The organism is Niallia sp. 03133 (assembly GCF_052663225.1).
In genome coordinates this window covers 57,672-115,342 of the sequence record NZ_JBQTCY010000006.1, presented here as the reverse complement: position 1 = coordinate 115,342, position 57,671 = coordinate 57,672, and the positions used below count along the sequence as shown (strand labels likewise).

Below are 57,671 nucleotides of genomic sequence, written 5' to 3'. Positions count from 1 at the left end.
TAAGTATTCGATTTAAGCTGCCAATTATGAGCAAGTCAGCTAAATAAGCCCAAAACCTCATCCAAAATCCTGCATAATGAAACTTAACCTCTTGTGAAACTGGCGCTTCATCTTCCTTATTTAAGGAAGATGCTTCCTTTTCTTCGTCTGTCGTTGCTGCTTCTATATTTTCCATTTGTTTTGGCTGATAAGTTATTTCTTTAGGATCTGAACCATTATTCATCTTTTCCCCTCCTATTCGGCATATAAGTACATTAAACGAGGGGAATTTGTATTGGATGCAAGTTTTAATATATTAACCATCTCTTTATCCTCGCCCATTAATTTTAATTTATTTGCACTCACTCCCAGCATGGAAGCGATCCCTGTGCTATCTGAGTAGCTCACTACTTGAGGATTTTTCAGTTTATAATCTTTTTTCATGTGATCCACTACATCATCAAAGTAGCCAAAATCATCAATTAACTTTAGATCTTTCGCTTGTCTGCCATCATAAATTCTTCCATCAGCGATTTTTTTCACATCCGCTTCTGACATTTCTCGACCATCAGCAATTACTTTAACAAACCCTTCATATGAGTTATTAATCATTTTTTGAAGGATATCTCTTTCCTCTTTCGTCATATCTCTTGTTGGGCTCATAATATCTTTATATGGACCGCTTTTGATGGTTACAAAATCGACTCCATACTTTTCTGCAAGCCCTTTATAATTGTATCCATGCATAATAACACCTAACGAACCAGTTAATGTTTCAGGACTAGCAAATATTTTGTCAGCTGCAGCAGATATATAATAGCCGCCAGATGCTGCCATGGATCCCATTGATATATAAACAGGTTTTTTTGCTTCTTTTTCTATTTCTACAATTTTATCATGTATTTCGGCACTTTCTAAAACTCCACCACCAGGTGAATTTACTTTAATAATAAGCCCTTTTACAGCATTATCATCTTTTATGTAATTTAATTTTTCCATAAAGGATTTATGATTATAGCCGCCTGCTGATAAAAGAGATGTTGCTTCCCCTGTATCTTGGATGGTTCCATCTACTTCCAATACAGCAATCTTCTGGTTTTCATTTCCATCTTTAATTATATTCTCAGTGAAGGCTTCGCTATTTTCATTAAGAAAACCCTCAAATACACTTTCTATATCAGTCGTCATAGCTGTTGATACGATACTTGTAATAATTGAAAACACAAATATCGCTGCAGCAATCCCTAAAGCTGCCCATCGTTTTCCATTCATGTATAAATTCCCTCCTAAATTATCTTCATCAGATTATACGATTATATGGCTAAAATGTTTCAAAAAAGGTGAATTTCGAGTATTTTGTTCATTTTTTCTCTTTTTATTGTGGCTTACCGTATATCTTCTCTATTTTTTTTGCTTCCTAACCTTTTTTATACAAAAAAGAAGCATCCTGTAGAATGCTTCTTTCAAACTGTTGACAAACGCTTGATTTCTTCGTTGCTAGCCTTTCTCGGATGCTCATTACAAGAGAACAGAGGATGAACGACTAAGTACGTCACGTCTTATGACAACGTTGTTCTGACTAACATCCTGTTGCCCGCCTCTTCTCGTCATGAGCTTCATGCCTTGAAATACAAACTATTTCGATCAGTCTGCAGTTTGTGCAAAGGATACTTTGTCTATACTCTGAAAGTTATTTACTGAGAATTTCTGTATGTTTTTTCTGTTTATCAAAAACGTAGGCTAATTTTGTTTTTGATAATGAATAGATGGCAAGAGCTGTCCAGATAAATAAAAAGGCAACTAAATGAGTGGTAGTAAATGCTTCATGAAACAAAAATACACCTAAAATTAATGTTAATGTCGGCGTTAAGTATTGAATGAATCCTAACATAGAAAGTGGAATTCTTTGCGCTCCCTTGGCAAAAAAAAGCAAAGGGACTGCTGTCAATACGCCTGTTAGCATAAGAAGAACATCTACATTTGCTGAAATAGCCAAAAATGCATGGTTTCCCTTCATAAACAGGTAAATAATGTAACAAAGGGCAAATGGCGTTATAAACAATGTTTCTATCGTTAATCCAATTTCTGAATTTAATAGAATCAATTTTTTTGCTAGTCCATATAATCCAAAAGTAAAAGCCAAAGATAAAGCAATCCATGGAAAAGTACCGTGCGAAATCGTTAATATAAGAACCCCGATTGCTGCCAGAGCAAAAGAAATATATTGTGCTTTTGTAAGCTTTTCTTTTAGTACAATCATGCCTAACAACACGCTTACAAGCGGATTGATATAATAGCCCAGACTTGTTTCAATTACTCTATTAGCATTCACTGCCCAAATATAAATAAACCAATTAGCGCTGACAAGAACAGAAGCAAGGAATAAGAAAAATGCTTGTTTTTTATTGGATTTAAACGATTTAAGCGTAGTCAAAACACTTTTCCATTTCCTTGTTGCAAGCACAAGAATCAGCATGAATACAAAGGACCAAAGAACTCTATTTGCCAGTATTTCATCTGCTCCTACACCTTGAAGATACTTCCAATAAATAGGGAATAATCCCCATATTAAATACGCTATTGCTGCAAATACAGCGCCCATTTTCACATCATGTTTTGACATCTAAATCGCTTCTTTCTATTATCGAAATATTCCCAATTATAATCCTAATATTGGATGAAAACAAGCTATAAACAAGAAAAAGATTAGTTCCCACTTAATCCCTAATCTTTTTTCTTGTTTATTTTCTTTAGTTTGAATACATGACAGAACCATCATAAACAATATGTCCACCAATGATAGTTTTTGTTGCTTTTATTGTTTCAATTTCTTTTGTATTGATTTCAAAAATATTTTGATCTATTACGGTAAAATCTGCAGCATATCCTTTTTTAATCATTCCTCGCTCATCTTCTCGGCAAATGGCATAAGCACTTCCTTTTGTATATAAGCATACTGCTTCATATACCGATAACGCTTCCTCCATCATATAGCCCTTTTTGCTAAGATCAAACGTATTTGTTCTTGTTACAGCAGCTTGTATCCCCAACAAAGGGTTTGCTGACTCAATTGGTGCGTCTGAACCACCTGCACAATGCAATCCCTCTTTTAATAATGTATTCCACGCATAACAATATTTCATGCTTTCTTTTCCCAGTCGATCTATTACCCATGGAAAATCAGAAGTTACAAAACATGGCTGAATATCTAATATAACCGGCAATTCTTTTACTCGTTGAAGCAAATCTTCGCGAAGCATGGTTGCATGGATTAATCGATCTCTGCCAAATCCCTGCAATGGATGCTTCTCTAGTGCATTTAATACCATATCAAATGCAGCATCCCCAATTGCATGTACTGCTACAGGCATTTCTTTTTTCCGTGCAGCTTGCACTAGCTCATTTAATTGCTCTTGTGTAAAAATACACACACCATTTGTCGTAGGATCATCATGATATGGTTTGCTTAAAAATGCTGTTCTCCCTCCAAACGCACCGTCAGCAAAAATTTTCATTGCACCAAACTCTACCCAGTCTCCACCGTTTAAATATTTCCCTCCTGCATGTACCATTTCAGAAAAAACTTCATGATGCACTAATAAATGCGCACGAAAAAGAAACCCTTCTTCCTCGATTACTTTTTTAAATGCACAAAAAGTGCCTTTATATCCATGGTAATAATGTAAATCTTCTGTATGAGCCCCAGTTAGTCCTAGACGGTATGCATCCTTTATCCCTTCTTTTAAAGCACTTTCTACATATTCATCTGTTGCTGTCGGCAAATGGTCTTTCACAAGTTCCTGTGCTTGATCTTTGAATATGCCTGTTATTTCCCCTTTTTCGTCTCTTTCAATTAATCCCCCAAATGGTACTGGAGTTTTTTCATCTACCTCTGATATCTGTAACGCTTTGGAATTTACTGCAATAGCATGCTTGCAAATTCTATTTAACAAAACAGGATGATTTGGAATCTTCTCATCTATTTCCTTTTTGTTTAATGGCTGCTTTTCTTTCCATAAATTTTCATTCCATCCATCACCAATTATCCAATTTCCTTCTTGAATATCTTTGGAAAAATCAGCTACTTTTTGTAGAGCTTCCTCCTTTGATGAGCATGTTGAAAGATCTAGTCGGAGGAGCTTTTCACCATGACCGATAAGATGCATGTGACTGTCCACAAAACCAGGAAGCAATGTATCACCATGCAAATTAATGCGATTTCTTATTGAATCTTGATACTTTTTCTCGAGCAATGATTTTTCACCATAATCCAATATGGTAGAATTCTCAAAGTAGATTGCTTCTACTTTATGTCCTTCTTCCTGTAGCGTATATATATTTCCACCAAAAATAATTGTTCCCATATTATCCTCCTGAGTGTAGAAAAGCGTTAGAGTCTTCTTCAACGCCGTTCAGACTGGCGATTAAATGCGCAGTTAATGAAAAATCGACTAACTTTGCCAATGCCTTGTGTCTTCGTTGATTGACTTGCATCCTTCAAGTTTGATGCAACATCGATTGATTGACTCTCATCCTTCGAGCCTGTGGCGAATGCGGCACTTGTACAGGTGTACATCGAAGCTAGACTGTTATTAAAACTTTTAAATTTTGTATTAAAAAAATAAGCAGGTATTGTATATATTAATGATACATCCTGCTTATTCCTTTATTTTCGGCTGATTTTTTTAATTAAGCTTTGGTGGCTTTATTTTTTCTTTCGTTATCTCTTAATTCTACTCGACGTGTTTTGCCTGAAGTCGTTTTTGGAAGCTCTTTTATAAATTCTATTTTTCTTGGGTATTTGTATGGAGCAGTTAATTTTTTCACATGTGTTTTAAGTTCTTTTTTTAAGTCCTCAGTTCCTTCTATTCCGTCTCTTAAAACAACAAAAGCTTTGACAATATTTCCTCGAACGGGATCTGGACTAGCAACAACTGCACACTCTTTAACAGCTGCATGCTTTACTAAAGCATCTTCTACTTCAAATGGTCCAATAGTATAGCCTGAGCTGATAATAATATCATCACTGCGGCCTTCAAACCAAAAATATCCGTCCTCATCTTTTTTTGCACGGTCTCCAGTAACGTAGTACTCTCCCCTAAATTGGTTTTTTGTTCTTTCTGGCTCTTTAAAATATTCTTTAAATAGTGCTGGTGTCGATTTATGTACAGCGATATCACCAATTTCTCCTACCGAACAAATTTCTCCATCCTCATTAATAATTTCGACTATATTTCCTGGCGTAGGTTTGCCCATTGAACCAGGTCGAAGATCGACTCCTTTTGTAATGCCCAATAAAAGCGTATTTTCTGTTTGTCCATACCCATCTCGAACATCTAAGTTAAAGTATTTTTTGAAAATATCAATGACTTCTCGGTTTAATGGTTCTCCTGCAGATACAGCACTTCTTAAATTTGTTAATTGGTATGAACCGATATTATCCACTTTTGCCATTAAACGATATTCTGTAGGTGTACAACAAAGAACATTCACTTCATATTTTTCCAAAAGATGCAAATATTTAGAAGGATTAAATCTGCCATGATAAACAAGTCCGGTAGCACCAGATCCTAAAACAGATAATAGAGGGCTCCACACCCATTTCTGCCATCCAGGACCGGCTGTTGCCCATACTAAGTCACCTTCTTCGATGCATAACCAGTTTGGTGCAGCAGTACGCAAATGAGCATATGCCCATCCATGTGTATGCACCACCCCTTTTGGGTTTCCTGTTGTACCCGAAGTATAGGAAATAAATGCAGTATCCGTTTTTTCGGTTTCACAAATAGCTAATTCCTCAGAAGCAGACTCAGCCTTTTCATCTAAGTATTCCCATCCTTCTGCTGCATTTCCCAAAACAAATCGTTTAATAGAGTGCACTTCTTCGATTTTTGCAATTTCATCTATGTATGGATAATAACTAATAATCGCTTTTACCTCGCCATGACTGATTCGATATTGCAGATCTTTTGCCCGCAGCATTTCAGAACTTGGAAGAAGAGTTAACCCTAATTTAAGGGCTGCTATATAAACTTGATATGCTTCTACCAATCGTGGAACGATAACTAAAACGACATCCCCTTTTTGCAAACCTGAATCTTTTAAAACATTGCCCATTTGATTCGACAGTTTTAATAATTTGGAATAGGTAATTTCCTTTGTCTGCCCTTCCTCGTTCTCCCATTTTAATGCCACTTTATCCGGTTCCTCAGCGAACTTTTCAATCTCAGATACAAAGTTATAATGGTTTGGTGCTAATAATTCTTCTCGACTCATTTTTTCTCCCCCTAATAGGCTATAAAAATCACTTTAGTCATTATACTATTTACAGGTTATTTTTAAAAATATTTACTCAAACTTCGCAAAGTGAATGATGAAGAGACAGCTTGTTAAAACAAAGTTTTACTACTGTTTTTTAAAGGTTTGTTGTTTGAAAATAAATCTAAATAAGAAGCACGGAGCAGCCTGAATACACGAAGACTCCTATGGGATTAGCAAGACAGCCGAGACCCCGCAGGAGCAAGGCGACGAGGAGGCTCACCGCTCGCCCCACGGAAAGCGAAGTGTATTCAGGCTGTGGATTACATAACAACAAACTATGCGAAAAAAGCCTTTCTAAAAGATGGATGTTTTTACTAGATTCAACGACGCAGCCAATTGATAAAGTGAACCTTTCCATCAGTGGGGGTTTTACTGCCCATTTAAAAAGGAGCAAGGCATCCGCCTTGCTCCTTGTAGCCATTATATATAATTATTTTGAAAAACCACCAAGTTGTTGTTCAGCCATTTGAACTAAACGTTTAGTGATCTCTCCACCAACTGAACCGTTAGCACGAGAAGTTGTTTCAGCACCAAGGCTTACTCCAAATTCAGTAGCGATTTCATATTTCATTTGATCTAAAGCTTGAGAAACACCAGGAACTACTAATTGATTTGAGCTGTTGTTTGCCATGTGTATCACCTCCTTGTGATAATAGAATGTGTAATACACATGGTCTTCATTCGCAATTTTTAATGGTAATTCTTCACAATATAACAGGCGTATTTATCCAAAAATATTTTAGAAACAAATGAATTCAAATCTTTGCATCAAGTTTTCCATTTAAAACAAAGAATCCATAGTATCAGCTGAGTTCAATATTATATCTCTTTTTAAAATGATTGTTTCCGTCTTTTCTACCGCTTCTTTTATCATTGGTTCAAAATCAACAAAGCTTTCATAATATTGAACCTTTTCTTTTTTCGGTTTTGTTTTTGGAGATGAAGGCACAAACACAGTACAACAGTCTTCATATGGCCGAATTGAAATATCATGTGTTTCTATGTTTTTGGCGATATCTATAATATCCGTTTTATCTACTGCAATAAGTGGCCGTAATATAGGCGTATTCGTTACATCATTTATCGCATGCATGCTTTCCAATGTTTGACTGGCAACTTGCCCTAGGCTTTCACCTGTTACTATAGCAAGCGCTTCTTGCCTTTTGCTTAACTCATCTGTTATCCTTAGCATCAGCCTTCTTGTTGCTGTCATTGTATAGTTCTCAGGAATCTGCTTATGAATTAATTGCTGAATTTCAGTAAATGGGACAATATGCAAAACGAAATGTCCACCATTCATATTAGCTAGTTTGCTGGAAAGATCTATTACTTTTTGTTTTGCCCTTTCACTTGTGAAGGGAGGGCTGAAAAAATGTACACCTTCAAGCTCCAACCCTCGCTTCATTGTCAAATAGCCGGCCACTGGGCTATCTAGGCCACCGGAAAGCATCAGCATTGCTTTGCCGCTTGTTCCTGCCGGCAGTCCACCAGCACCTGCTATATTCTCACAAGATAAATATACTGCTTCACTTCGTACTTCTATTTGAACATTAATAACTGGATTTTTTACATCTACTTTTAATCCAGGAATATTTTTCAATAAATGTGAGCCAAATAAATAATTAATTTCTCCAGTATCTAAAGAAAAAGATTTATCTGCTCTTCTAGCACTTATCTTAAATGTGTCTCCTTCGTTGTAAATAGAAGAAACCATATTCAGAGCAGCTTCTTTTATCGTATCAATCTCCCGCTCCAGTTTCATTGCTGGACTAAATGATTGAATTCCAAAAATATTTTTTAATAAAGGGATTATTTCTTCAGGACTTTCCCCATTTAAAAGGACATACATTCTTTCTCTTTTTGCTTCGATTTTCGTATTTGGAAAATGAACTAATGCCTTTTGAATTGTTTTTCTTAATTTGTCTACAAATATTTTTCTGTTGCGTCCTTTTGTAGAAAGTTCCCCATAACGAATCAGTATGCGATCATAATTCATTTATTTTAATACACCTCTTAACCATTTTATTGTTTCAGCTATTGTATGAATAGTTGTTTTCATCTCTTCCATTGTATTGTCATAACATAAGCTTATTCGAAAGGAGCTTTCTGCCGCGTTTGAAGAAATTCCCATACCAAGTAATGTTTTGCTTGCCTTATTTGTCTTAGAAGAACATGCACTAGTGGTTGATATAAAAATATTCTTTTCTTCTAATGCATGGACAAACACTTCTGCCTTTATGCCGAATATAGAAAAATTAATAATATGCGGAACACTATTATCAGGCGAATGAATTACTACATCATCCATCCTTTGCAGCTGCTTCCGTAAATATTGGTTTAACTGTATCATCCTATCTGCTTTTTCTCGCTGATTTTGCAATTGCAATCTTAGTGCTTTCGCAGTGGATACAGCTCCAGGTACATTTTCTGTTCCACTTCGAAGATTTCCCTCTTGTCCTCCACCAGCCAATAAAGGAGCAAGAATTAACCCTTGCCTAATATATAAAACACCGTTTCCTTTTAATCCATGAAATTTATGAGCGGAAATGGTATATAAGTCAATATTCGCTTCCTTAATGGACAACTCAGTTTTACCAATTCCTTGAACTCCATCTACATGGAACAAAATAGTTGAATCGTGTTTTTTTATCATTTCTCCTATTTTCAGAATAGGCTGAATAGAGCCAACTTCATTATTAACATGCATGATCGACACCATAATAGTATCTTTTTGAATATTTTTTCTTATTTCTTCAAGAGATACAAAACCATGCTCATCCACTGGAATATAAGTAATGGAAAATCCATCTTCTTCTAACTGCTCAAGCACTTTATGCACCGAGTCATGTTCAATTGCTGATGCAATGATATGTTTTCCTCTTTTTTTATATAAATGAGCAGTACCCTTTAAAGCAAAATTATTACCTTCCGTACCACCTGAAGTAAAATATATTTCATTGCTCTTTACATGAAGCAGGTCGGCTATTTGCTTTCGAGCCTGAAAAAGAAGGGTTTCCGCTTGTCCACCAATTGAATGCAAGGAAGATGGATTGCCAAAATAATCAGCTGCAACGGTCGTATAGGACTTTAATACTTCTGGAAATGGCTTTGTCGTCGCACTATTATCTAAATATATCATAAGCCTGCCTCCCCTTTCCTTTATACTCGCCAACTTTAAATCCTACCACAGGATGTAGTTTTTGAAAATAATATGAAAAATTCTTTCTACGTTAGGAGAAGGAATACCCCACTCCAATCTTCGCTCGTAATCCATTTTCATAAAAAAAGAGAGTATCTACTTTCGTAGTATCTCCCCTCATGCTATTTTAGCACTCAATTTTCAACCTTATTTCCATCCTGCCTGATTCTATACATAGCTTCTTCAACTGTCAGCTTTGTCTTTAACAGCATGCAGCTGGTTAACTATATTGATTTTCTTTTTCCGTTTGTTCAGTAATCCATGCTTCCAAACGTTTTATACTTCCTGGCTCCACTTCTTCAATTGCTGCAGCCGCCTGTTCGAGTGCTTCTTTATATTGGTAATTCCTAAAAGCAGCTTCCGCTTCATTTAAACTTCTTGCAACTTTCAAATATTTGCTGCGGTATCTGTTGCCATATTGAATTATTTTCTCCGCTAATAAAACGGTTTCTACTAATTCATACGTTGCATGAATTAAAGAAGACACACTACTTTCTGCCGTCTCCAAAAAAGTATGTACCGTTGGAATGTCAAGCGGGGCTTCTTCCAATACTGCTTTAACTTTTGCTATACTATCTTTTGCTTCATTTACTAAATGATTATAGTCGTTTGTCACTCCAGGCAAATTGCTGTTTGTAACCATTCGTATAGACTTGCTGATATCCTTGCTTAACGCTTGTATTTTTTCATGTGCCGCAACTTCATCTTTTCTTAATGCATGCAGCTTATCAAATAAAACTATCTGTTCTTCTGATATACTTTCAAGCTGCTCTTTCAGCATCTTTAATTCTCCGCTTAAAACGGTGTGTGCTGCCGCTTCATTTAACAGGTTATGTTCTAAGACATCGTATTGTTTGTATAAATGTTTTATTCTTTTTTCAAGCTTATACTGCAGCTCCACATCTTCACTGTTTAAATGATAACTTCTTTGAAGCAATCCAAGCTCCGTCTGTAAACGGTCATTCGCTTCATTGATACTACCTAATATTTCCTTTGCAGGAGCTAAATTTTTATTCCAATAATTTTTTGCTATTACTTCTTTTTCCAGTAAATCATATAATACATCTAATCTTTCCTGGATCTCTGCTATAGTGGATTGGATTTTTTCAACATGTCCCTCACGCAGGTAGTTATTGCATGATTCAAGCTCTTTCTCCAATTCCTCCACTTCTGTTTCTAATTGAATATGCTCCAGGATAAACCCTTGTTGAAGCATTTCATTATAGCCATCTTTTAACTCATTAATCTGCTCAGGCAATTTTGACTGGCATTCAATTAATAAAGGGGGAATATGCTCAATTAATGAACGAATATGTAAAACCAGCTCTTCGGTTTTTAATACAGTCTCTCTTGCTTTTAAATAATCTCCATTATTTGTTCTTTCATCATATTCATTTAATAGGTTGGCAACATCTTTTAACATTGCATCTAATTTCTTTTCCGTCTCTCCAAAAGTATGTCTATGCGCTAATAGTGTTTTTTTGCTTTCTCTATAGGCTTCCTGAAGTGCTTCTACCTCTGTTCGGTTTTTTTCTTCACTGCCGACAAGATTATTTAATTCCTCCAGCATTGTTTCAATTATTTTTTCCATTTTATCCATTTTCTGCCTAATTATACTTTGCTTCTGTTTTGCTTTTTTGAATTTATATTTATCAATAAATTCTTCTGTATCAAAAAGCATCTCTTCCACATCCGGCAATTGTACGGTAACAATGTCATCCCATTTTGCTCTCCAGCTCTCAAACAATTCTTCAGTTTGTCCGATCATATTTAATTGTTTTACTTTGGATAACTCTTCCAGCACTGGCCGATTCAATATATCAATCTTCCAAGATTCCAATTCATCCACCATTCCATAGTATTTCCGTTTAATAAAATATCCAGACACGAATAGGCATATAATAATGACTACTCCTCCGATTATGTAATTCATTTGAAGCCCCCTGTTCTAACACCGACCATTTTATTATTCATCTATATTAAAATGTTTGTTCAAAAAGTTAACAAATTAGAAGCAAGAAGGTCGAGGCGGCGTAGCTTTGAGCAACGGAACGGACTACCACAGGAAGTGGTGACTTCAACGTTGCTCACAGGACGTGAGCGTTTTTAGTTGAAGAACCTATGACAATACGTGAGTAAAGCAAGCCAACGAAGAGATTCGACGCTTATTATTTGGTGACTTTTTAAACATTCCCCTTAAAGTATGTAAAGTTGTTTTCATTTGTATTTATGATACCATGTAACCGACATTTTTTGACTATTAATTTGCTATTTTTTAAAGAATTTAAGTGATTTTTTTTGCTTATGATGCAAATTCATTTTTTCAAAAGAAAAAATGAAGACATCTCCCTTTTTTCTTGTAAAATAGAAAGTAATTAATGAGGGAGATTTTTATGTTCCCGCCAATTAGAAAGGAAGATTTGTTTTATGTTAAAAAAAGATGGTCATATCCATACTTCTTTTTGCCCCCATGGGACAAAAGATGTATTAGCTGATTATATTGAAAAAGCCATTTCATTAGGGTTTAAGGAGATAACTTTTACAGAACATGCTCCTCTTCCTGCAGGATTTGTGGATACCACTCCTACTAAAGACAGCAGTATGTCCCTTGAAAAATTGCCTTATTATATCGCTGAGGTAGAGGCTGCAAAAGATTCATATAAGGAAAAGATTAAAGTAAATGTTGGACTAGAGCTTGATTATATTGAGGGCTATGAAAAAGAAATAAGAAGCTTTTTATCCATCTGGGGAGAAAAACTAGACGATGGTATACTCAGCGTCCACTTTCTAAAACATGAAAACGGTTATGATTGTGTAGATTATAGTCCTGATTTATTTGCTGAAATGATACAACGCTACGGAAGTGTAGAAGCTATTTATGACTGCTATTTTAAAACCGTTGAAAAATCGCTGACAGCAGATCTAGGTCCTTTTAAACCAAAACGAATTGGCCATATAACACTTGTACATAAATTCCAGAAGAAATTCCCTGTCATGAAAGAATATCATCACACCATCAGTGCTTTATTAGCTAATATAAAACAGCAGAATTATGAACTGGACTATAATGGCGCTGGTATAAATAAGCCTTTATGCAAGGAGCCTTATCCGCCTAATTGGATTATTCAAGAAGCAAAACATCTGGATATACCATTAATTTATGGATCGGATGCTCACCAAGTAAAGGACTTAGGACAAGGATGGGATCAGATGTTAGGAAATGGATAAGGATTCTTTATCCAAACAGATTACTTCATCAATCCATTTGTTAATTTCCCCTAAATATTTTGTGATAAAATAAGATTCATGCAAAAAGACATGCAATACTTCTGTTAAGTAGTTCGCATGAAGAAATGGCATGGATAAAAAACTTTTAAGCTGAATAATGCTATATGAAATGGTTTGTTTTTTAAATTCTTTTTTTCGCATGCCTTCTTCTAAAATTTTTGTAAAATAAAAACGCTCTTTCACATAATAGGTTGACATGATTTCACGGACTACTTGCGAGTCAATGGAAACTTCTCTTAATACAAACCTTGTTAAATGAGGATGCGAGCACTGAAAATCAATAATGGCTTCCACTACATTTTTTAATCGTTCTGTAGCACTGAATAAAACCAAGGAATAACTATGTTCCATTATTTCCATATATTTTTCAAAATAGCTTGTAAAACAATATTCTAACAAGCCGTGTTTTCCTTTAAAATAATAAGAAATATTGGCAATATTTACATTTGCATGACCAGCAATTTCTCTTATAGATGTTCCATCATAGCCATTTCGATTAAATAAAGTTATTGCGGATTCCATTATGGCTTCCTTTGGACTTTTTTTCATGTTTGCTCCCTCTTTTCTCTTGCTATAAAGTTAGATATATGCTTGAATTATTAAATCTTCATACCTCAAGAAGTTATAAGCTTTTTCGAAAAGAATTAATCTGTATCAGTGTATAAGTTCTACAAAAACTTTTTTCTGTTCTATATTAATTTCTTGCTAGATTCAGACAATCCTTCAAAAGAATCTCGACAAAGTATCTTCTGTTTCAGCGTTTTTTGCTAAAAATGTGTTTAGTTAATGAAGAAAGTTAGGTGTTTATCATGTTTAAAGTCGAATCATATAAAGGTGATCGAGAAGATCAATATCAATTAACAATAAAACAATTGCGAGCCCTTCTTGAAGGAGAAAGCAATGCTATTGCCAATCTTTCTAATGCAGCTGCGCTATTAAATCAATTTTTAGACCGAATTAACTGGGTTGGCTTTTATTTAGTGGAAGATGAAGAGCTGGTACTTGGACCTTTCCAAGGTTTGCCGGCATGTGTTCGGATTCCATTTGGAAGAGGTGTTTGTGGAACCGCTGCAGAAAAGAAAAAAACAATTCGTGTAGAAGATGTACATCAATTTCCTGGTCATATTGCCTGTGATGCTGCCTCCGAATCAGAAATTGTGATACCTATTTTAAAAGATGGATCATTAATCGGTGTTCTTGATATAGATTCTCCTGAAAAAAACCGTTTTGACGAAATAGATGAAAAATATTTACAGCTTTTTGTAGATGCTTTAGTTGATTTTCTAAAATAAAGAATAATATATTTTCATCCCACTCTTAACGGGCAGTAAGCCCCCCACCTCGGGGATGCCGAGAAATCAAGGAAGCTAGGTGGGGGATAACTGCCCGTAAAGGTCCGATAAGTGCAACTAACCATCAGTGGGGGATGCGGCAACCCCCCACTGATGGAAGTTTACTTTATTTGATATGCTTTAGTTTTCCATCTACCTAAAACAAGTCTAATTCCAACTGGAATTAGACTTGTTTATATTATGTGGTTTGGTTATTCGCTGACAAGATACCTATCCTGAACTACAATTCTATCCTTCCCTGTTTCCTTCGCCACATACAGTGCTTTATCCGCCCGTTTAAAAATAGCATTATAATTATCCTCCTGCTCTTTATTCCAATAGGATACACCACATGAAATAGTGACAGATGGAGAGGAAGTTTCTCTCACTTTCGATACAAGTCTTTCAGCAATAATAATTCCTGCAGAAAGGGGAACCTTTGGCAAATAGATGGCTAATTCCTCACCGCCCCATCTAGCTCCAATATCAGTGCCTCTTATATTATCCATTATGATATTGGCTACATGAATAATTATTTCGTCTCCTACCTGATGACCGTATGTATCATTTACCGCTTTAAAATCATCAATATCAATAAGAATGAATGTTCCTTCTTTGTCTTTTTTTAAAGAATAATGAATTTTTTCATCAAGAAAATTTCTCGAGAATAATTTTGTGAGATGATCGGTTACAACTAATTTTTCTAATTCTTCTCTTAACATGGAATTAGTTAATGCCAATGTAGAATGATGTATTAATGATTGCAATAACTTAAATGTATCAAATGAAAAGTGATAGGCTTCCGGATGCATAACGATAGAAAACCCTTTTAACGTACCTGTTTGCATCATCGGCACAGCCATAATGGATTTATACTTTACGTCTTCCTTTGCTTCAATAAAAAAATCACCTAAAAACAAAGAATCTTTTTCCTCTTTAATTTTTTGTTTGAAATATCGAATATATTTTGCCGCTTCCCTTGTATGAAAAAAGGCAGTACTTCCAGCTAGTACAGTTGTAGCACTTGACTCTGAAGAAAAAAGGATAAAGCCTACTTCATCTGCATCAAAACTTGATGATATTCTTTCAGACATATATGTCATCATCTCTGTTAAACGTAAGTTAGAATTTAAACGATGTGAAGTCTCATTAATCAACTGTAAATCTGAAACTAACTTTTTAGATTGTTGATATAACTGTGCATTTTCTAATGCACCGCCTGCTGTATTTGCTAATAATGTAATAAATTCCACTTCATTTTTCGGAAAATTTAATGTGTTGGGTGCAATAACTTGCAGCACACCATAAACTCCTTGTTTCCCTTTTAAAGGGGCGTAGAGAATCGATCTTCTTTCTTCTTTAGAGTTTTCAAATTGAATAAATCCTGTAACATATGCTTGCATGGCAGAAATATTTTCACTGTCATATTCTAAATCCTTTATTGGCAAGTCACTATGACTATTATTGTCATGAGAGAGGAGCAGATAGTACGTAAACGTTGGATAGACTTCCTGCAGTGTATAAATGATTTCACCAAGTATCCCTTCCATATTCATAGAAGAATGGAACTTTTCCGTAACTCGGAATAATTGTCTGTACCTTTTTTCTTCTAAAACAATCTTTATTAAACTTTGCACTTTATAAAGAAAAAAACTACTTTCCCTGATTAGCACTTCCAACAATTTATCACTATATTTATCTTCTAATGATTCCTTATTTGTCTTTATAATGAAAAAATTTTGCACATCATTTTGCTTTTTTAAAGGCAATAATAAATCATAGCCTCTAAGTACTTCTATAGAATTTGGTTTCCGATGAACCTTTTGACTTGCCAGCAAATTTTTCATTTCCATTGTATTAGGAAGAATAGGATAATCATTAGAAACTGCAGTCGATGCTTCTACCATCCAATGATCGTTCCATTCTTTGCAGCTAAATAAAGCTACCTCATTTACATTTAATACATTTTTTATGATAGATAACATTTCAGAAAGCAATTGTTCATAGTTTAAATTGTGACTTTCCGAATCAACAATATCAAAAAAGCGACTTTTTATTTTTAAAATTATTTGGTGGCCTAGCATGTCCATCTATTCATCACCTAATTCACCTTACTATTTGAATCAAATTTTTTTACCTATTATATTTCCTATTCAGAAATGTCATGGAACGCTATTAGCGAAGGCATGCTGTTTCTGCGAACAATTAGATCGTTCACTGGAAAAAAATTTTTACGTTCTTATTTGATTTATCCAGATACATTTTAGCATCTGTTGAAGCTTCTTGTTATGGAACTTTGAAAACGCGTTTCTATAATATATGTATTTCTTTTCCCTGTGGCAGGAAACATTCCTTAACAGGATCTGGTTATAACCATAACCTTGTCTTCCATGAATTTTTCCAAGTAGAAAATGCAACTAGTTATTCTGAAAACACCTAAGTTTTTATGTTAAATCCTCAAAAATTGAAATTTAAAAATTGCTGAATTCGAAGTTGTATTCATTTAATCGAAAGGGGATTTTTTTCTATCCAATGAAATGAATGTTGTTTTTCTATCATATGCACACTGAAGGAGTAATTAGGAAGAACTTCCTGTTATATGGTTCCATAAGAAATAAGTGCTTCTGTAAAAACATCTAGGTGAAAGAGTAAAATGGAAAGAAAATAATCTAAATCTTATAAAAAAATAATAGTTTTATTATAGCATATGGTAAGAAAATCGGGTTAAAAAATAATTTTTTTTTCATCCATCTCTAAGTTTTTGTACAAAGAAACGAACATTTGGAAAAAACTATACTTGACTTTTCATTATATAAAAACATATAATATTCTTTGTGTAAAATATTGCAGCATATGTTAAAAGCTTTTTGTTTCATTTTGTTCCTCAATTTATTGATTGATGGTGTATTGTGTAACCCTTGGCTGCTAGGGCGAAGGTACATGAAGATAAAATGGACATGAATGCTGTTGCATCTGTTTTTATTTTACCAAATAAAAACATGAAGGAGGAGTCAATTATGGCTCGATATACAGGTCCAAGCTGGAAACTGTCCCGCCGTTTAGGCATTTCATTAAGTGGTACTGGTAAGGAGTTAGATAAACGCCCTTACGCACCAGGACAACATGGTCCAAACCAACGTAAAAAATTATCAGAATACGGTTTACAATTACAAGAAAAACAAAAATTACGTCATATGTATGGTGTAAATGAGCGCCAATTCCGTAATTTATTTGATATCGCTGGCAAAATGCCAGGTAAACATGGTGAAAACTTCATGGCACTTTTAGAAACTCGCCTTGATAACGTTGTTTACCGTTTAGGATTTGCTCGCACTCGTCGTCAAGCACGTCAGCTTGTAAACCATGGCCACATTTTAGTTGATGGATCTCGTGTTGATATCCCATCATACCGTTTAAAAGCTGGTCAAACAATCACTTTACGTGAAAAATCTCTTAACCTAGATGTTGTAAAAGAAGCAGTAGAAGTAAATAACTTCGTACCTGATTTCTTAACATTTGATGCTGATAAATTAGAAGGTTCATTTACTCGTTTACCTGAACGTTCTGAATTGCCAGCAGAAATTAACGAAGCTCTTATCGTTGAGTTCTACTCTCGTTAATAGAAACTTTGTTAATAATATGAATAAAAGCCTGGAAACTTTTGGTTTCCAGGCTTTTATTCTTCAACTTACTTTTTTTCCAATCTATCTTTTTGCAGCGGTATATCTTTTCCTGCCACATTTTCCATCACTCCGTCAATTGTACCTACTGTCATTGTATCACTGGCTTGTTCATGAGTTTGTGCAAACCCCTTTGATACTTCATCACTTTTATGATAATCTTTTGCACTGTAGATTCTTCCGGCTACATTCGTATTGTTAGTTTCATTTTTTTCCATATTTTACACCTCCCGTTTATTACCTCAAATAAACACAACTTATTTTGTTTTTTATATAGTGGAATAATTCTAAAAAAATGACATTACATCTATTTACCATCTAAAACAAAATAATGCCCTTCTGAATAGCGTATTTTGACGCTATTCAGAAGGGCATTTCCAATTTCTATAAAGTTAACAGTTCGTCTTTTAACATTTTAAATTTGCATTATTTAATATTTGATTAAAAAGTATTTTTTCTTACCTCGGCGAACAACTGTAAACTGGTCTTCAATACGATCCTCTGCTGTTAAAATATAATCCAACGCTTGTTTGCGTTCTCCATTAATATAAACAGCTCCATTTGTTACATCTTCTCTGGATTGACGTTTAGAAGAGACGATACCTGCTGCTACAAGCAAATCGACTAAAACAACGTCTCCTTCTTTATGCTCATATGTTGGTACATCTTTAAAACCTTGTTTAATTTCTTCAGCAGTCAAATTTTTGATATCCCCGCTGAATAAGGCTTCCGTTATTTTTTGAGCCTGTTCTAGTGCAGACTCTCCATGAATTAATTTTGTCATCTCTTCAGCTAATCTTTTTTGAGCTTTGCGTAAATGCGGTGCTTCTATAACAGTAGCTTCTAATTCTTCAATCTCTTCTTTTGATAAGAAAGTAAAGAATTTTAAGTATTTCACAACGTCAGCATCTGCTGTGTTGATCCAAAATTGATAAAATTCATACGGTGTTGTTTTTTCAGGGTCTAGCCATATAGCTCCACTTTCCGTTTTGCCGAATTTAGTGCCATCTGCTTTTGTTACAAGCGGAATCGTAAATCCGTATGCTTTTGCCCCCTCTGGCATCGTTTTTCTAATTAGCTCTAATCCACTTGTAATATTGCCCCATTGGTCACTTCCGCCAATTTGCAGCTTACAATCATGATTTTTATATAAATGCATGAAATCTATCGCCTGAAGAATGGTATATGTGAACTCTGTAAAGGAAATGCCAGTTTCTAAACGGGACGCAATTGTATCTTTGGCCAACATATAGTTAATGCCGATATGCTTTCCATAATCACGTAAAAACGTTACGATATCCATTGACCCTGCCCAGTCATAGTTATTTACCATTACAGCGCCATTTTTCCCTTCAAAATCAAAAATTCTTTCTAATTGCCCCTGTAAACACTTTACATTATGTCCAATGACATCAAGCGTCTGCAATTTCCTTTCTTCACTTTTTCCGCTTGGGTCTCCAATCAGTCCAGTAGCTCCTCCTACTAGCACAATCGGACGATGTCCAGCATTTTGAAAGCGTCTTAATGTAAGAAATGGCAAAAGATGTCCGATATGCATACTGTCCGCTGTTGGATCTACTCCACAGTACAGCGAAGTCATACCTGAATTCAGTTGTTCCTTTAAGCCTTCCTCATCTGTTTGTTGATATACAATGCCTCTCCAGTGCAAATCTTCTAATAAATTCATTTTATTTTCCTCCAGTATGTGAAGTAGCGTATTTTTCTCATTGCTATATTATCGTTATTTTATCCACTGGAAAATAATTTCTCCAAACAACAAAAAGCCCCTGCATCTACATGCAGGGACGCCAATAAGCGCGGTACCACCCTAATTGAGAAATAAATTTTCTCCACTTAAAAAGATAACGGCATATCCCGTTCACTGCTACTATTAAAAAAAGTTCCCAGTGAATGCTCAAGGAGGTAATTCATTCTTTTATTTATGCCATTTTCCACCAACCAACGGCTCTCTAAAATAGTGATAAAAGAACTACTTATTCCTGTCAACACAATAACGAATCCATATATAGTTGACTTATTTTTATCATAAAAACCAGATATATGTCAAATGCTTTTGCGAAAAGAATCGAATTCCCCTTCTCCTTTATGCTATAATGTATGTGATTTTAGGGGGATTGATACGAATGAATACTAAACAGAAGTGGAATAATTTTGTAGAGTTATTCTTAAACTTCTTTCGGGATAAAAAAACAGTCAAAGGTGCACGTCTTACATATGAAGTAACGTGGAATATTGTTTTACTATTTATTATTATCCTATTAATTGGCGGAGGATTTGCTGCCGGTATAGGAGCGGGCTATTTTGCCTCTTTAGTAAAGGATGAACCGATTCGTTCATATAAAACAATGAAAAAAGAAATTTACAATTACGAAGAGACATCTGAATTATATTTTGCCGACAATGTTTACTTAGGAAAACTGCCGACAGATTTGGAAAGAGAAGAAGTAAAAATAAAAGATGTTTCTCCATTTTTAATTAATGCCGTTGTGGCTACAGAAGATCAATATTTTTATGAACATGATGGAGTAGTTCCTAAATCCATTATGCGCGCCTTATTCCAAGAAGTAGCAAATACTTCGAGCCAGTCTGGAGGAAGCACTTTAACACAGCAGCTTATAAAAAACCAAATATTAACGAATGAAGTTTCATTCGAACGAAAAGCAAAAGAAATTTTACTTGCTCTTCGATTGGAAAAGTTTTTTGATAAGCCAGAAATTTTAGAAGCATACTTAAACGTTTCTACATTTGGAAGAAATTCATCTGGCCGTAATATTGCTGGTGTACAAGCCGCAGCTAATGGCATATTTGGTGTAGATGTTAAGAAGCTGACCTTGCCTCAAGCAGCATTTATTGCCGGATTGCCACAAAGTCCATTCGGATATACTCCTTTTACACAAGATGGAAAAGTAAAGAAAAATTTAGATCCAGGTTTATCTAGGATGAAAACCGTCTTAAAAAGAATGTATGATCAAGAAAAAATCACAAAAAAAGAATATGAAAAAGCAATCAATTATAATATCGCAAAGGATTTTATTTCACCTAAAGACAGTCCTATTCAAAAATATCCATGGCTAACTTATGAAATACAAAAAAGATCGGTTGAGATAATAGCAGAAATGCTCGCAAAAGAGGATGGGTACAAGAAAAAAGATTTAGACAAGGATGCTATTTTACGAGAACAATATACAACTCTTGCTGATCGTCAAATTCATCAAAACGGCTATGAGATACACAGCACTATTAATAAGAAAATTTACGATAAAATGCAAACTGTTGCAAAGAATTTCCCATACTATGGGACAGACAAAAATCAATTGGTTAAAGATCCGGCATCAGGCAAAATGATAACCAAAGCAGAACAAGTTGAAACAGGTGCTGTTTTAATTGAAAACAAAACAGGCAAAATAATCAGCTTCGTTGGAGGGCGGAATCATAAACGTGAAGCAACGAATCACGCAACCAGCTCTACTCGTCCAAATGGTTCCACTATGAAGCCATTGCTTGTTTATGCACCTTCCATTGAATTGGGAACATTATCTCCTGGATCGGTCTTGCCAGATGTTCCGCTGCGTTTAAATCCAGCTGCAAGCAGACCATGGCCATTAAACTATGATAAGCAATACCATGGTTTAGTTACCGCTAGATACGCACTGACTAAATCGTATAACGTTCCTGCAGTGAAAGCCTATACGGATATACTGCCACAAAAACCGGCAGCCTATTTAGAAAAAATGGGCTTTACATCTCTTCAAGAGGAAGACTATACCAACAGAGCGACTGCATTAGGAGCATTAGAGAAAGGTGTAACAGTAGAAGAAAACACCAATGCATTTGGAACATTTGCCAACAGCGGCGAATTCGTTGATGCCTATATGATTGACAAAATCATGGATAAAAACGGCAAAGTCATTTATAAGCATAAAGCTGATCCTGTGAAAGTATTCAGTCCACAAACAGCTTATTTAACACTGGATATGATGCGGGATGTTATTAGTCAAGGTACTGCAACATCATTAAGAAATCGATTAAAATTCCAATCAGATTGGGCCGGCAAAACTGGAACTGGCCAAAATTATGATGATTCTTGGTTTGTTGCAACAAATCCAAATGTTTCATTTGGGGTATGGATTGGCTATGATACGCCAAAAGCACTTGATCTAACTTATAAAGGCATATCTTACGGAATGAGGAATATTTATCTTTGGGCGGATCTAATGAATGCAGCTTACGATGCAGACGCTAAGCTAGTAGATCCATCTGAGCGCTTTCAGATGCCTGGGGGAATTGTCAGAAGGTCTATATGTTCAGTATCTGGATTACTGCCTTCAGAGGGCTGTTCTAAAGCTGGTCTCGTGACTACAGATTTATTTAAATCTGGGAGTGTTCCGAATAAAACAGATGACAGCTTAACGAATGGAAAGATCGTCCAAATTGGAGAGAAAAAATATATGGCTTTAGATTCTACTCCAAGCGAATTTGCTTATTCTGGTTTAATGTTGAATCCTGATTACATCGAAAAACTATTCGGCATTACCGTATCTGATCCGAGCAATCTCGTTCAGAATAACCCAAAATGGGATAAAGTAGCGATACCTACAGACAAGATATCGGATAACGGAAAAACCCCGGTTGCATTAAAAATTGTTCAAAAAGGGGACGGTGTATCGTGGTCACCACATAGTGAAAATGATATTGTCGGCTACAGAGTTTACAAAGAAGGCAAAAAGGTAGCCAGTATTAAATCTGGAGAATCGCTTGAATTTAAAGGCGGCAATGGCTCCTATACCGTCAATGCTGTAGATATCGCAGGAAGAGAGTCCTCTTCTTCTAATGTAGTAACAATCGGGCAAAAAAAAGAAGAACCTAAAAAAGAGGATAAGTCTTCTGAAACCGATAAAGAAAAAGAGCAGGGTAAAGATAAAGAAAAAAATACTGCAAATAAAGATAAAAAGGAAGAAACTACATCAGAGGACAGCGGCCAAAATAAGCCAGAAGACAATAAACAAGAAGATAGTCAAAATCAACCTTCTGAAAATAACAGTGAAGAAAACACCCCATAAGGTAGAATGTTTGAAGGTAAATAAGTCAATCAGTAAATTTTATAACAGCTAAAAACGCTTGGATTTTAGAAATCCAAGCGTTTTTTTTAGCATAAGATGATGAACAGCTGCCTTCGTATGATAAACACACCAAACAGTCAGCTATTGCACCGGTTCCTTCTTTACTTTGTAGAAGCACGTTCTTCTATACGGTGTGGAAGTACAACAATGCCATCCTCTACTGTTTCTTTATTCATGTATTTTGTTAAAAGTCGCATTGCTACAGCCCCAATATCATATAATGGCTGAACAATAGTCGTTAACTGTGGTCTAACCATTAAAGTAAGCTTTGTATTATCTGAGCTGATAATTTCAAAATCCTCCGGAACATTATATCCTTTATCCTCTGCTCCATGAATGACACCAATTGCCATCTCATCGGATCCAACGAATATAGCAGTAGGCTTAAACGCTTGCTCCATTAACTTATCAAAAGCCTCTAAACCAGATTCATACGTATAATCTCCTTCAATGACTAAATTTTCATCAAAGGCAATGCCAGCTTCTTCAAGAGCTTTTTTATAGCCAGCCAGCTTTTCATGGGAGTTGATGGGCTCTTCTAAATTTCCAAGTACTAATGCAATAACTTTATGGCCTTTTGTAATAAAGGAAGTAACTGCATCAAAAGTTGCTTGAGCATAATCTATATTTACGGAAGAAATTTTACGGCTTTCTTCAATACTTGCAGCTAATACAATCGGAACAGGAGATTTTTCAAATTCTTGCACATGCTCTTCCGTAATATTGGCTCCCATGAATACAATGCCATCCACTTGCTTCCCAAGCATCGTATTTAATAAATGAAGCTCTTTATCTTTATTTTGATCTGAGTTGCTTAAGATAATATTATATTTGTACATGGTAGCAATATCTTCAATTCCTCTAGCAAGTTCTGCATAAAATGTACTCGATATATCAGGAATAACCACACCGACAGTAGTCGTCTTTTTACTTGCTAAACCACGGGCAACAGCATTTGGTCGATAACCTAATCGATCAATCACTTCTAGTACCTTTTTTCTTGTTGCTGGTTTTACATTCGGATTTCCATTAACTACTCTTGAAACAGTTGCCATTGATACACTTGCTTCTCTTGCAACATCGTATATTGTTATATTCATGATTTTAATCACTCCTTCTATTCATCCATACCTTTTAGTTATTTTGCAGCAAGTAGCTAAAAACTAATCATTTTACCGTGTCTCAATTTAGCTAATCTTGTCTAATTATGTATTTAATCATACGATAACGTTACAAATGCCGCAATGACAAGCTTTCATTTTTTTTCAAAAATAACTACTTTTTTTACTTTTTAAAGTAATCCCCCTAATTTTCTCCTATTTATATTGATAAATTAGAAGCATTTTACTTCGGTATCAGAAAAAAACAATAAAAAATGCAGCTGCTATTTTCCCCACTGCACTCCCCTTTTATCCCACTCTTAACGGGCAGTAATATCCCCACCTCAAGATGCTGAGGGATCGAGGAGCTAGGTGGGGGATAACTGCACGTAAAGGTCCGAGGGAGGTACACAAACTAAGGCCGCCACTTCCTGTGGACCGAAAGCTTTCCACCAGTGGGGAATGAAGAAAACCCCACTGATGAAAAGTTCACTTTATAAGATAATTCAATTAAACTTTAGGAAGCAATTAAAAAGCATAGGCTTACCCTCCCAACTAAGAAAGAGACAAACCTATGCTTTATATAAATCTAAATAGATTCGAAATACTCCAATTATGCTTTAATAAATGGCGTTGCTTTGATAGCATTATAAAATTCATCAAATTGGTTTAAATCCATTTGTTGTGCAGAATCAGACAGTGCTACAGCCGGATCTGGATGAACTTCTGCCATTACTCCATCAGCACCAATAGCCAGCGCAGCTTTTGCACATGGAAGCAGCAAATCTTTTCTTCCAGTAGAGTGTGTCACATCAACAAAAACAGGAAGATGTGTTTCTTGTTTTAAAATCGGCACAGCAGAAATGTCTAATGTATTTCTTGTTGCACGCTCATATGTGCGGATTCCCCGTTCACACAGCATGATTTGATCATTACCTTGTGAAATAATATATTCAGCAGCATTAATAAATTCTTCGATTGTTGCAGCTAACCCTCTTTTTAAAAGGATTGGTTTTTTCACACTCCCTGCTGCTTTCAATAATTCGAAATTCTGCATATTGCGTGCACCAATTTGAATAACATCAATATAATCTAAAGCTTCTTCAATATGTTCTGGGCTTACAATTTCACTAATAACAGATAAATCATACTCATCAGCCACACGTTTTAATATTTTTAAGCCTTCCACACCTAAGCCTTGGAAATCATATGGCGATGTTCTCGGTTTGAATGCACCTCCGCGCAATAAAGTTAATCCTTTCGCTTTTACGGACTCTGCTACTTTAGCAACCTGCTCATATGACTCAACAGAACACGGTCCAAATACAAATTTTGGCACTCCATCCCCTATTTTTGTTCCTTTAAGATCGATAATTGTATCTTCTGGTTTCTTTTTACGCGACACTAATAATGCTTTGCTGTCATCATCCTGCTGCAATTGCAAACCAGCTTTGAATATTTGTTTAAATAAATGAGCAACTGTGGAATTATCAAATGGACCGTTATTTTTATCTAATATATTATCCAGCATTTTTCTTTCACGAACTGGATCGTAGCGATGTGCTCCATGTGTCACTTTTGCTTGTGCAATTTCTTGTACAAGTGCAGCTCGTTCATTAATTTTTTCTAGAATTTCTAAGTTTAATTCATCTACACGATTGCGCAGTTCATCCAACTCTATATTACTCACCAATATCCCATCCTTTTTCTCCTGTCAAAATAGAAAAACTTTATTATACTGCGGTTCTATTTGACAAATTTTCAATATTCTTTATTGACATATAAAAATGTGTTACATTTCTTGTAATTGGGTTAATTATAAATCATCTTTTTTACCTTGTCACTAATTTTCTTTAATAATTAAACGCTTTTAAGCGTTAAAGTGTTATTGTTTAATTTTTTATCCCACTCTTAACGGGCAGTAAGCCCCCCACCACCTCGAGGATGCCTAGAAATCGAGGTGGGGGATAACTGCCCGTTAAGGCCCGATAAGTTCAACTAACCATCAGTGGGGGATGAAGAAAACCCCCACTAATGGAAAGGTTCACTTTATCCTATTTTTACAATTTTTATATAATGAAGAAGGTGCTTTCTTTGCAGAATAAAGAAAAATTATTCGCTTTAGATATTGGAACTCGCTCTGTAGTTGGAATTATATTAGAAAAAGAAGAGGAAAAATATCATGTTGTAGAAATTGTTTCCATTGAACATACAGAACGAGCCATGTTAGATGGACAAATACACGATATTATGGCAGTTTCAAAAGTTATTATCGAAATAAAAAAACAGCTAGAAAAAAAACACGGTCCATTACATAAAGTCTGTGTTGCCGCAGCTGGGCGTGCACTAAAAACTGAAAAAGCTTTCTTTTCAGCAGAAATGGAAGGAAAGCCTATGATTGCGAAACAGGATATATTGCATATGGAACTTACAGCCGTTCAAACTGCACAAAGTTCTGTTGCAGAAAGAAACAATCAAGAAAAAAGTCAGTTCTATTATTGTGTTGGCTATTCTGTCTTGCGATATTTATTAGATGATCAAGAAATAGGAAATTTAATCGATCAACAAGGCGGCAGTGCCACCGTCGAAATAATTGCAACATTTCTTCCAAAAGTTGTAGTGGAATCTTTAATTGCTGCCTTGCAGCGGGCTGATTTAGAAATGGAAGCATTAACACTTGAGCCAATTGCCGCCATAAATGTACTTATTCCCCCATCTATGCGCAGATTAAATGTGGCTTTAGTTGATATTGGCGCCGGGACGTCTGATATTGCTATTACTGATTTAGGAACAGTCATTGCATATGGCATGGTTCCAATAGCTGGGGATGAAATTACAGAAGCAATAAGCGACCAGTATTTATTAGATTTCCCTCTTGCTGAAGCAGCTAAAAAGGAATTGTCTAATCAAGATTTTATTACTGTTACAGATATTTTAGGGTTTACTTCTGAATTGCATAGAGAAGAAGTAATTAAGCATATATCTATTGCATTGGATAAACTTGCTGACAGCATATGCAGAGAAATTCTCGCACTTAACAACCATAAATCGCCGAAAGCCGTGATGCTTGTTGGCGGAGGGAGCCAAACGCCGGCTCTTCAGCAGAAAATTGCTGAAATGCTCGATTTGCCAATTAACCGCGTTGCCATTAGGGGGATTGACGCTATTCCTAACTTAAGCTTTAAAACCTCCGTTCTAAAGGGCCCAGAATTAGTTACTCCTATTGGAATAGCGATTACAGCAGGAAGATCTCCTGTTCAATATAAAACTGTTTATGTAAATGAACAGCCTGTGCGTTTATTTGAAGTAAATAAATTAACCGTCTGGGACTGCCTGCTAGCATCTGGATTGAGATTAAATAAATTATATGGAAAACCAGGCAATGCGATGATTATCTCGTTAAATAATCAAAAAATAACGATACCAGGAACTCATGGTCAAGCACCTGTCATTACCAGAAATGGGATAGAGTGTTCATTAGATGATCCGATTGAAAATGGAGAAGCATTAACCGTTGCCAAAGGGAAAGACGGTACTGCTGCAAATATTCAAATGAAGGATTTGTTAGATAATCTAACCGAAAAAACGATTAAAATCAACGGAAAAAAATATAAAGTGGATGCATCTATATTAAGAAATGGAGAAGCAGTGACGCAAGATACATGGATACAGGATAGAGATGCAATAGAATATACATTTGCCTCTACGATTCAGGAATTGCTGGTTTCCTTGCAATTGTATGATCTTCTTGCAGAATTAAAGCCATTCACTGTAAAAATAAATGGAAAGGAGACAGTGATTCCTTCCTTTTCTGGGAAAGTTCTTCGCAATTGCATCCGAGCTAAATTAACTTATACTTTTGATCATGAAGATGAAATAACCATCGAAAAAAGAAAATCTCCAACTGTACAAGAGTTGGCAGAACTAAAACAGGTATTAATGTATCAAGTCATTCCTATCACCTTCAATGGAAAAAAACTGACTTTATCAAAGCAGTTGGCTCAATTTAAAAGAAAAAATCAAATTCTTTCCATGAAAGATACAGTTTTTGATCATGATGACATAATAATTGAGCAAAAACCATTTGAAGGTTTTTTATTCCAAGATTTATTTGCCTATGTGCAAATAGATATGCCTAAAACAAATAACGGTACGTTTGAATTAAAAAGAAATGGGGAAAAGGCAACATTTTTAACCCCTATTAAAAAAGGGGACGATCTTCACATAATTTGGTCAGTTAAAACATTATAAAGTGAACCTTCCATCAGTGGGGGTTTTACTGCCCGTTAAGTGTGGGATAAAGGCAGCGTGAGCAGAGCCAATCCATACTATAGAAAAAAACGAAAGGAAGCAGCAGGCCTATTTCTATCATTACCTTTCAAGTTTGATTAGCTTTGTGGAAAAGGGGCGGAGCTAAGCGACTAATAACAGCATCTAGATCATTATGATGTTCATTATTTTCGTTTTCCTAGTAAGCAGAAAGTTTAGCTTCGCTCACGCCACCTTATAGTATGGAGGCTGCAAATACTTCTATTTCTTTTCCATCAGAGGTGGCAAGTGGAAACACATTATTGTTTCCCCATTCATTGAATAAATTCTCTTACATCCTGTCGCATACTTTTCGGAGCTTCTTTTGTTGGCTTGCCCATGCGAACAAACATCTGAATCGTTTCTCCATGTAACGCATATTCCCGATGAATTTTATTATTCTGTTCTTTCATTTCTGGGTATTCTTCCAATACTTGACTAGGAGGCTGCATGACAAAGCCTATGCTGTGCGCAGTCAAAACAAGACGACTATAGATCATTCCTGCCTTCACCTGGTTGCTTCTGCTATTATCTTTTGTCATAATCATCGCATATACTGGAGTGTGATTCACTCCAATCTGAGTGGACTTTACAAATAAATCAGCTGATGCTTTTTCATTATTCATAGAGGGAATAAGTGTCAGTAGACCTTGCATTAGATGTTTTTTCATTCCCGTAATCCCTTGCCCTTCAACAGAAAAACCATACCGATATTTATTTTTTTTATACTCATTGGCACGAAAAATTTCTCCAGATTCTATATTGATTCTATGAATCTTAGATTCAATTTTTGCACCATCAATTGCAAATCGACCAAGATTTTTTACATTAATATGATCCTGAAAAATCTTAATCGTGATACCAGTTTTATCGCTCAGCTCATTTAACTGCTTGATTTGTTGATCAGTTAATGTAGTATTCTCGTATTCAAATCTATTTGTATCCATCAAAAAAAGATAAGGATAAAGTACATTTTCTATTCCTTCCACTTTCTTTAAAGTAACTTTTGCTACAGGCTTTAGTTTCATGCTTTCCTTGATGTTCCGTTCATCATATTCGCCCTCAGGAAATAAGTCCAGGCCTACATCATAGCCATGTTCTGCACCTGCTATTTTCACATATTCTAAAAAAGTCCCTTGAGAGATTAGCGTTTGTCTTGCATATGGATCGACTTGTTGTACTAGCTTTTTTGAATCCGCATACAGGTAAAATACATTCGGATTTTCTTTATCAAGTCGGATGATCCACGGCTGCATGTTGTGACCGCTAGCCGCTAAAAGTCCTTGTGATGCTAAATTTACTCTAGGGTCATCAAATTGCGCTGAATAGTTTTTTTTCCATGGCTCTAAATATTTTGGTGTTAAAAAAGCACCGCTTGCTATTAAGATCGTTGAAAAAACAATTACTAGTAAAACCGACAATGATATGGTAAGAAAACTTATTTTTCTTTTCACCTTTTTCATTTCGTTTCTACCCCTTCTCTAATTTTGAATGGATCTTATTAAAAGCTCTAATGCTTCAGGAATAAAATCTTCAGAATTTTTTTGATGATAATGTTTAAAATAATTTTTCTTTCTCTTTGTCATCGTAAATACACCTACGATACATGACCATAAAATGAGAGCTGTATTAGTCAAATCTAAATCCTTGCGAATATGCTCTTCCGCTACTCCCTCCTTTAATGCGTCAAACAAAAATCCAAATACTTTCTCTCCCAAAGCATAGCACTCTTCCCTAGATTGATCTGGTATGCCATTGTCAAAATCCTTTTCCCCGTTTTCATATTCAACGATTGCTTCAAAATAATCGGGATACAACTTGCTAAAATGAAAAAGGATTCTTCCCATTTTTCGAATATATTCTAGCGAGTCACCAACTTTTTTGTCCTGCCATTCTTTTTCTAGCATTTCTATTAATAATCTGTAGCCTCTTAACATTATTTCAAAATAAATTTGTTCCTTGCTGTTAAAATAAACATACACCGTTCTTTTACTAAATTCTGCTTCTCTCGCTACATCATTCATTGTTGCCACTGAATATCCCTTTGTGAAAAAAACTCGTTCAGCTGCATCAATAATATCGTTTCGACGTATTTGTTTTTCCTTCTGTTTTCGCTCATTTATTCCCATTTAACACACCCATTCATCTATGTGCAATTAAGTAAACTACAAGTTTACTTAATTGCATTATAGAACACATCATGAAGATTGTCAGCAAAATTTTGTCTTTTTATTAGAAAAGTCCAAGCTCCCTTCCTCATCGACAGAAAAAGCTGGACTGAATCTAGTGAGATATAGGAAACATGAAGAGCAAATTGATTCGAAGTTGACTTATCGTAGACGAGGTGAAGGAAGCGTTGATGCCGATAGGGCGTTGGAGCTGGACATACGTCAGACTTCAGATGAACTTATACTTTCTTATCTAAAAAAAACGGATTCCCCAAATCGATTAACATCGTCTAGGGAATCCTTCATTTTTTTATTTATTTGTATTTACAGCATCTGTTAAAGTATTAACTGTAATATTTCGATGAGAAGCGTTCCAAACAACTTTATTATTTGTAAATAACAATGCTTGTGGGGATTCATGCTTTATCTGATAGAATTCTGCAATATGACTGGATAATGGTCTTGAATCCTGTACAGCTAAATAGCAGGCATTTACATTTTCATTTGCTTCTGTAAATTCCTGATATTCATCAAAAGCAGCAAGACTGATTGGACATGTTAAACTATGTTTTAACAGCAAAACAGAAGAATTGTTTTGCACTTCTTTATCAAATTCTTCAATGGAATCTATCTTTTTCATCTTATTCCTCCTAGTAGGCAATTCGAAAATATATTAATATTACTAAAATAACATAATCAGATGAACCGGCAAGCCCCCTCGATCGTAACCGTCTTGCGGGGTCTTGCCAGCCTGTTTTTTAAGCAGGATCCTCGCAAATTCCCTTCCCAAAACAACATGATCGTTTAACAGAGCCAACATAAAAGATGTTAAACATTAGGGGAAAATAGGCAATGTAATCTACATTTAATGATTATACTTGCTTTCTGTTTCATCAAATGCTTTTTTTGTTTCTTCCAGCTTTTGCTGAATTTCATCATAGCCAGTTTTAAAATCTTCTACATGGCCGTTTCCTTCTGTTTCACTGCTGCTGCTTGATTCATCGCCAATGCTGGCAGATTCCTTCTTGTCTGCATTCATTACTTTTACCTTATCCTTTAGTTCAATTGAATGCTTAGTTACGGCAGAACTTAAACGATCTGTCTGCTCTTTTGCAATACTGATAAATTCTGAACCTTTGTCCTTCACTGTACCAGAAAGTTCAATTCCTTTTCCTTTTAATTTTGCTGCCTGTTCATTTACATCATTCATAAGTTCTTTCCCTGGTTTAGGAGCGAGGAATAAAGCTGCCGCCGCACCTACAACTCCGCCTACAATAGCCCCTAATAAAAAATCTTTTGAACTTGTATTTTCACTTTCTCTTGTATTTACTACTTCGTAATCTTTTGTCATAAAAAACAACCTCCTATTTATTTGCAAATTGTATTTGTCTATAAGCTAATTTTTATATAGACGAATTGTTGCTTTTACGCTTTGCCACTACTTTTCGGGAATTCCATTGCTCTTTAAGATTCAATGCAATATTACTCCATTGAACAATCTGCGCAATTTTATCTTTGTTTTTTTCAAGTTTTGTTTCTACATTATTGCTGATTGATTGAACAGAATGGTTAAATCCCCGAACAGATTCTCCCACACCTTTCACCGCGTCTACAACAGTATTTAAGCTTTCAGACTTTTGCTGTATATCCGCTGCTAAAACATTCGTTTTCTCAAGCAGAACAGTCGTTTCTCTTGTCACTCCATCCAGCTGTCTTTCAAGTCCAGATAATGTTTTGGATACACTGTCTAGTGTAATATGTAGGGATTTTAATGTTTTGGCCAGATAAATGACTAAAACCGTAAACGCGATTGCTACAAGGGCAACGCTCCAATATAAAATATTAATCATAATAATGGCACCTCCGCTTTTTTAGTTGCATTCCCAGTTTTTCCATTCTTTAAACCATGTTTCTATTATAGAGGGAAACAAATAGAGAAACAAATATAAGGATAAACAGTTAATAGAGCTTACCATACAACTCTTTCCATTCATTTTATTCTTATCGGATTTAATGAAATGAAGATTTTCACTTATTGATTCTTTACCCTGATTTCTTCAGTTCTAACCTTCTGTTTTTCAAACAAAATTTAATAAGATTAATCTTGTTCGTTATTATTATTTAAGAAAAATATTTTTTCGGGTACAATAATAGTATGGCAAAAACTATTATTGCAAATGGAGGTACCTACATATGAAAGATCAAAGAATAGAACAATTAGCAAAAAACCTCATTAATTATTCAATACGATTACAAAAAGGGGAAAAAGTTTTAATAGAAAACTTTGGGTTGCAAAAAGAATTAGTAAAAGCTCTTGTAAAAGAAGCATATGCTGCAGGTGGATATCCATTTGTTTTGCTGAAGGATAATGAAATCAACCGCAGCCTTTTATTAGGAGCACAAGAGGAGCAATACGAGATGATGGCAAGCTTCGAAGCAAATGTAATGAGCCAAATGGATGCTTATATTGGCTTGCGTTCTGGTGATAATATTAATGAGCTTGCCGATGTGCCTGCGGATAAAATGAAAATTGAAGGGGGAACAATTGGGAAGAAAGTACATAGGGAAATTCGAGTGCCAAAAACACGCTGGGTAGTATTGCGCTATCCAAACTCTTCCATGGCTCAGCTGGCAAAAATGAGCACAGAAGCTTTTGAAGATTTTTATTTTGATGTATGCAATCTTGACTACGGAAAAATGGATAAAGCAATGGATCATCTTGTTGCATTAATGAATAAAACCGATAAAGTAAAAATAACTGGACAAGGCACTGATTTATCTTTTTCGATTAAAGATATTCCTGCTATTAAATGCTCCGGTCAAATGAATATTCCAGATGGAGAGGTATATACATCTCCAGTCCGTGATTCTGTTAATGGCATCCTGACTTATAATACTCCGTCCCCTTATCATGGCTTTACGTTTGAAAATGTGTCCTTAACTTTTGAGAACGGTAAAATTATTAAAGCAACATCAAACGATACAGAAAGATTAAATAAAATTTTAGATACAGATGAAGGTGCAAGATATATCGGTGAATTTGCTATTGGTGTTAATCCATATATTCTCCATCCAATGCAGGATATTCTGTTTGATGAAAAAATCGACGGCAGCTTCCATTTTACACCAGGTCAATGTTATGATGATGCTTTTAATGGCAATCATTCCAATATCCATTGGGACATGGTAAATATTCAAAGAGAAGATTATGGCGGCGGCGAAATATATTTTGATGGTGTATTAATTAGAAAAAATGGAAAATTCGTAATCCCTGAATTAGAATCACTTAATCCGGAGAATTTAAAATAAAGTGAACCTTCCATCAGTGGGGGTTTTGTTCATCCCCCACTGATGGTTAGTTGAACTTATCGGATCTTTACGGGCGAGTTTCAACACCTAGCTTCCTCGATTTCTCTGCATCCCCGAGGTGGGGGTTTTACTGCCCGTTAAGTGTGGGATAAAATTCAGTTATGAATCTTCACTAATTCTATCGTTTTTTTGCGAAAAAACCACGTGAGAAGGATTTTCCCACGTGGTTTTTATTTTTTAAAGCAAAGAAATTATAAAATTTAAAGATAGACTTACAGGAAGTACAAGTTCCAATGTTGCCACAGACTTGAAGGCTGCAAGTCAAAAGACTCTCGTACTTCGCTCTCCTCCTTATGATAAGTCAACATCGAATAGCTTGCTCTTCGTGTTTCCTTTATCCACCATTAACGGACAGTAATGGTCATTTTCAAGTTTGAATCTTTAATAAAGCAAGAAGTCAATCTTAATTAAGGCTAACTGTCCGTAAATGGCCGATCGACTCATCTAACCAGCAGGGGAAAGATCATCCCTGCTGGAAGGTTTGTCTTATCTCGTTCGGAGTGCTCCAGTCCGTTCATCGCTAAACGGGCGCCTTCACTTTTCTTAAACAAATGATTTTTCGTAGGCATCTTGGAATTTTTGAATATCTCCGGCACCCATAAATATCACAACAGCATTTTCATGCGCTTTTAATGAATCAATTGTATCCTCAGATATAACTCTGCTGCCTGGAATTTTTCCAGCTAAGTCTTGAATGCTCAATTTTCCGTGATTCTCTCTTGCAGAACCAAAAATTTCACATAAATAAGCTGCATCTGCTAAATTTAAGCTGTTGGCAAACTCATTCAAAAAGGTTTGTGTTCTTGAAAATGTATGTGGTTGAAATACTGCTACAATTTCTCTATTTGGATATTTTTGTCTTGCAGCTTCAACCGTTACTTTAATTTCTGTTGGATGATGTGCATAATCATCGATTATTACTTGTGATCCTACTACTTTTTCAGAAAAGCGGCGTTTCACACCTTGAAATGATAATAATCTCTCTTTTACTATCTCTGCATCCAAGTTTTCATAATGGCTTAATGCAATAACAGATAAAGCATTTAAAATATTGTGGTCTCCAAAGGTTGGAATAGAAAAAGTATGGTAGTACGTATTACGTACATATACTTCAAATGTTGTCCCCTCTGTTGTTTTCACAACATTTCTTGCCTGAAAATCATTTTCGTCGTCAAATCCGTAAAAAACAACCGGCACTTTTGCTTGTATCTTTTGCAGCTGTTCGTCGTCTCCGCAAGCAAAAATACCTTTGTTCACTTGCCATGCCATCTCCTGAAATGCTGAAAAAACATCATCAACATTTGCAAAATAATCTGGATGATCAAAGTCTATATTCGTCATAATCGCATAGTCTGGAAAATATGACAGAAAATGTCTTCTGTATTCACATGCTTCAAAGGCAAAATATTCGGCTCCTTCTACGCCTTTTCCTGTACCATCCCCAATTAAATATGCAGTTGGCTTTGCCCCTTTTATAACATGTGAAAGCAATCCAGTTGTAGATGTTTTCCCATGAGCTCCTGTTACAGCAATACTAGTAAATTGTTTCATAAAGTCACCTAAAAAACGGTGATAACGAATAACAGGAAGGCCTAATTTCATTGCCTCCTCTACTTCTTCATGTGTATCTGGAAAAGCATTTCCAACTATTACGTTCATGCCTGGTTTAACATTTTCTTTTTGAAATGGTAGAATGGTTATTCCAGATTGTTCTAGAGCCAATTGTGTAAAAAAAGTTTTCTCTACATCAGAACCCTGAACCTGTAAACCCATATCATGCAGAATTTGTGCTAAAGCACTCATTCCTGACCCTTTTATACCTACGAAGTGGTAAATAGTCATCTAAAGAACCTCCAACTAACGTATATCTTTTAAACAGTATATGACACTAATCTTTATTTTGCTCATAGCATTATGCTCTCGCTATGTTCCTCTATTTAACATGTCCTGATAAGTTCTTCTTCACTTGATGGATGTTAGTTGCACGAAGAGGAAATTTAACTTTTTTTTCCTTTTGCATTCACATTTATTCATTATACCACCTTTTATGAAGAAAAACTATGTAACAGTCATTTTCGTTTCGAATTTGCTTTGTAGATTTTTTTGTGCTTAGTTAGTCTAAATAATGAAAACCATTAAACCCATGCAATTAATAAAAGGCAGGAGTTCAACTGAACTAAGTCGGACTCTAAATTTCCCAATGGTCATAATGCTTCATCCTTATGCATTTTCTTGAATATTCAAAAATTCTCCTTCCGTTATTAGAACATCTCGAGGTTTCGTTCCTTTTGCTTCCGAAATAAATCCTTGCTTTTCCATCATATCAATTAATCTTGCAGCACGGTTATAGCCGATTTTAAATCTTCTCTGCAGACTGGAAGTGGAGGCACCGCCTTGCTCGATAATAAATTCACACGCCTCATAAAACAGCTCATCCTCTTCATCCGTCATTTGGACTTTTTTCATTAACTCTTCCTGTTCAAATAAATATACGGGCTTTTGTTCTTTTCTAACATGTTGAACAACTTCATCAATTTCCTCATCGGAAACAAAAGTTCCTTGTAGGCGAACAGGCTTGGAGGTTCCATTTTCTAAAAACAGCATATCTCCCTTTCCTAACAGTTTCTCTGCACCACTGATATCGATAACGGTTCTGGAGTCGATTTGAGAAGAAACAGAAAAAGCAATTCGTGTTGGAACATTTGCTTTAATTAATCCTGTAATAACATCCACTGAAGGTCGTTGTGTGGCAATTAGCAAATGAATGCCACAAGCCCTTGCCTTTTGTGCAATCCTGCTTATTGCCTCTTCTACATCAGCTGGCGCCATCATCATTAAATCAGCTAACTCATCAATAATGATAACAATGTATGGCAATTTATCTGCATAACGCTTATGGTCTTCTGCCAATTGATTATATTTTGATATGTCCCGAACACCAGAATGTGCAAGCAATTCGTACCTGCGCTCCATTTCCTCTACCGCCCACTTTAAAGCAGCTGTTGCAGCTTTAACATCTGTTATAACTGGACTAGCCAAGTGAGGAATGTAATTGTATGGAGCGAGCTCTACCATTTTTGGATCGATTAATAAAAGCTTTAATTCCTCCGGTTTCGCTTTATATAATAAACTGACCAGCATCGTATTGATGCACACACTCTTTCCAGAACCTGTTGCACCTGCTATAAGTCCATGAGGCATTTTTCTTAAATCTGTCACTATTGGCTTCCCCGAAATATCCAATCCCAATGCCACAGTCAAAGGAGAATGTGAGCTATTAAATTCTTCGCTTTGTATGATTTCACTTATTAGCACCGGTCTGCTTTTATAATTCGGCACTTCTATTCCAATTGTGTGTTTCCCAGGAATAGGTGCTTCAATACGTATATCTTTTGCAGCTAAACTAAGCTTTAAATCATCGGAAAGGTTGGTAATTTTGCTTACTTTTACCCCAGGCTCCGGCTGCACTTCATACCTCGTAACAGATGGTCCTTGAGTTATATTTACTACTTTAGCCTGAACATTAAAATTGAATAAAGTATCATTTAATGCTCCCTTTTGTTCTTGTATCCAATCTTCGTTGTCTATTCCCAAAATTGGTGGAGTCAACAAATTTATCGATGGAAAAACATAATAGGGAGTATCTATGTCTTCATTCTTATAGTTGTTTTTTTGCGTAGATGATTCTTTTTCTATTAACAAGCTTTCCTTTTTCTGTTCTAATTTTTTCTTCTGTATGTATTGTCTATCTTTATTTAGCATTAGAACATTAAAAGGCAAAGAACTTCGTTTAGTTGAGGTTTCCTTATGCTCTATTTCCTCATCACTTTTAACTTCTTCTTTTCGCTCAGCATCCTTATTAATAACAGAAAGGCTGCTTGCTTTCCTTTCCCCAATTGCTGAATCATTATTATTTATTACGACATTATCTTGTACTATTTCTAGTGAGGCTTTATCTTCTATTAATTCTTGTGAAGCTTCTTCTGGATGCATTATTACATCTGCATGAATTGCCTCTGCCTTTTCTGGCAGTACCTCTAATGATTGTTTTCTATTATCTTCTGCTAGTATTTCTACTACTTCATCTGTAAAAACAAACTCTTGTCTATCATCCGATTGAACCACATTTTGAGTATTTTCATTTTCCTTATTAACAAAGGACAGTTTTTCATTTTCCTCGATGCTCATCTCTTCCTGTTTCCCTTGCGAAAGAATATCCTCTAGTTCTAAACCAACAGCTGCTTCTTCATCAAATAACAGCAAATTCTTTGTTGAATTGCTAGAATGTTCATCATATGCTGGAGGAAGATATTCCTTTGTATCTTGTTCTGCTTCGATACTTTTGGATATTTGCTCTTTTTTTATGGGTCTGTTATATCCGTAAATAGGAGAGATTGTTTCCGTTGGGCGAAATGGCCTCTTTATTTTATTTACACTCTCTTGTTTATTGGAACTTTTTGAATTTTGGTCTTTTTGCTGCTTTTCTTGCTCCACATGACTTGCTTGGGGCGTCAATTTATCTGGTTCGATTTTATGCCCCCTATTTCTTTCTCTCCTATTTTCGTGGGATGGGCTGTCTGGTATAACTGGAAACCGAAACTTCCCTTTTGGATATTGATAGATAACCTTTGAATCTATTTCCTTTTTCCATTCATTAGAAGGGGGATGATTCTTTTCTTCTATAAAAGTTGGTTCTTGGTCCATTTCATTCTGGTCATCTTTTATTATCTGTTTTATTACTTTTTTGAACCAGTTCACTTTGTATCACTCTTTCTTCACATTCTCTTTCCTATTTTAACAGTTACAATAAGCAAATTGAGCACTTTTTATTAGCTTTTTATCTATCGTACCATATTTTTTGCACTTTTTATTATGCTTCAAAAAAATCAAGAAAAGGGCACTTACAATAGACAACGCAAAATCAGTATGCATGGTTCAGGAAGAATAGATCTTCACGAACATACCTAATTTTGCTTTCTACTCTTGCAAGCCACCCTCATTTTAGTTCTCTTTTATTGCATTTTGTTTTCAATCTGAAGTATTTTCAGCATCTTTTTCATTAAACTTTATCAACAAATGCTTTTAAGCTTGCGACAAACGATTTCACTGATTTTAAAGATTTGTCGTCTTAACCCTGCTGCAAAATGACTATTTTTTTTCTCTCTTTTTATTTTTTCCAAGAATAAAAATTGGTTCTAAACTTCCTTCTTCATATAAGAAGGATAAAGCAGTAATAGGAACCCGTCCACTGGCAAAAAAACTCATTGTCATTTGTGCAAGTACATCATATCCCGTATCATTTTTAATATCCGCTATAATCAATACATCTTGATGGGGTACAGCAAGTGCCATTGTTCCTTCTATCCTCTCGCACATTTCTTTCAAAAAAGCATCGTTTAATATTCTGCTGGCATCATATCCATCGTTGCTGTTTAGAAAATAGAAACGGTTACCAGCTACTATATCTTCTTTTAACCTTGTCTGCAGAGACCTAGCATTAAAAAGAGCAATTTCCTTTATTCTAGGGTGCTCCCAGCCTTCTTTTTTCATTAATTGTTCATCAATCAATCGGTAGGTTGTTCCCATATCTAAAGCATAATAAATTCTTGTTTCTGCTGTATGTTGATCTGTTATAAATGGAACTTCTTCATTTGATTGTATAGGAAAAGAAGTAGAACGTATAACAGGAAAAATATTTTTTTCTTTTCCTTTAAGTACTGTGTCCTTCTCAATTGCCTGAAGCCCTTGTTCAATATAATAAACAACCTCATCAATGGCTTTTTCCTTTTCTGTTTCCCATTTTGCTATAATTCCGGGCAGCGTAACTGTTACGCCTTTTCCAGACTCTTTACTTTCAATTCTAATTTGATCCTTTTTTGCATCAAATGTAAAAGTACGGTTATTCGAGCTTAATTTCTTTTTTAATAGATCTTTCATTTTTTTACTATCCATTTTCATCTATCCACCATTCTCCTTTAATAAGTTGGCGTCTAACAATTTCACTGTATATAACACTTTTTTTGCCTTCTATAAGAAAAGCGCAAGCGCCTTGCTCATTGCCGTACGAACTGGAAGGGCTTCGACTGAGATAAAGGAAACACGATGAGCGTTAGCGAATCGATGTTGACTTATCGTAGGGAGAAGACCTGAAGTTCGATAGGCAATAGGCGCTGGAGCTAGACAGCTATCTGACTTCAAAAAACTTATACTTTCTGATCTTACAAAAAACAACTTTAATCAGCCATATTTAAAAACTCTAGCTTATTATAAATGCTATATCACTTTATTTCAAAAAAAAAAAAAAGCATTACTATTTAAAAAGCAACGCTTTTTTTTGTCTTATGACAAAGAGTCAATAAATTTTTCTATCTCTTGTTGTGTTTTTCGATCCTTGCTTACAAATCTGCCTATTTCTTTACCATTTTCATATGCAATAAAACTTGGGATACCAAAAACATCTAATTCGATACAAGTATCAATAAATTTATCTCGATCGATATAGATAAAAGTGAAATCACTGTATTTTTGTTCAATTTCTGGCATGAATGGTTCTATAAAACGACAATCTCCACACCAAGTAGCAGAAAAAAGAAAAATATGTTTTTGTTTACTGCTTTGTAATTCCTTTATTTGTTCTTGCGATTGCAATGCTTGCATTATTTTTCCTCCCAAACCGTCAAGTTTTTATTCTTTGATGGTATCAAATTTTCTTCCGGCATACTAATAAAATGCTTTACTTATTCGGTAAAAAAAATTCCTATCCACTGCCACCACATAACTATCCCGGTTTATTCGAATAAGCATAAATAACTAATTCGGTTTTCATGTTAGATAATATGACACACATTTTTGTTTTTTCAACCAATACTATTGTACTAATGTTTTTTTCTAATTATAATTAATTAACAATTCTTTTTATTAAAAAAACAAAAGGGGGGACAGTATGCGAACAATAAAAAGAAAACTATATTTTATACTATGCATGACAATAGTCGGCCTTCTCTTATTATTATCCTTCACTTTTTTCCTTAATAAGATGCAATCCGACAATAGACAAAAGGAACTGGAGCTGCAATCACTCGTTAACGACAGCGGTGATATTAAAACATTAATCCTGCAAACAAGGTTAAATGAAAAGAATTATTTGCTTCATCCAACCTATTCTAATGTAGAATTAGTTACTACAAATATTGCTAAAATATTAGAATTAACAGGGGAAAACACAGATAATCCACAGGCATCCGCCAAAATTAGAAATCAATTTAAAGATATTAAGGATTTAACAAACGCATACCAAAAAAGTTTCATTGAGTTATCAGATATGTATGAGTCCATTGGATATGATTCTTTCGAAGGATTAAGAGGAGACATAGAAAGTTCGGTTAAGGAACTATCATCCATCACTAATTTTTCCAAAAACAGACAAATACAAAATGAATTAACAAAAATAAATAAATTAAAAGAACTTTATATTTCTACAAAAGCGGAAGATTTCTATAAAGACTTTATAAAAAGTACGGACGATTTAAAAAATGTTGTGAATACAAATGATCAGTTAAACACCAATACGAAAGAATCCATTCTTAATGGCATTAAAAAGTACCAAAATTACGTAAGTGTTATTCATAACTCCTATATACAAACTGACTCTTACGTCGCATCTTTTGATACCCAGTCAGGATCCATTGAGTCCGTTATTATGGATATGGACAAAGCTGTTACAAAAGAACAGGATGCTCTTCTGATTCATATCAATAAACAAAACACTATTTACACTTTAACCATTCTTTCCATTAGCATTTTTCTTATAATCGTCTTATCTATCATTGGTTTTTTATTATTAAAAAACATTACAAAGTCTATCAGTTCTCTAGAGTCAGGAGCCAAAAAAATTGGCGAGGGAGACTTTTCCCATCGTGTTCCAATTAGTACAAAAGATGAAATGGGCAACCTTGCCAAAACATTTAATAAGATGGCCGAAAAAGTACAAAAGAGCTTTCTCTTTATATTAGATTCTGGAGATCAATTACAAGCATCCTCACAACATTTAGCTGCTATATCAGAAGAAACAACCGCTCAAGCAAATGAAGTAAATACTGCCATTCAGCAGGTTGCAGTTGGTGCTACAGAGCAAGCGCATCAATTAGATAAATCTTTAACCATTCTACAAGAAGTTAATCAATCTATCACACAAGCAGGCAATTGGAGCAAAGAAATTTCGACACATGCTAATCTGACAGAAAAAGAAAGTATTACTGGATTAAAGACAATAAAAGATCTTCAAAATGTTTCTGATCAGTTTTTAACATTAGCCAATAATTTAACTGAAAAAGTAGTCATTGCTACAAAACAATCTCAAAATATTTCCACCATTGTTGATACAATACAACATATTGCAGAAAATACGAATTTACTTGCATTAAATGCAGCGATTGAAGCTGCAAGAGCTGGTGAAAGCGGGAAAGGTTTTTCTGTAGTTGCGGCAGAAGTCAAAAAGTTAGCAGAAAAATCGAAACAAGAAGCTCAGCAAATTCATCTTCTTGTACAGGGAATGCAAGTTCAAATGGAGGAACTAAAACAAGATGCTGCAACCATTAACCATTATAAGGATTTACAAAGCAATTCCGTCTTTTCCACTAAACATGCATTTGAGGTCATTGCAGAATCAATTGCCAACATTACGCAAAAAATAAGTACAATTAACAGTGCTGTTACAAGAGTAGAAAACGCCAATCTTTTATTAACCGAGAGCATCAAAGAAGTGCATGAGGTTTCCCAAACTGCAGCAGCAGCTACTGAAGAAGTTTCTGCATCCAGCGATACCCAATTAGATGCTATTTCTAAAGTTGCTATTGCAGCAACGGACCTTAATCAAATTGCCAACGAATTACATAATGAAGTAAACCAATTTAATTTGCAAAAAAATCCCGTTTCGTCTGACAGACCAAACATTTCAGCAGATCCAAAAAAGAAACCCAAATTTTTCTCTAGTATGAAACATTTTATTAAAAGAATAAACTAAATCTGCAAAGAAATAAAGTTCAACTAACCATCAGTGGGGGTTTTCTTCATCCCCCACTGGTGGTTAGTTGAACTTATCGGACCTTTACGGGCAAGTTTCAACACCTAGCTTTCTAGATTTCTCAACATCCCCAAGGGTGGGGGTCTTACTGCCCGTTAAGAGTGGGATAAACCAAGCATCTAATATGCTACAAAGTGTAGCATATGTCTTATTTGTAAAAACTTCAGGCTAATCGATGCAGGTTAATCGGCAGACATTAGGACATGGCGTAGTTAGTCGATAGTGTTCTTCCTCTGTGACTGGTTATGAGTATCCGAGCAGGACAAACAACTAGAAAAGCTTCATTTTGAAAGCCTGAAGCATATATTGCGTTAGTCAACAAAAAAATAAACTAAATATTAGTCCTTAAGAAAAAAAGAGCAGAGGCTGTCCAAGCATTCTCCTATAAACACTTAGACTTGTTATTGTTTCCAACACTAGGAACGAGCCTCAGTATTTATGATTAATTTTAGACATCCTTGCTCTATTTTTGTCAGCTTATTTTTTTTGTTTATCGTATTCATATTGTCCTATTAATAAATGGATGACATGCAAAAACATAGAACTTCGAGAGACTTTTCCATTTGTCAGGATACCAATAGCCCCCTCATTATGACGAACATTATTCTTCTGGGCATAACGATCCATAATCGGTCCTAATTCTTCTCCTGCCAATAAAGGTTCTTCTAGTTCCTCTGGCAAAGGCAATCGTGCACCTCCGCCTATAAAGATTTTCCCTTCTCTTGTAACAAGTGCCCCCCAATTGCATAAATATAAACCTTCCTTTGTACGATGGACACCACCTTCTAAACCAATGCCAATATTACCATTTCCTTCAAGTACTGCCCCTCTGCCCCTATTTACAGCTCCTTGAATCGTCTCCTCATCAGAAAATGGCTGTTCACTTACACCAGAAGGTATATCTAATGGAAGAAAAGCAGCTTCTACCATTAATGAAAAGCCTTCCTTAACAGCTGTTACTTTTGCTGGATTTTTTGTTCCTATACAAATTTTCAACCTCATATCCCTCCACTTTAAGAACGACCAAATTCTCTTTATTGGTACTCATCCCTGATAGACTAATATAAAAAGGCGGCAGTTTTATTACATCGTTAAAATGGAGGAAACTGTTGCTTTATCTGTTGACTTCACCAAATTAATTAATAATTCTTTTGCTGCAGCATAGTCATCAATATGAATGATAGAAGCACTTGTATGCACATATCTTGAACAAATTCCAATTACAGTACTTGGAACCCCCTCATTCGAAACATGGACTCTTCCCGCATCTGTTCCACCCGGAGAAACAAAATATTGATAGGCTATATTATTACTTTCAGCTGTATCCAAAACAAATTCCCTTAATCCTTTATGCGTTACCATTGTTCGATCATAAATGCGAAGAAGTGCTCCCTTTCCTAACTGGCCAAACTGTTTTTTATCCCCAGTCGTATCATTTGCAGGACTAGCATCCAATGCATAAAAAACATCTGGTTTAATCATATTTGCTGCAGTTTGTGCCCCACGCAGACCAACTTCTTCTTGAACAGTGGCACCTGAATATAAGTTATTTGGGAGCTCTACCCCTTTCATCTCCTTGAGCAGTTCAATCGCAAGGCCGCAACCATAGCGATTATCCCATGCTTTGGCCATAATTTTCTTTTTATTTGCCAAAGGAGTGAACGGACAAATAGGCAAAATAGCCTGCCCTGGTTTAATTCCGATCGTCAATGCATCCTCTTTATCATCTGCACCTATATCAATTAACATATTCTTTATTTCCATTGGTTTATTGCGCTGCGCTTCATCTAAAAGATGAGGTGGAATGGAGGCAATTACGCCTGTAATGGGTCCATTATCTGTCATGATCTGCACCCGCTGCGCTAAAAGCACTTGGCTCCACCAGCCTCCTAATGGCTGAAAACGCAGCATTCCGTTCTCCGTTATAGCCGTTACCATAAAACCAACTTCATCCATATGTCCTGCTACCATTACAATTGGATCATCTGCTTTTCCTTTTTTTACCCCAAAAATACTCCCAAGCTTATCTTGAATAATTTCATCGCTGTATAAACCTAATTGTTCACGCATAAAACAACGCACTGCATGCTCATTGCCAGGAGCGCCTGGCAGCTCTGTCAAAGCGCGAAATAGCTCTAATGTTTGTTCATTCATTTTTGGACCTTCTTTCTTTCTTTTTTTTATGTAATTCTTTTAAAATTATGTTTAGCTACAAAAGTATATTCTATTTCTTAGCGACCCTAAAAAAGCTATACTTTATTTTACCGAAATATTAAAATGCTTACCACTATTTCCTTTTCGACAAGGCTCTGTTAAATTTCATTGTTGATTTTTGAATGGTCAAGGAATCTACTCGCTTTCCGCAGACGATCCAGCAAGCCTCCTCGTTCGTACCAGTGAGGTCTCTGAAAAAGTGAATACGATAAAATATTGGTAGTGACAATCCAAGCAATCAGAGGTTTTCGTTCGGTTTTCCGAGGCTTACCACACGCTTTCCGCTGGGCTGCGCCTGATCCGCTTCGTCGCTACGCTCCTGCATGCAGAGGCTCGCCTGTCTCGCTAACCTGAGCAGGAGTCGTGCGGACACCTCTCCTAACCAACATGATGTTCGTTTTCAAATTTTCTATACCCTTTTTCCCCTTCTAAATTTAAGCGTTTCACCTTTAATTTATCTAATAAAACACTTTTCAAGTGGCCTCCGTACCCGTCTTACGTGGTCTTCCCTGCCCGTTTTTCCGCAGGAGTAGGAGTTCTCAGCAAATTCCCTTCCCAAAAACAACATTATCGTTTAACAGAGCCTTCATAAAGACAAAATTTAATCATTCAGTTGTTTTATATGTTATTTTACTTGTCCAGCCAATTTTGGCTATAATAACAGAAGGGAAATGGAGGGAATTATATGAATTGGAGATCATTTTTAGCAGGAGTCGTAATCGGGGCTGCGACTGCCTATATGACAACAGAAGCTGCAGCAAAAAATCATATACTTTCAAGTGATCACGTATTAAATATTGTAAAAAAACAATTTAAAAGCCAAGGTCCAATCACTGGTTCTTGGATTCATATGCAAAAAGAAAAATATGAACTAGAAAACACAACCTACAATGTCTATAAAGGAGGCATCACTTCACACAAGAATCAAGCAAAGGAAATCATTGAATTTATCGCTGACAGTAAAACTGGCAGAATACTTGATTACTATCCAATTAGTGTCTAAAACAGATAAAAAAACTGCTCTTTCTACAAGAAGCCTAAAGATTTACTTAGAAGTGCTGACCTATAGGATAGCAAGCACTATACAAGAGGAGATTTCACATTCGAAATCTCCTTTTGTATTTTATCCTTCATCAAGAAGAAGCAACTGAATTTTTCAGAAGATAATATAACCGTTTCGTTCCTCTTATGAAAGCTTTTAAAAGCATAAAAGAGCTATTTTTGGATAGTTTAAATTTTAATTCTACATCGCCTTATTTACCAATATACTTTCTTCTATTTCTCCATCACGATTCCATTTTAAGGCGCGATATATAGCATCATGATAAAGTGAACCTTTCCATCAGTGGGTTTTTCTTCATCCTTCACTGATGGTTAGTAGAACTTATCCGACCTTTACGAGCGAGTTTCAACACCTAGCTTCCTCGATTTCTCAGCATCCCCGAGGTGGGGGCTTACTGCCCGTTAAGAGTGGGATAAAAAATGCGGGCATCTAATGATACCCGCCTTAGTCTCGTGACAACCGTTTGCTTTCTTCGTTTTAATTATCGAAACTGAACTTCACTGCGATAAATTCTATTTCCTTTAGTGGAAAATTTCTCTTCGTATTCTGTCATAATATTGCCTTCAAAGCCGCTTCGATGAAGATCAAGACTAATAAATTTCAATAATAAACCGTATTCAGAAAAACTCTTTAAAGAATACTCAAACAACCCTTGATTATCCGTTTTAAAGTGAATTTCACCATTTTTAACTAAAATTTGTTCATAAGTATTTAAAAATGTTTTATAAGTCAATCTTCGTTTTTCATGTCTTGTTTTTGGCCATGGATCAGAAAAATTTAAATAAACACGATCCACTTCTCCATCAGCAAAAAAAGTTGTTAAATCAGCTGCATTGCTATTCATCAATTTAATATTCGGGACATTTGCATCAATTAATCGGTCTAAAGCTGATACAATGACACTTTCCTGTAATTCAATTCCAATATAATTAATCGTTGGGTTTGCTTTTGCCATTTCGCTGATAAAACGGCCTTTTCCTGTTCCAACTTCTATATGAATAGGACCTTCTTGTTCAAAAATATGCTGCCATTTACCCTTATTTTCTTCCGGAATTTGAACAACATACTGTGGGTATGCACTTAACTTGTCCTTCGCCCATGGTTTATGTCTTAATCGCATTTTGACACTCCTTCTTCCACTTATCGTTCAAACAATACCATGCATCAACTTTTCATGCAAGTCTCTTTTTTTACAACCTGTCCCATAAAGTGAACCTTCCATCAGTGGGGGTTAGTTGAACTTATCGGATCTTTACGGGCGAGTTTCAACACCTAGCTTCCTCGATTTCTCTGCATCCCCGAGTAGGGGTTTTACTGCCCGTTAAGTGTGGGATAAAAAGAAAGGATAATTTTACAAATAACAAAAAAGTATAAAGAAAAAAAGAATTCACAACCTATTAGTGAATTCCTTAAGGGTATTTGATTATTGCAGTTCGTTGCAAGAACCTGCAGAAAGGGTGTTTTCAGCATGCCAATCAATCATGAGCATCAAATAAATTTATTAAAAGATATTCTCAATAATCATCAATCTGATTGTTGTGGATCAGTTTCTGAATGTGAACAATTAGAAAGACTCATTACTTCATTAAAAGTAAATGGAAATATCGATCAAAATATTCTTCCAATACTGGAAGAAATCCATCAATATAGTCAAAAAGGAATTCAATCTTCTAATCTTAATCATCACATCGGCTCATACCAAGACCAGCTTTCCCAATGGGTGGATGATATTAATGGATTGTCTTAATTAATCCATATCATGTAAAAACTGAATCCATTTTTCCATTTCCGAATAGCGTGCTTTCTTTCTGTACCATTGTATGGAAGTAATTGTTTGTGCAACAACATACCATTTCATTCTAAGCAGCAATTGTTCGCTAAGCTCATATCCATATTTAGTTAGCCAATCTTTCCAATTTTGTTTCGGAATATACCAATACAACAGCATACCTAAATCAATGGCAGGATCTGCAATCATGGCGCCATCCCAATCGATTAAATACAACTGGTTGTCTTCAGACAGCAGCCAGTTGTTATGATTGACATCACAATGACAAACAACATGATCTTCGTTGTGGATATAAGGTAAATTCCTTTCCAAATATCGAATAGATTGATTAATAATAGGATAGTTCAAAAGTTCATCATCCAACTCAGCATTTATCACTGCAATAATCATACTTGGAAGGAGAGACGTTTTGCCAAGTCTTTTTAACATCTCTAATAAAGGCTTTGAGGTATGAATTTTTTTTAACAGCATTGCTACTCGATCATCCGTCATATCCGAATGACTAAACTCTCTTCCGATAAGCCACTGTTGAGCTGTAAATACATCTCCATTTTCAAATCTTTTTGTCCAAACAAGTTTTGGGACTATTCCTTCTGCTGACAATACGGCTAAGAATGGAGATGAATTTCTCTTTAAAAATAATTTCTGCCCTTTATTTTGGGCATAAAATGCTTCACCTGTTTCTCCACCTGCAGGGGTTATTTCCCAATCTTGTCCTAATAAATGTTCCAAAATTGTTCACCTACTATATATTATGCTCCCTAATTGATAGGTTAAGGAATCCCTGTTTGAATCTTTTGTACCCTATTTGCTGTAGGAAGAACAAACAAAAATGGTGTATCCAATAAACAACCAAACTCTTTTTAAAATATAATTCAGGCCTCAAATCAAAAACACTATTCACTTCTTGCAGCCTTCATGGTCTGGTAATTAAACTTATACGTAAAATTTATTTTTAAAAATATATTTCACTTTAGTAATAAAAAGTAATTATACAAAACAAAATAGAAAACGAATATAGTTATTAGAAAATAAATACAATGTGTACTTCATTTATCATCTTTTTAGAAATAAAAGTAAAAAACAGCTATTCCAATCAGTAACTGACAACAATAGCTATCACTTAAATATTATCTCTTATTTCATTTTTTAGTCAAGTGAATCTGACATTTAATATTATTTTTCAAAAATTTCTTTTTATTTACATTTTCTTATTCATCATAGTAAGAAATAATCCTGCTAAAGTTTTCCAATAACTGTAACACTAATAGGATAGATTGTTGTCTGTTCCTTTTGAATTGGTTCATTCTCAAGGTAGACTTTATCATCTTCTATCAGCTTTTTCCATTTACCTGAAGGCAACGGACATTTTACTTCTTTTTCACTTGCATTAATATAAACAATGATTTCTTTCCATCGGCCGAGCAATTCTATATTTTCCAACTTATATTCTACTATTTCATTCAAAACATATTGAATCTTTATATGTTTACGTATTTGATTCGCAGATCTCAAACGAAAAGCACTAGTTGTTTTTCTAAATGCAATAATCTTTTTGATAAATTCCACATTTTGTTTATAACGCACCATTCTATCCCAATTTAGCTGATTAATATGATCAGGTGATTGGTAACTGTTTTCCACCCCTTGTTTCGTTCGAAAAAATTCTTGACCACTATGCAAAAAAGGAATCCCTTGACTAAGCAGTACAAGAATGGTTGCTAAACAATGTTTTTTTCGTTTCTTTTCCTCTGACATGTCCGGATAGCAAATTTCAATTTTATCCCATAATGTGTGATTATCATGTGATTCAACATAATTAACAGATTGATGTGGTTCAGTAAACAAGCCATCAGGCTGCATAAGTCCTACGCTTCCAGCCAACAATTCATGGATATTATGTTCATCTCCACCTAAAGCAAAACCCTTATGATCTAATTGAAAAGTACTTCCTTTTATTTTATCTCGAAATTGATCGTTAAATTGTGCGATGCCAGGCAGTTCTTTCTGGTTAAGAATGATTGCTTTTTGCTTATCTGGCAAGGCGGTCTGTAAATTCCAACCCTCTCCAATTATTAAAAAATAAGGGTCATATTGAACACATAGACTGCGAACTTGATTCATTGTTTCAATATCAAGAATTCCCATTAAATCAAAGCGTAGTCCATCTATCTGGTACTCATTCAGCCAAAAACGGACAGAATCTAAAATAAATCTTCTTACCATCAATCGTTCTGAAGCAATGTCATTTCCTACTCCAGTTCCATTTGAAGGCATACCAAACGAATCATATCGAAAAAAATATCCAGGCACTATTTTTTCAAAGGAAGATTCTTCCTTTTTATAAACATGATTATATACTACATCTAAGATCACTCTTAGCCCCTGCTTCTGTACTTCATGAATCATTGTTTTTAATTCGCTTATTCGCGCATATGGATTTTGAGGGTCTAGCGAATAACTTCCATCTGGAACATTATAATGGGATGGATTGTAGCCCCAATTGTATGTTTTTATTTCTTCCAGTTCATCTACTTCTTCAAAATCATGCACTGGGAGAAATTCAATATGTGTGGCACCTAAATCTTTCACATAAGAAAGGCCTGTTATTTCACCAGTATTTGTTTGAGTATGAAGTTCAGCAGCCCCTACATAAGTGCCTTTTTTCTTTGCGCCGCTGTTCGGATGGATAGTAAAATCCCGAATATGTGTTTCATAAATAATACTGTCAACCGAATGTTCTATTGGAGGCAAAGCTGGTTTACTCTCTTTTGTTTTCGACAAATCAACGATTGCACCAGTTAATCCATTAGCACTAACTGCAACAGCGTACGGATCAACTGCTTCTCTCCATTCTAAGTTTATAAGAACTAGATAACTGTAATAATATCCTTCTAATTCCCCTTTGGCTTTAGTCGTCCAAACGCCTCTTTCTTTTCTTGTCATCATTAATTCTTTTCGTTCCGCTGCTGTTTTTTTCGGATCTTGAAGCACCAATTTTACTTGCTGGGCAGTAGGAGCCCATAAAGTAAATACACATTTGTCTTTTGAATATTCCAAGCCTAAGGGCCCAGAATAATAAAAGAGTTCATCAAATTCCTTTGTTCGAATAACCGCCCCTATTTGTAAATCCGTACTTTCATGATATTCATCTTCAATCGTATAGTTTTTTCCTATCACAACAGCGGCAGGTACTTTGCATATGTATTTCGTGAAATCTTTTAAGGTTTCTTTTGATTCAATTGATAATATAACTTTCCTTCCATCCTCTACTAAAAAAAAACTGTTTGATTCCCCTTGATGATAGGAATAAGGGAGTAAGATTGTAACAATCGTTATTTCATCTAAATAAGCAAAAAATTTACGCTTTATCGATAACAAAGCCTTCAACTCCTCTAGATTAAACATTCATTCTTCTTACAAAACTCACATGGTGACTCATTCCTCATCACCATAATTTTAAAAAACGATATTGCAAATCAAACATAATTTAAGACGGAGTGAGCATATCCGTTCACTTTTGTCCTGCGTATTCCCAGCTATTCTTCTTTTATATCCCATTCATACCTTCTCATACAAGTTGTTAAACAATGATACAATAGTTTTTCTGCTGTCTTTAGCTGAATAGCTTTTAACGGCGAGTGATTATGTCGCATGATTTTCAACCAATCATCATAATTGCGTTTTTCAATAATGGTCAAATGATGTGGAGCCATCGGATAATCAATATAGCCATTTCTTGTCAATATTGCCTTTTTTACAGGAAAATCAATTTCATATTTCTCCAATATTTTTTTTACTACTTTTTCTGTCTTATTGATTGTAATTAAAGGACTGAGGATTTTTTTTTCTTTATCATCCTTTTTCTTTGTCCAAAACTTTTCATTTGAGCCTACAAAAACAGCGGAATCTTCTGCTTCTAATAATGTTATGCACCAAACTCCAGTAGGTGTAATAATAATAGTATCCAATTCAATTGGAGCATTCTGCAATATAAAAACAGGTTTATAAAGTACTAAATAAGTATCCGGAAATCGCTGCAAGTAATATTTTAATGCTTCATCATAATAAAACGCCTTTTTTACGATTGATTTTTCCGTTAAGGTTGAGCTGGCCCATTTTAATTGAAATGGGAATAGTTGATTTAAAAATTGAACTTTTAAGTCTTCCAACGATTTGGGTTCTGCATAAAAATAGGGTTGGCATTCAAAATCCAACTCCTCTTCTTCTGCAGACAGTTCATTGCTATCTATATAAGGGATTGCTGCTTCGTCTTGTTTATTTTTCTGAAACATGCCTTTTAATTTTGTAAAAATAGACCCTTTTTCGTTCATCCATTCTTCTTCATGAAAAGTGCCCGCTTTAAGTAAAGAAGAAGTCAGCTCTATGTTGTCAAATGACTTTTTTACGCCTTCCCATTTTTGTTTTTTCAAACGTACAAAACGTGAGGGATAGACCAAAATATTTTGTTCATAACGTGAGATATAATCTTTTATTTTGATTAATTGCGCCAAACCGCTTCACCCTTTCCTAGGCATCACCCTTCTGAAAATCTAAACGTATAAATAGCTTCATATTTCGGCTCTTTTTCTACATGTGTTTGAAATAATTGAATGCTATCTACTTGAAATGCTAATTTTTCTTCTAATAGATTTTTCTCATTCAGCATTGACCTCGAAAAATTTTCTCCTTCCCATTTTCTTGCTAATGTAATATGAGGATGAAACGTTCTCTTTTCTAGTGTAAACTCAGATTTTCCGCATTCTTCATATACACGATTTCTTAGGGAATGCAGTTTTTTTTCTTCCTTGACACCTAACCAAAATACCCTTGGTTTATCAGAATCACCAAAAAAACCCAATGTGCTAATTTGTAAATAAAAAGAGCGTTCTTTATGTATTTGGTTATGTAATAAATTTATTAATGTCTGCAATTGCTCCTTGGAGGAAGATCCTAAAAAAGCAAGAGTAAGATGGTAATCTAATGGATGCACCCATTTTTTAAAAGGGAAGGAATGTTTTAAACCTTCTCTTGCTTCCTTTATTTTTTCTTTGATTTCTATAGGTAAATTAACTGCAATAAAATAGTGCGGCTGCGTCGACATGAAAACACCTTTTCTTTTTTCATATATATTATTGTACAATATAACGGTTCATTTTTAGTGACAAGGTTAAATGCTATTAATAAATATCATATAAACGCTATAATGCTATTATATATCCTTTATTGACTATTTTAATCCATATAATGCTGCTTTATTTTATGTTATTAAAATGTTTCTCCAATAAAATTCGCTCTTGTTAGCTGTAACTATGATTTTAGTTGTTTTTTTCCTATTCGTCCAATTTTGGATAATCAAAACAAGCATTTGTCTTCTGCTTATTTAAATGGAATTTCAATAAAAAAATTAAACAAAAATAGAAAAGGACAGGTCTTATCATGAAAATTTATGAAAATATTTCTCAACTAATCGGCAATACCCCATTAGTAAAATTGAACTCTATTGGAAAAGAAGGTGGTGCAAATATTTACGCTAAACTTGAATTTTTCAATCCAAGCAGAAGTGTTAAAGATCGAGCAGCCTTTCATATGATAGCTTGTGCCGAGAAAACAGGGAAGCTGCTTCCAGGAGCAACCATTATTGAACCAACAAGCGGCAATACAGGCATTGGTCTTGCTATGAATGCTGCTGCAAGAGGATATCGCGCTATCCTTGTTATGCCAGATACCATGACAAAAGAAAGAATAAACATATTAAAAGCATATGGAGCAGAAGTTGTATTAACCCCTGGTGAGGAGAAAATGCCCGGATCGATCAAAAAAGCTTTGCAATTGGCGGAAGAAATTCCTAATAGCTTTGTTCCAATGCAGTTTAATAATATCCATAATCCCGGCGCTCACCGACACACTACTGCGGTTGAAATCATGGAAGCTATGAAAAAGTTAAACAAGCCACTCTCTGCATTTGTAGCAACAGCAGGAACAGGTGGAACCATTACAGGAACAGGAGAAGTGCTAAAAGAGAATTATCCAAATTTATCGGTCCATGTAGTGGAACCTGCGGGATCTCCCGTTCTATCAGGGGGAAAACCAGGACCGCATAAACTGGTAGGTACTAGTCCTGGATTTATTCCAGAAATTTTAAATCAGTCTGTTTATGATGAAATTCATACCATTACAGATGAGGAAGCATATGAGTATACAAAAAGGTTAGCGAAAGAAGAAGGAATTTTAGCAGGCCCATCGTCTGGTGCAGCTTGTTTCGCAGCAGCAAAAGTTGCCAAAACGCTATCACCAGAGGATGTAGTCATTTTTATTGTATGTGATACAGGAGAAAGATATTTATCAAGTGATGTTTTTTCATAAGCAGTCCCTAGCATGCTTCTTTTCATTTCAACGGAGTTCCATATACGTTTATTATAATGGAGGTTGTAAATGCACCATTAAGAAGCCTGTTGTTTCTTCATCAGACAAAGCTATTTTTTGACAATTTGTAGGCATAAGCAACAGTAATTTTGACGTATTAGAAAAATTGGATACGATGGAAGGACGTTATGTAGATAACGCTAATTTTTTCCATACTGAAAACATCGATAAAATTTCTGATGACCAATTATATGATAAATTATTAAACGAATTTCCAGAATGGATCAAAGAAGCAAGAGAAAAAATATCCTTTTTTAAATAAAAAAAGCGTTTGTCGAAGGCTTCATGCCTTTTACCGACAAACGTTTTTATTTTCTATAAAGTAAACTTCCATCAGTGGGGTTTTCCTCATCCCCCACTGATGGTTAGTTGGGATCTTTACAGGCAGTTATCCCCCACCTAGCTTCCTCGATTTCTCGGCATCTTGAGATGTGGGGTCTTACTGCCTGTTAAGAGCGGGATAAAACTATTCTATTTCTCCACAGCAAGCAATAATTTCTTTTTTAAAGTAATCCTGTAATGTTTTTGTTGTTTCTCCCACTTCACCACTTGCAACAGGAACATTATTAACGGAAACAATCGGAGTTACTTCAGAAGTCGTACTGGAAAGAAACACCTCATCTGCATCGATTAAATCCTCGATAGAAAATGCCTCTTCTTTAACTTCCAACCCTTGTCTTTGGCAAATCTCCACGATTTTTTGTCTTGTAATTCCATTTAGAATGTACTGGTTTGCTTCATGAGTTCTTATCGTTTGGTCCTTTATTATCCATATATTCGAAGAACTTCCTTCTGTTACGGTTAAATCTCGATATTGAATACTTTCATAACAGTTTGCCTCCGCTGCTTTTTGTTTTGCCATTACATTTCCAAGTAGGTTTAAACTTTTTATATCGCAGCGCGACCATCTAATATCCTCCACAGTAATAGCTGAAACACCATTGGCTAAATTTTCTTTAGGGCGTTCAAGTGGTTTTGTATAGGCAATAAACATCGGTGGTACTTCACTGGTTGGATAAGCATGATTTCTTGGACATGTTCCCCTTGTAAACTGCATATAAACAATGCCATTATGTATATTATTTCTTCGAATGAGCTCTTCTAGTAATACCAATAATTCATGTACCGTATACGATATCTGAATATTGATTTTTCCACTGCTTGCCTGCAGTCGCTCCAAGTGCTCATTTCCTGTAAACATTTTGCCATTATAAACGCGGATTACTTCATAAATTCCATCCCCAAATTGATACCCTCTATCCTCTATATCTACTTTTGCTTCTTCTCTCGGAATAAATTCCCCATTCATTAACACGGTGCTCATTTCTCTTTCTCCCTTCAGCCCTACTATATTCTCTGTTTTTTGTAGGGAACATCCTTGAATTATTTAGCTAATTCATATATAGCCTGTGCATAGATAGCAGCGGCTTTTACTAAATCCTCTATATACATATACTCATCCTTTTGATGAGCTATATCTTCTCTTCCTGGAAAAAGCGGTCCGAATGCTACCCCTTGTTCTAATGAACGGGCATACGTACCTCCTCCTATGGAAATTAATTCTGCCTTCTGACCTGTTTGTTCCTCATAAACTTTGCTTAATGTTTTTATTAACAACGAATCTTTTTCAACATGATGAGGTTTGGAATTTGAATAATTTTCAATTAAAAATCCACATTCCCCCAGCAATTCATCCAGCTGAAGTTTTGTTTTTTCCATATTATTGGTTACAGGATAACGTAATGACAGACCCAACCTTCCACCATCATCCTTTGTATAAGACAATCTGCCGACATTGATGGTTAAATCTCCTGTAATATCGTCGTTATAAGCTATACCGAGTTTTCTGCCTCTAGAATCATCTGTAAAATAGCTAGAAAGTAGTCTAAAAAAAGGTGTCGCTTTTTCATCAAGCGATAAAGCTTGTAAAAATGCTGCGAGCTTCAATCCTGCATTTACTCCATTGTCAGGCTCTAATCCATGTGCCGAAACACCATCCAACTCTAAATGCAGGTTTCCTCTGTCCACTATATATCGACCAGTTGTATTCTGATGGATTAAAAATTCATTAAAACGCTGGATTACTTCCTGCTCGTTCTGTACACACAATACAGCTTTAGCAAAATCCGGAACCATATTATTTCTTCTGCCTGAGCGAAAAGATATTACTTCTGCCAATGCTTTAATTTCCAATTCTTCTTTTTCCCGGATTTGCACAATATCAAAATCGGCAATTCCCTTCTCTGCAAAAATAATAGGAAAATCAGCATCTGGAGCAAAGCCCATAGTGGGCATCTTTTCCTCTTGAAAATATGCATCCACACAACGCCATTGGCTTTCTTCATCTGTTCCAACAATCATCCTAATTTCTTTATTTAAAGGAAGATTCATCTCTTTTATTATTTTCATTGCATAGTATGCTGCAATGGTTGGTCCTTTATCATCCAATGCACCTCTTGCAAATATCTTTCCATCGCGTACTTCTGCACCAAATGGTTCACTTGTCCATCCATCTCCCTCTGGAACTACATCAACATGACAAAGAATCCCTATGCTTTCCTCTCCATCGCCAAACTGCAGATGGCCGGCAACATTTTTTATATTTTTTACATTAAAACCATCTTTTTTGCCTAGCTCCAGCATATAGGATAATGCTTCTTTTACCCCAGTTCCCAATGGTGCTTCTTCTGTTGCGCGCTCTTCATCTAATACACTTTTTATTTGCAATAATCCTTGCAAATCTTTTATTAATTCACCTTCTCGAATTTGGACTTCTTTTAACCAATCAATTTTATTCATATTATCCTCCTCTATAAGCGCTATCTAACAACAAAGAGATCAATATAGAAAAGCACAGACCCTTTTGTATTTTCTTCAAGTCGGAGCTGGCTATCTATCTAACATGATAAAGTGAACCTTTCCATCAGTGGGGGTTTTACTGCCCGTAAAAGAGTGGGATAAAAGTTAACTTACTTTATAGGAAAACATACCACAAATAAATTTGTAAGAAAAATAAAAACAAATTCAAGGATCAAATAACTAAACTTCTGTATATTTCATCCATTTCCCTCTTATTTTACCTTCATCTAAAAAAAGTGCAACCGCATATAGAAACTGATAACTGCAACCATGAGTGCCAAACTTGTTAATAGACTTATTGCCCACTTTTTTGCTAGATAAAAGCTCTGGTCCTCTTTATAAACGTTTAGCAAC

44 protein-coding genes, 1 pseudogene and 1 other annotated feature (2 of these 46 cut by a window edge) are annotated in these 57,671 nt (G+C 35.3%); of the genes and pseudogenes, 11 read left to right on the top strand and 34 right to left on the bottom strand.

Annotated features, from left to right (window positions below; genetic code table 11):
• The 9 genes from ACTYBU_RS10360 to ezrA form a co-directional block, all read right to left on the bottom strand.
• Nucleotides 1–223, bottom strand: partial view of an RDD family protein gene (locus tag ACTYBU_RS10360; protein WP_445489464.1) — the start only. 329 nt of this gene lie to the left of the window's left edge; the window shows 223 of its 552 coding nt (coding positions 1–223); the start codon lies at nt 221–223; the stop codon falls past the left edge of the window.
• An 11-nt stretch (nt 224–234) separates the two neighbouring features.
• On the bottom strand, nt 235–1,251 hold the full coding sequence (gene sppA, locus ACTYBU_RS10355; protein WP_445489462.1) for a signal peptide peptidase SppA: 1,017 nt from the start codon (nt 1,249–1,251) through the stop codon (nt 235–237).
• Nucleotides 1,252–1,669: 418 nt separating this feature from the next.
• A complete protein-coding gene (rarD, locus tag ACTYBU_RS10350; protein WP_445489460.1) occupies nt 1,670–2,602 on the bottom strand; it encodes an EamA family transporter RarD in 933 nt (310 codons plus the stop codon).
• 127 nt (nt 2,603–2,729) lie between these two features.
• Nucleotides 2,730–4,343 (bottom strand): amidohydrolase, encoded by a 1,614-nt coding sequence (locus ACTYBU_RS10345; protein ID WP_445489458.1) that lies wholly within the window; start codon nt 4,341–4,343, stop codon nt 2,730–2,732.
• A 325-nt stretch (nt 4,344–4,668) separates the two neighbouring features.
• Nucleotides 4,669–6,255: an acyl-CoA synthetase MbcS gene (gene mbcS / locus ACTYBU_RS10340; protein WP_445489456.1), complete on the bottom strand. Its 1,587-nt coding sequence runs from the start codon at nt 6,253–6,255 to the stop codon at nt 4,669–4,671.
• A 475-nt stretch (nt 6,256–6,730) separates the two neighbouring features.
• Complete coding sequence (locus ACTYBU_RS10335; protein ID WP_445489454.1) at nt 6,731–6,931, bottom strand: small, acid-soluble spore protein, alpha/beta type; 201 nt, start codon at nt 6,929–6,931, stop codon at nt 6,731–6,733.
• A gap of 150 nt (nt 6,932–7,081) precedes the next feature.
• A complete protein-coding gene (gene thiI / locus ACTYBU_RS10330; RefSeq protein ID WP_445489452.1) occupies nt 7,082–8,296 on the bottom strand; it encodes a tRNA uracil 4-sulfurtransferase ThiI in 1,215 nt (404 codons plus the stop codon).
• Nucleotides 8,297–9,439, bottom strand: a complete 1,143-nt coding sequence (locus ACTYBU_RS10325; protein WP_445489450.1) for a cysteine desulfurase family protein — start codon at nt 9,437–9,439, stop codon at nt 8,297–8,299.
• Between the two features lie 280 nt (nt 9,440–9,719).
• Entirely contained in the window at nt 9,720–11,432 is a 1,713-nt protein-coding gene (gene ezrA, locus ACTYBU_RS10320; RefSeq protein ID WP_445489448.1) for a septation ring formation regulator EzrA, read from the bottom strand.
• Between the two features lie 494 nt (nt 11,433–11,926).
• Here ezrA and hisJ point away from each other — a divergent pair, with 494 nt between their 5' ends.
• Entirely contained in the window at nt 11,927–12,727 is an 801-nt protein-coding gene (gene hisJ / locus ACTYBU_RS10315) for a histidinol-phosphatase HisJ (protein ID WP_445489446.1), read from the top strand.
• Here the strand turns inward: hisJ and refZ are convergent.
• Nucleotides 12,713–13,336 (bottom strand): forespore capture DNA-binding protein RefZ, encoded by a 624-nt coding sequence (refZ, locus tag ACTYBU_RS10310; protein WP_445489444.1) that lies wholly within the window; start codon nt 13,334–13,336, stop codon nt 12,713–12,715. The two genes, hisJ and refZ, sit on opposite strands and share 15 nt — an antisense overlap.
• 260 nt (nt 13,337–13,596) lie before the next feature.
• On the opposite strand from refZ, the gene ACTYBU_RS10305 reads away from it, so the two are divergent.
• Nucleotides 13,597–14,079 (top strand): GAF domain-containing protein, encoded by a 483-nt coding sequence (locus ACTYBU_RS10305; RefSeq protein ID WP_445489442.1) that lies wholly within the window; start codon nt 13,597–13,599, stop codon nt 14,077–14,079.
• A gap of 251 nt (nt 14,080–14,330) precedes the next feature.
• On the opposite strand, the gene ACTYBU_RS10300 is transcribed toward ACTYBU_RS10305, so the two are convergent.
• Nucleotides 14,331–16,208 (bottom strand): diguanylate cyclase domain-containing protein, encoded by a 1,878-nt coding sequence (locus ACTYBU_RS10300; protein WP_445489440.1) that lies wholly within the window; start codon nt 16,206–16,208, stop codon nt 14,331–14,333.
• 927 nt (nt 16,209–17,135) lie between these two features.
• Between ACTYBU_RS10300 and rpsD the strand changes: the two genes are divergently transcribed.
• Entirely contained in the window at nt 17,136–17,738 is a 603-nt protein-coding gene (rpsD, locus tag ACTYBU_RS10295; RefSeq protein WP_445489683.1) for a 30S ribosomal protein S4, read from the top strand.
• Between the two features lie 68 nt (nt 17,739–17,806).
• On the opposite strand, the gene ACTYBU_RS10290 is transcribed toward rpsD, so the two are convergent.
• Nucleotides 17,807–18,016: a YozQ family protein gene (locus ACTYBU_RS10290; RefSeq protein WP_445489438.1), complete on the bottom strand. Its 210-nt coding sequence runs from the start codon at nt 18,014–18,016 to the stop codon at nt 17,807–17,809.
• A 212-nt stretch (nt 18,017–18,228) separates the two neighbouring features.
• Complete coding sequence (tyrS, locus tag ACTYBU_RS10285; protein ID WP_445489436.1) at nt 18,229–19,485, bottom strand: tyrosine--tRNA ligase; 1,257 nt, start codon at nt 19,483–19,485, stop codon at nt 18,229–18,231.
• A 111-nt stretch (nt 19,486–19,596) separates the two neighbouring features.
• Nucleotides 19,597–19,814: a binding site (T-box leader), on the bottom strand.
• A gap of 128 nt (nt 19,815–19,942) precedes the next feature.
• Between tyrS and ACTYBU_RS10280 the strand changes: the two genes are divergently transcribed.
• The gene (locus ACTYBU_RS10280) at nt 19,943–22,879 is read left to right on the top strand and encodes a transglycosylase domain-containing protein (RefSeq protein ID WP_445489434.1); all 2,937 of its coding nucleotides are present in this window, start codon (nt 19,943–19,945) and stop codon (nt 22,877–22,879) included.
• A 161-nt stretch (nt 22,880–23,040) separates the two neighbouring features.
• Here the strand turns inward: ACTYBU_RS10280 and ccpA are convergent, their stop codons facing one another.
• Together ccpA and ACTYBU_RS10270 are read right to left on the bottom strand one after the other, a co-directional pair.
• Nucleotides 23,041–24,039, bottom strand: a complete 999-nt coding sequence (gene ccpA, locus ACTYBU_RS10275; RefSeq protein ID WP_445489432.1) for a catabolite control protein A — start codon at nt 24,037–24,039, stop codon at nt 23,041–23,043.
• 613 nt (nt 24,040–24,652) lie between these two features.
• Nucleotides 24,653–25,729 carry a bifunctional 3-deoxy-7-phosphoheptulonate synthase/chorismate mutase gene (locus tag ACTYBU_RS10270; protein WP_445489430.1) on the bottom strand — a complete coding sequence of 359 codons (1,077 nt, stop codon included), beginning with the start codon at nt 25,727–25,729 and terminating at the stop codon, nt 24,653–24,655.
• Nucleotides 25,730–26,133: 404 nt separating this feature from the next.
• Here ACTYBU_RS10270 and pilM point away from each other — a divergent pair, with 404 nt between their 5' ends.
• A complete protein-coding gene (pilM, locus tag ACTYBU_RS10265) occupies nt 26,134–28,290 on the top strand; it encodes a pilus assembly protein PilM (protein WP_445489428.1) in 2,157 nt (718 codons plus the stop codon).
• Between the two features lie 332 nt (nt 28,291–28,622).
• On the opposite strand, the gene ACTYBU_RS10260 is transcribed toward pilM, so the two are convergent.
• From ACTYBU_RS10260 to ACTYBU_RS10240, 5 genes are all read right to left on the bottom strand, one after another.
• On the bottom strand, nt 28,623–29,810 hold the full coding sequence (locus ACTYBU_RS10260; protein ID WP_445489426.1) for an Acg family FMN-binding oxidoreductase: 1,188 nt from the start codon (nt 29,808–29,810) through the stop codon (nt 28,623–28,625).
• An 18-nt stretch (nt 29,811–29,828) separates the two neighbouring features.
• Complete coding sequence (locus ACTYBU_RS10255) at nt 29,829–30,476, bottom strand: TetR/AcrR family transcriptional regulator (RefSeq protein WP_445489424.1); 648 nt, start codon at nt 30,474–30,476, stop codon at nt 29,829–29,831.
• 349 nt (nt 30,477–30,825) lie between these two features.
• Nucleotides 30,826–31,155 carry a bacillithiol system redox-active protein YtxJ gene (gene ytxJ / locus ACTYBU_RS10250; RefSeq protein WP_445489422.1) on the bottom strand — a complete coding sequence of 110 codons (330 nt, stop codon included), beginning with the start codon at nt 31,153–31,155 and terminating at the stop codon, nt 30,826–30,828.
• Nucleotides 31,156–31,380: 225 nt separating this feature from the next.
• Nucleotides 31,381–31,866 (bottom strand): YtxH domain-containing protein, encoded by a 486-nt coding sequence (locus ACTYBU_RS10245; protein ID WP_445489420.1) that lies wholly within the window; start codon nt 31,864–31,866, stop codon nt 31,381–31,383.
• A gap of 52 nt (nt 31,867–31,918) precedes the next feature.
• Nucleotides 31,919–32,365: a DUF948 domain-containing protein gene (locus ACTYBU_RS10240; RefSeq protein WP_445489418.1), complete on the bottom strand. Its 447-nt coding sequence runs from the start codon at nt 32,363–32,365 to the stop codon at nt 31,919–31,921.
• A gap of 343 nt (nt 32,366–32,708) precedes the next feature.
• Between ACTYBU_RS10240 and ACTYBU_RS10235 the strand changes: the two genes are divergently transcribed.
• Nucleotides 32,709–33,824, top strand: coding sequence for an aminopeptidase (locus ACTYBU_RS10235; RefSeq protein ID WP_445489416.1), 1,116 nt, complete (start codon nt 32,709–32,711; stop codon nt 33,822–33,824).
• 603 nt (nt 33,825–34,427) lie between these two features.
• Here ACTYBU_RS10235 and murC read toward each other — a convergent pair.
• The 4 genes from murC to ACTYBU_RS10215 form a co-directional block, all read right to left on the bottom strand.
• A complete protein-coding gene (gene murC, locus ACTYBU_RS10230; protein ID WP_445489414.1) occupies nt 34,428–35,726 on the bottom strand; it encodes a UDP-N-acetylmuramate--L-alanine ligase in 1,299 nt (432 codons plus the stop codon).
• Nucleotides 35,727–36,104: 378 nt separating this feature from the next.
• Nucleotides 36,105–38,588, bottom strand: a complete 2,484-nt coding sequence (locus tag ACTYBU_RS10225) for a DNA translocase FtsK (RefSeq protein ID WP_445489681.1) — start codon at nt 38,586–38,588, stop codon at nt 36,105–36,107.
• Nucleotides 38,589–39,032: 444 nt separating this feature from the next.
• Nucleotides 39,033–39,842, bottom strand: a complete 810-nt coding sequence (locus ACTYBU_RS10220) for a DUF1444 domain-containing protein (RefSeq protein WP_445489412.1) — start codon at nt 39,840–39,842, stop codon at nt 39,033–39,035.
• A gap of 381 nt (nt 39,843–40,223) precedes the next feature.
• On the bottom strand, nt 40,224–40,541 hold the full coding sequence (locus ACTYBU_RS10215; protein WP_445489410.1) for a thioredoxin family protein: 318 nt from the start codon (nt 40,539–40,541) through the stop codon (nt 40,224–40,226).
• 286 nt (nt 40,542–40,827) lie between these two features.
• Here ACTYBU_RS10215 and ACTYBU_RS10210 point away from each other — a divergent pair, with 286 nt between their 5' ends.
• Nucleotides 40,828–42,906, top strand: coding sequence for a methyl-accepting chemotaxis protein (locus tag ACTYBU_RS10210; RefSeq protein WP_445489408.1), 2,079 nt, complete (start codon nt 40,828–40,830; stop codon nt 42,904–42,906).
• 537 nt (nt 42,907–43,443) lie between these two features.
• Here ACTYBU_RS10210 and ACTYBU_RS10205 read toward each other — a convergent pair.
• A complete protein-coding gene (locus tag ACTYBU_RS10205; protein ID WP_445489406.1) occupies nt 43,444–43,962 on the bottom strand; it encodes a DUF84 family protein in 519 nt (172 codons plus the stop codon).
• 87 nt (nt 43,963–44,049) lie between these two features.
• Nucleotides 44,050–45,120 (bottom strand): M42 family metallopeptidase, encoded by a 1,071-nt coding sequence (locus ACTYBU_RS10200; RefSeq protein ID WP_445489404.1) that lies wholly within the window; start codon nt 45,118–45,120, stop codon nt 44,050–44,052.
• A gap of 745 nt (nt 45,121–45,865) precedes the next feature.
• Between ACTYBU_RS10200 and ACTYBU_RS10195 the strand changes: the two genes are divergently transcribed.
• Nucleotides 45,866–46,183: a PepSY domain-containing protein gene (locus tag ACTYBU_RS10195; protein WP_445489402.1), complete on the top strand. Its 318-nt coding sequence runs from the start codon at nt 45,866–45,868 to the stop codon at nt 46,181–46,183.
• A gap of 541 nt (nt 46,184–46,724) precedes the next feature.
• On the opposite strand, the gene trmB is transcribed toward ACTYBU_RS10195, so the two are convergent.
• The gene (gene trmB / locus ACTYBU_RS10190) at nt 46,725–47,363 is read right to left on the bottom strand and encodes a tRNA (guanosine(46)-N7)-methyltransferase TrmB (RefSeq protein WP_445489400.1); all 639 of its coding nucleotides are present in this window, start codon (nt 47,361–47,363) and stop codon (nt 46,725–46,727) included.
• Nucleotides 47,364–47,711: 348 nt separating this feature from the next.
• On the opposite strand from trmB, the gene ACTYBU_RS10185 reads away from it, so the two are divergent.
• Complete coding sequence (locus tag ACTYBU_RS10185) at nt 47,712–47,990, top strand: YtzH-like family protein (RefSeq protein ID WP_445489398.1); 279 nt, start codon at nt 47,712–47,714, stop codon at nt 47,988–47,990.
• Here ACTYBU_RS10185 and ACTYBU_RS10180 read toward each other — a convergent pair whose 3' ends face one another.
• The 4 genes from ACTYBU_RS10180 to thpR all read right to left on the bottom strand — a co-directional run bounded on the left by ACTYBU_RS10180 (nt 47,991) and on the right by thpR (nt 53,136).
• Nucleotides 47,991–48,764, bottom strand: a complete 774-nt coding sequence (locus ACTYBU_RS10180) for a phosphotransferase (protein ID WP_445489396.1) — start codon at nt 48,762–48,764, stop codon at nt 47,991–47,993.
• Nucleotides 48,765–49,271: 507 nt separating this feature from the next.
• A complete protein-coding gene (gene pulA, locus ACTYBU_RS10175) occupies nt 49,272–51,413 on the bottom strand; it encodes a type I pullulanase (protein ID WP_445489394.1) in 2,142 nt (713 codons plus the stop codon).
• A 158-nt stretch (nt 51,414–51,571) separates the two neighbouring features.
• Entirely contained in the window at nt 51,572–52,465 is an 894-nt protein-coding gene (locus ACTYBU_RS10170; RefSeq protein WP_445489392.1) for a nuclease-related domain-containing protein, read from the bottom strand.
• A 104-nt stretch (nt 52,466–52,569) separates the two neighbouring features.
• Nucleotides 52,570–53,136, bottom strand: coding sequence for an RNA 2',3'-cyclic phosphodiesterase (thpR, locus tag ACTYBU_RS10165; RefSeq protein WP_445489390.1), 567 nt, complete (start codon nt 53,134–53,136; stop codon nt 52,570–52,572).
• 335 nt (nt 53,137–53,471) lie between these two features.
• Between thpR and cysK the strand changes: the two genes are divergently transcribed.
• Together cysK and ACTYBU_RS10155 are read left to right on the top strand one after the other, a co-directional pair.
• Nucleotides 53,472–54,398, top strand: a complete 927-nt coding sequence (gene cysK, locus ACTYBU_RS10160; RefSeq protein ID WP_445489388.1) for a cysteine synthase A — start codon at nt 53,472–53,474, stop codon at nt 54,396–54,398.
• A 55-nt stretch (nt 54,399–54,453) separates the two neighbouring features.
• Nucleotides 54,454–54,720: pseudogene (locus ACTYBU_RS10155) on the top strand (VWA domain-containing protein); the annotation flags it as partial.
• Between the two features lie 204 nt (nt 54,721–54,924).
• Here the strand turns inward: ACTYBU_RS10155 and dat are convergent.
• From dat to ACTYBU_RS10140, 3 genes are all read right to left on the bottom strand, one after another.
• Nucleotides 54,925–55,782: a D-amino-acid transaminase gene (gene dat / locus ACTYBU_RS10150; RefSeq protein ID WP_445489386.1), complete on the bottom strand. Its 858-nt coding sequence runs from the start codon at nt 55,780–55,782 to the stop codon at nt 54,925–54,927.
• 59 nt (nt 55,783–55,841) lie between these two features.
• Nucleotides 55,842–57,257, bottom strand: a complete 1,416-nt coding sequence (pepV, locus tag ACTYBU_RS10145; RefSeq protein WP_445489384.1) for a dipeptidase PepV — start codon at nt 57,255–57,257, stop codon at nt 55,842–55,844.
• Nucleotides 57,258–57,544: 287 nt separating this feature from the next.
• Nucleotides 57,545–57,671: the 3' end of an ABC transporter permease gene (locus ACTYBU_RS10140; protein WP_445489382.1), read on the bottom strand. Its footprint extends 1,013 nt past the window's final position; 127 of the gene's 1,140 nt are visible here — the last part of the coding sequence; the start codon falls outside the window, past its right edge; its stop codon occupies nt 57,545–57,547.

Excerpts from the sequence above, each read along its gene's own strand:
- refZ (WP_445489444.1), bottom strand. The coding sequence starts at position 13,336 with ATGAAAAAAAGTCCAAAGGAAGCCATAATGGAATCCGCAATAACTTTA.
- cysK (WP_445489388.1), top strand. The coding sequence starts at position 53,472 with ATGAAAATTTATGAAAATATTTCTCAACTAATCGGCAATACCCCATTA.
- ACTYBU_RS10240 (WP_445489418.1), bottom strand. The coding sequence starts at position 32,365 with ATGATTAATATTTTATATTGGAGCGTTGCCCTTGTAGCAATCGCGTTT.
- hisJ (WP_445489446.1), top strand. The coding sequence starts at position 11,927 with ATGTTAAAAAAAGATGGTCATATCCATACTTCTTTTTGCCCCCATGGG.
- ACTYBU_RS10305 (WP_445489442.1), top strand. The coding sequence starts at position 13,597 with ATGTTTAAAGTCGAATCATATAAAGGTGATCGAGAAGATCAATATCAA.
- ACTYBU_RS10185 (WP_445489398.1), top strand. The coding sequence starts at position 47,712 with ATGCCAATCAATCATGAGCATCAAATAAATTTATTAAAAGATATTCTC.
- ACTYBU_RS10280 (WP_445489434.1), top strand. The coding sequence starts at position 19,943 with ATGAATACTAAACAGAAGTGGAATAATTTTGTAGAGTTATTCTTAAAC.
- ccpA (WP_445489432.1), bottom strand. The coding sequence starts at position 24,039 with ATGAATATAACAATATACGATGTTGCAAGAGAAGCAAGTGTATCAATG.
- trmB (WP_445489400.1), bottom strand. The coding sequence starts at position 47,363 with ATGCGATTAAGACATAAACCATGGGCGAAGGACAAGTTAAGTGCATAC.
- dat (WP_445489386.1), bottom strand. The coding sequence starts at position 55,782 with ATGAGCACCGTGTTAATGAATGGGGAATTTATTCCGAGAGAAGAAGCA.
- ACTYBU_RS10195 (WP_445489402.1), top strand. The coding sequence starts at position 45,866 with ATGAATTGGAGATCATTTTTAGCAGGAGTCGTAATCGGGGCTGCGACT.
- ACTYBU_RS10215 (WP_445489410.1), bottom strand. The coding sequence starts at position 40,541 with ATGCAAGCATTGCAATCGCAAGAACAAATAAAGGAATTACAAAGCAGT.
- ACTYBU_RS10235 (WP_445489416.1), top strand. The coding sequence starts at position 32,709 with ATGAAAGATCAAAGAATAGAACAATTAGCAAAAAACCTCATTAATTAT.
- ACTYBU_RS10225 (WP_445489681.1), bottom strand. The coding sequence starts at position 38,588 with ATGGACCAAGAACCAACTTTTATAGAAGAAAAGAATCATCCCCCTTCT.
- thpR (WP_445489390.1), bottom strand. The coding sequence starts at position 53,136 with ATGTCGACGCAGCCGCACTATTTTATTGCAGTTAATTTACCTATAGAA.
- pepV (WP_445489384.1), bottom strand. The coding sequence starts at position 57,257 with ATGAATAAAATTGATTGGTTAAAAGAAGTCCAAATTCGAGAAGGTGAA.
- ACTYBU_RS10325 (WP_445489450.1), bottom strand. The coding sequence starts at position 9,439 with ATGATATATTTAGATAATAGTGCGACGACAAAGCCATTTCCAGAAGTA.
- ytxJ (WP_445489422.1), bottom strand. The coding sequence starts at position 31,155 with ATGAAAAAGATAGATTCCATTGAAGAATTTGATAAAGAAGTGCAAAAC.
- ezrA (WP_445489448.1), bottom strand. The coding sequence starts at position 11,432 with ATGAATTACATAATCGGAGGAGTAGTCATTATTATATGCCTATTCGTG.
- ACTYBU_RS10345 (WP_445489458.1), bottom strand. The coding sequence starts at position 4,343 with ATGGGAACAATTATTTTTGGTGGAAATATATATACGCTACAGGAAGAA.
- ACTYBU_RS10200 (WP_445489404.1), bottom strand. The coding sequence starts at position 45,120 with ATGAATGAACAAACATTAGAGCTATTTCGCGCTTTGACAGAGCTGCCA.
- rarD (WP_445489460.1), bottom strand. The coding sequence starts at position 2,602 with ATGTCAAAACATGATGTGAAAATGGGCGCTGTATTTGCAGCAATAGCG.
- thiI (WP_445489452.1), bottom strand. The coding sequence starts at position 8,296 with ATGAATTATGATCGCATACTGATTCGTTATGGGGAACTTTCTACAAAA.
- ACTYBU_RS10245 (WP_445489420.1), bottom strand. The coding sequence starts at position 31,866 with ATGACAAAAGATTACGAAGTAGTAAATACAAGAGAAAGTGAAAATACA.
- murC (WP_445489414.1), bottom strand. The coding sequence starts at position 35,726 with ATGACTATTTACCACTTCGTAGGTATAAAAGGGTCAGGAATGAGTGCT.
- ACTYBU_RS10300 (WP_445489440.1), bottom strand. The coding sequence starts at position 16,208 with ATGGACATGCTAGGCCACCAAATAATTTTAAAAATAAAAAGTCGCTTT.
- ACTYBU_RS10260 (WP_445489426.1), bottom strand. The coding sequence starts at position 29,810 with ATGAAAAAGGTGAAAAGAAAAATAAGTTTTCTTACCATATCATTGTCG.
- ACTYBU_RS10220 (WP_445489412.1), bottom strand. The coding sequence starts at position 39,842 with ATGAAAATGGATAGTAAAAAAATGAAAGATCTATTAAAAAAGAAATTA.
- ACTYBU_RS10210 (WP_445489408.1), top strand. The coding sequence starts at position 40,828 with ATGCGAACAATAAAAAGAAAACTATATTTTATACTATGCATGACAATA.
- mbcS (WP_445489456.1), bottom strand. The coding sequence starts at position 6,255 with ATGAGTCGAGAAGAATTATTAGCACCAAACCATTATAACTTTGTATCT.
- sppA (WP_445489462.1), bottom strand. The coding sequence starts at position 1,251 with ATGAATGGAAAACGATGGGCAGCTTTAGGGATTGCTGCAGCGATATTT.
- rpsD (WP_445489683.1), top strand. The coding sequence starts at position 17,136 with ATGGCTCGATATACAGGTCCAAGCTGGAAACTGTCCCGCCGTTTAGGC.
- tyrS (WP_445489436.1), bottom strand. The coding sequence starts at position 19,485 with ATGAATTTATTAGAAGATTTGCACTGGAGAGGCATTGTATATCAACAA.
- ACTYBU_RS10335 (WP_445489454.1), bottom strand. The coding sequence starts at position 6,931 with ATGGCAAACAACAGCTCAAATCAATTAGTAGTTCCTGGTGTTTCTCAA.
- ACTYBU_RS10255 (WP_445489424.1), bottom strand. The coding sequence starts at position 30,476 with ATGGGAATAAATGAGCGAAAACAGAAGGAAAAACAAATACGTCGAAAC.
- ACTYBU_RS10290 (WP_445489438.1), bottom strand. The coding sequence starts at position 18,016 with ATGGAAAAAAATGAAACTAACAATACGAATGTAGCCGGAAGAATCTAC.